Source organism: Novosphingobium profundi (assembly GCF_018491765.1).
Lineage (GTDB): Bacteria > Pseudomonadota > Alphaproteobacteria > Sphingomonadales > Sphingomonadaceae > Novosphingobium > Novosphingobium profundi.
On record NZ_JABWCU010000005.1, the window covers coordinates 54771 to 110614 of the forward strand.

The following is a 55844-nucleotide window of genomic DNA, read 5'->3' on the forward strand; positions in this document are numbered from 1 at the left end:
CGCTGTGCCCCCGGCGCCCGATGCGAACGACCTTCGCACGACCTCCGATCCCGTCGTGCAGGACCTGTTCCTGTCCGAGCCGGTGATGCCCTGGGCCGCGTCGGACGCGCAGGCGCTGCTCACCACGATCCAGCAGATCGGCAAGGAAGGCCTCGTGCCGGCCGATTACCAGCCCGCCGCGCTCAAGGCCGCGATCGCGAACGGCGAGGGCGATGCGCTCGACACGCTGGCGAGCAAGGTGTTCGGCTGGCTGATCGAGGACCTTCGCGATGGGCGCACTCCGATGCCTGACCGCGTGCAGTGGTTCGCTGTCGACCCCGACCGCGACGACATGCCGACCGGCAAGATCATGGCCGAGGCGCTTGCCAACCACGACGTCACGGGCGTCGTCGCCGCGCTTGCGCCGACCGTGCCGGACTACGCCGCGCTCAGGGCCGAGCTGGCGGCCACGCCGATGGCCAAGAAAGACCGCCGCCTGCTGATCATGGCCAACATGGATCGCTGGCGCTGGCTCAAGCGCGACCTTGGCGATGTCTACCTCCTCACCAACGTGCCCGAGTTCCAGCTGCGCCTGACGGTCAAGAACAAGATCATCCGCACTTACAAGACGGTGGTCGGCAAGCCCGGGCGCACCGCGACGCCGCAGCTGGCCGAAACGGTCTCGGCGGTCGTCTTCAACCCGACCTGGACCGTGCCGCAGTCGATCACCAAGGGTGAGGGGCTGGGCCAGAAGGTGCTCAACAACCCCAACTGGGCACGCAACGCGGGCTACAAGGCGACCAAGGACGCCAATGGCAACGTGTGGGTCGTGCAGCAGCCGGGGCCGAACAATTCGCTGGGTCTCATGAAGATCGACATGCCCAACGAGCACGCGATCTACCTGCACGACACCCCCGCCAAGCAGTTTTTCAACGAGAAGGTGCGCGCCTTCAGCCACGGCTGCATCCGCACCGAGCGCGCGGTCGAGCTGGGCATGACCATGGCGATCCTGGGGGCGGGCATGACCGCTTCGGAAGCGGCCGACATTTCGCGCTCGGGCAAGTACACCAAGGTCGAGATGACCCGCACTTTCCCGGTCTACCTCACCTATTTCACGATCGCGCGCGACATCGACGGCACCTTGCAGACGTTCGCCGACCTCTATGGCCGCGACGCGCCGGTCCTCGCCAGCTTTCAGAAACCGCGCGAGCTCAAGACCAACCAGCGCAAGAGCGACGAGGAAGTGATCAAGCTCGACAACCCGCTGTGAGGGGAAAGGTCTTTCCGGGCGACGTGGCCTCTCGGAAAGACCTTGCCATGCCCGCGCCGGGCTTGGCGGTGTACGGGGTCAAGGGGTGGTAAACCCCTTATCAAACCGTCTTCAAAACTGCTGTAGCACGTGCAGGAAGTCTTCGCCGTAGGCGTCGAGCTTGCGCGTGCCCACGCCCGTGATCGAGCCGAGCTCGGACAGCGTCGCGGGGCGCTGCGCGGCCATCTCGCGCAAGGTCGCATCGTGGAAGATGACGTAGGGCGGCACGCCCTGGTCTTTGGCGAGATCGCGGCGCAGCTCGCGCAGTGCGTCGAACAGCGGATCGCCGACGGGGTTGGGGGTCTGGTCGGCCGCGCGGCCCCGGCGTCCACGTTCCTTCTTGGGCGGGCGCACGATCATCACCGCGGCCTCGTTCTTGAGGATCTCGCGCGCGTCTCCGCCGAGCGCCAGCCCGCCGTGTTCGGTAGGAACGAGGCTGCCGCGCGCCTGAAGCGCGCGGGCGAGGGCCTTCAGGATCGGCTTTTCCTCCTCGCGCAGGATGCCGAAGACCGAGAGCTGGTCGTGGCCCTGCTGGAGCACGCGCTCGTCGCCGATGCCTGCAAGGACCTTTTCCAGATGTCCCAGGCCATAGCGCTGGCCGGTGCGGTAGGCGGCCGAAAGCAGCTTTTGCGCCAATGTCGTCGCGTCGATCACGTCGACGGGTTCGAGGCAGGTGTCGCAGTTGCCGCATCTGGCGGGCGGGGTCTCGCCGAAGTGGCGCAGCAGCACGGCGCGGCGGCAATCGGCGGTCTCGATCAGTCCGGCAAGCGATTCGAGCCGCTGGCGTTCGCTCTGCTGGCGCGCCTCGTCGATCTCGGACAGGCGCATGCGGGCGCGGGCGAAGTCGTCCGCCCCCCAGAACATGACCGCGACCGACGGATCGCCGTCACGGCCTGCGCGGCCGGTTTCCTGGTAGTAGCCCTCGATCGACTTGGGGATGCCGGCGTGGGCGACGAAGCGAACGTCGGGCTTGTCGATGCCCATGCCGAAGGCGACGGTGGCGACCATCACCATGTCCTCGCTCGCGACGAAGGCGGACTGGTTGCGCGCGCGCACTTCGGGGGCGAGCCCGGCGTGGTAGGGCAGGACCCTCCGTCCGGTGTCCCTGGCGAGCGTCTCGGCAAGCTGTTCGACGCGCGCGCGGGTGGGCGCGTAGATGATGCCCGGGCCCGGGTTCTCGTCGATCACGCCCTTCAGCTGGCGCGCCACACTTTCGCGCGGGCGGATCGCGTAGCGGATGTTGGGACGGTCGAAGCCCGCGACGATGAGCCCGTCCTCGCCGATGCCAAGCTGGGCGAGGATGTCGGTGCGGGTGTGGTGGTCGGCGGTCGCGGTCAGCGCGAGGCGCGGGACCTGCGGGAAAGCGTCGAGCAGCGGACGTAGCAGGCGATAGTCGGGGCGGAAGTCGTGGCCCCATTCCGAGACGCAGTGCGCCTCGTCGATCGCGAAGAGGGCAATGCGCGTGCTCGAGAGAAGATCGCGGAAGGCCGGCTGGCTGGCGCGCTCGGGGGCGATGTAGAGCAAGTCGAGTTCGCCGGCGCGGAAGGCGTCGAGCGTTTCGCGCCAGTCGGCGTCGGCGCTCGTCAGCGTCGCGGCGCGGATGCCGTTGGCGCGGGCCGAGCGCAGCTGGTCGTGCATCAGCGCGATGAGCGGCGAGACGACCACGCAGGTGCCCTCGAGCAGCACCGCGGGCAACTGGTAGGTGAGCGACTTGCCCGCGCCCGTGGGCATCACCGCGAGCGTCGAGTGTCCGTTGAGCACGCGCTCGACCACCTGGTCCTGTACGCCGCGAAAGCCGGAAAAGCCGAAGGTGTCGTGCAGCGCCTCGCGCACCCGCTCCGGCGAGGGGGCAGGGGCGGGCGTGTTGTCGACGGTGTCGGCCCAGTCGCCGTATCCGTCGTCATCGCCGTAGAAGGTCGTTTCGTAGGGCCAGTCGTCTTCGCTCACGGGGGCCGCTTATGGCAGAGCCGGTGCGCCCGGGAAAGGGCGCGGGCCGCGTGTTTCCTCCGCTTTCGTGTCCTGCGCGGCAGGGGCGGACGGTATGGGTGGATCGAGGGCTCGCGGCAAGTGGCCCGCAAGTCGCGGTGAAGTCGCGCGCGGGGCTTTTCTTGGCGAGGTTATATTTAGGTGCCCCGGGCACTTTTGCGTGGCCTTGTGCGTTTCATTTTCGACACCTGGTTCAAGGAGATGCACATCATGTCGTCTTACGGTTACCGGACTAGTCGTCCGCACGAATCGATCCTTCCGCGCCCGCATCGCGACGCTTCGCAGCGTTACCTTGCCTATGGCCCGATCCAGCCGATGGACAGCGATCGCGGGTTCCTCTCGCGTCTGTTCGACCGCTTCTTCTGAAACCGCCGCGCCCGCCGAGCACGCGTTTCTCGGTGGGGGCGAGCGCGCGTGGTAACTTTTATGCAGGCTGGGCTTCCGCAAAGCTCCTGTTGGGAGCTTAATGCCTTCTTCGCGCCTCGATGCGATAACTATGCAATCGATTGTATGGATCGATGCACGGTATAACGATAGGGACGAGGAAAGATCATGGGAGCACTTCTACGCGACGCGTTCGTACGCTTCGAAGAATGCCACACCGCGTGGCTCAACGAACAGGAATTCGTCGAACTCGCGCGCACCCTGAAGGCGATGGCGCGCGATCTGGGCGTGCCGACCGATCCGGTGATCAACGAATTGGTGCATTTCGGAGCCGAGGCCGCCTTCGCCCTGCTCTCGATCCAAGTGGAAACGGAATCCGGTCGCGACTTTGTCCGCGCTTCGTCCGACCGGCCTGCGAAGCCCGCAAGCGTGCCGCTGATCCACTGACTGCCGAACTCCTGTCGCCCCGGTATGCCGCACGGGGGCGGGAGGAGAAAGTCGGATCAGGCTTGGGGCTTCCCCGGCGCCGTCCACGTGTCCCCCGCACGCGGACGGCGTCTTTGCATTTGGTCAGCGCAGGCGTTCAGTCGAGGTTGGGGCGCAGCCAGCGTTCGGCAAGGGCCACGTCGACCCCGCGCCGCGCGGCGTAGTCTTCCAACTGGTCGCGGCCGATCCGCGCCACGCCGAAGTACTGGCTTTCGGGATGGGCGAAGTAAAAGCCCGAGACCGCCGAAGTGGGCAGCATGGCCTGGCTTTCGGTGAGCGTGATCCCGGCGTTGTCCTGCGCCTTGAGCAAGTCGAACAGGATCGGCTTCAACGAATGGTCGGGGCAGGCCGGGTAGCCGGGAGCCGGGCGGATGCCGCGGTACTGTTCGCGGATCAGGGCCTCGTTGGTGAGCTGTTCGTTGGGCGCATAGCCCCACAGCGTGGTGCGCACGTGCTGGTGCAGGCGCTCGGCAAAGGCTTCGGCGAAGCGGTCGGCCAGCGCTTTCAGGAGAATGTCCGAATAGTCGTCGTGGTTGGCCTTGAAGCGCGCGATGTGCTCGTCGATGCCGTGGATGCCCACGGCAAAGCCGCCCAGCCAGTCGCCCGCCGGATCGACGAAGTCGGAAAGGCAGAAGTTGGCGCGACCGCGGGACTTCTCGAACTGCTGGCGCAGCATGGGAAGGCGCGTGCCGTCGGCAAGCAGGATGTCGTCGCCGTCCTGGTGGCATTCCCAGAAGGCGCAGACGCCCTTGGCGGTCAGCCACTTTTCCTCGATGATCGTATCGAGCATCTTTTGCGCATCGGCGAAGAGATTGCGCGCGCTTTCGCCCACGACTTCGTCCTCGAGGATGGCGGGATAAGTGCCCGCCAGCTCCCAGGCGCGGAAGAAGGGCGTCCAGTCGAAGGTTTCGCGAAGATCGGCAAGATCCCAGTCCTCGAAGACGTGGAGGCCCGGTTGCACGGGTGCAGGGGCCTTGTCGGCGAAGTCGGGCTGGTAGGCATTGGCGCGGGCCTGCGCGATGGGCAGGACGTCCTTCTTCCCTTTGCCCTCGCGTGCCACGCGCACTTTCTCGTAGTCGATGGCGACGGATTCGATGAAGCCATCGGCCTGCGTGTCGGATAGGAGCTGCGAGGCGACGCCGACCGCGCGGCTGGCGTCGAGCACGTGGACCACCGCGCCCTTGTAGGCCGGATCGATGCGCAGCGCGGTGTGGACCTTCGAGGTTGTCGCGCCGCCGATCAGCAGCGGGATCGACATCTCGGCGCGCTGCATTTCCTCGGCGACGGTCACCATCTCGTCGAGCGAGGGAGTAATGAGGCCCGACAGGCCGATGATGTCGACCTGTTCCTTCTGCGCGGTGTCGAGGATCGTCGACCAGGGCACCATGACGCCCAGGTCGATCACCTCGTAGCCGTTGCACTGGAGCACGACGCCCACGATGTTCTTGCCGATGTCATGGACGTCGCCCTTGACGGTGGCCATGATGATCCGGCCCTTGGCCTTCGACTTGGCGTCCTTCTCGGCCTCGATGAAGGGAATGAGGTGGGCAACCGCCTTCTTCATGACGCGCGCCGACTTCACGACCTGGGGCAGGAACATCTTGCCCGAGCCGAACAGGTCGCCGACGACGTTCATGCCGTCCATCAGCGGGCCCTCGATCACCTCGATCGGGCGGCCACCCGCCGCGAAGATCGCCTGGCGCGCCTCTTCGGTGTCCTCGACGATGTGCGCGTCGATGCCCTTGACCAGCGCGTGCTCGATGCGCTTGACCGGCTCCCAGCCGCGCCATTCCTGTGCGGCCTTTTCCTGGGCCTTGTCCTGGCCCTTGTAGCTTTCGGCGAGCTCGATCAGGCGCTCGGTCGCGGTCTGCTCGCCGCCCGCCTTGGGCGTGCGCATCAGGATCACGTCCTCGCAGGCCTCGCGCAGCACGGGGTCGATCTGGTCGTAGACGTCAAGTTGCCCAGCGTTGACGATCGACATGTCGAGCCCGGCAGGGATCGCGTAGTAGAGGAAGACCGAGTGCATCGCGCGGCGCACCGTCTCGTTGCCGCGGAACGAGAACGAGAGGTTGGAAAGCCCGCCCGAGAAGTGGACGTGCGGGCAGGCGGCTTTGATCTCGGCCACCGCCTCGATGAAATCGAGCCCGTAGCGGTCATGGTCCTCGATGCCGGTCGCGACGGCGAAGACGTTGGGGTCGAAGATGATGTCCTCAGGGGGGAAGCCGATGCCGGTGAGGAGCTTGTAGGCGCGCTTGCAGATCTCGACCTTGCGGGCCTTGGTGTCGGCCTGGCCGGTCTCGTCGAAGGCCATGACCACGACCGCGGCGCCATAGGCCATGCATTTACGGGCGTGTTCGAGGAACGGCTCCTCGCCTTCCTTCATCGAGATCGAGTTGACGATCGGCTTGCCCGAGACGCACTTGAGGCCGGCCTCGATGACCTCCCACTTCGAACTGTCGATCATGATCGGCACGCGCGCGATGTCGGGTTCGGCGGCGATCAGGTTGAGGAAGGTGGTCATCGCCTCGACGGCGTCGAGCAGGCCCTCGTCCATGTTGATGTCGATCACTTGCGCGCCGTTCTCGACCTGCTGGCGGGCGACCTCGATCGCGGCGGCGTAGTCGCCCGCCATGATCAGCTTCTTGAACTTGGCGGAGCCGGTCACGTTGGTGCGCTCGCCGATGTTGACGAAGCGCGATCCCGATGCGGCTGGGGCAGGGGCGGCAGGGTTGGAGGCGGTGGTCTCGGTCATGGTGTCCCCGTTGAATCAGGCGGTCGGCACGGGTTCGAGCGGCCGGGCGAGCACGAAATCGTCGTAGATCGTGCCGCCGACGTCGAAGCTGCGCGAGCCGATCGTCTCGAAATTGTTCTTGGCGTAGAAGCTGAGCGCGCGGTGGTTGTCGTTCTTGACCCCCAGCAGAAGCCGGCGGTGGCCCTCGGCGCGCACGCTGTCGAGCACGTTGCGGAAGAGCGCGCTGGAGATCACCGTGCCCTGGAAGCGCGAGAGCACGTAGATGCGCTTGAGTTCGACATCGCCTTCGCGCGCCTGGTCGAGCTCGGGCGCGCACGTAAGTGCGTATCCTACCGGCGCGTGGCCGGGTTCGACTTCGGCGAGCCAGGCCCGGCCGCCCGCCGCGAGGTAGTCGCGGTAGGTCTGGGCCGAGTGGGCCTTGCGGCAATGCGCGACGATGCCCTGGCCGTGGACGATCCCGGCGAAGCTCTCGAGGAACGAGGCCGCCCCGATGAGCGAAAGGGTTTCGGCGTCGTCGGGGGTGGCGGCCCGGATGCGCCAGATCGGCATGTTGGTCATGGCCGGGTATCAGGCCGCCATCGTGAAGGGTTCGAGCCCGGCGAGGCGCGTGATCGGCGCCAGCACCGGCGCCCGGCGCGGCGCGAGGCCCTCGACCGCCCGGGCGATGGCGCCGATGTGCGCCGGGGTCGAACCGCAGCAGCCGCCCAGCACGTTGACCTGCCCGGCGCGCGCCCACTCCTCGACGAAGCCGGCGGTGGTGTCCGGCATCTCGTCGTAGGCGCCCAGTTCGTTGGGGAGCCCGGCGTTGGGGTAGATCATGATCAGGCTGTCGGAAATTTCCGAGAGGACCTTCACGTGGGGGCGCAGCTGGGTCGCGCCGAACGAGCAGTTGAGCCCGATCGTGAGCGGCTTGGCGTGGCGCACCGCGTGCCAGAAGGCTTCGACGGTGTGGCCCGAGAGGTTGCGCCCCGAAAGATCGGTCAGCGTCATCGAGAGCATGATCGGCACTTCGCGCCCGAGGTCTGCCTCAAGCTGCTTGACCGCCATGATCCCGGCCTTGGCGTTCAGGGTGTCGAACACCGTCTCGATCAGGATGAAGTCGGCGCCGCCTTCGACGAGGGCCGCGGCCTGCTCCTTGTAGACGTCGACCAGCGTGTCCCAGTCGATCTCGCGGTAGCCCGGGTCGTTGACGTCGGGGCTGAGCGAGAGCGTCTTGTTCGTCGGGCCGATCGCGCCGGCGACGAAGCGCGGGCGCCCGTCCCTGGCCTGGAACTCGTCGGCGACGCGCCGGGCGAGCTGGGCGGAGGCCACGTTGATCTCGCGCACGAGGTGTTCCGCGCCGTAGTCGGCCTGGCTGATGCGGTTGGCCGAGAAAGTGTTGGTCTCGGCGATGTCGGCCCCGGCTTCGAAGTAGGCGCGGTGAATCGCTTCGGGCACCTCGGGCTTGGTCAGCGCGAGGATGTCGTTGTTGCCCTTCTGATCATGGCCCAGGCCCAGCGTTCCGGCGTAGTCCGCCTCGGCAAGCTTCCAGTTCTGAATCTCGGTGCCGAAGGCGCCGTCGGTGATGAGGATGCGGGCCTTGGCCTGCTCCAGGAATGCGTCACGGGCCGACATCAGACGGTCTCCTCACAAGGCGTGTGCGCGCGAAGGCCGAGCAACTGACAGATCGCATAAGTCTGGTCGGCCTTGTTGAGCGTGTAGAAATGGAAGTCGCGCACGCCGCCGTCATAGAGACGCTTGCACAAGTCGGCGGCCGCAACGGCGGCGACCAGTGCGCGAGGTCCCGGTCTTTCGTCAAGGTCGGTGAACAGCGATTCGAGCGAGGCGGGGATAAGCGTGTTGCCCGACATGCGCCGGATCGCCGCGAAACTGGTCACAGGCATGATGCCCGGCACGATCGGCGCGTCGATTCCCGCCGTCAGAGCCTTGTCGAGGAAGCGGAAGTAGGCGTCGGCCGAGAAGAAGAACTGCGTGATCGCGCGCGTGGCGCCCGCATCGATCTTGCGCTTGAGGTTGTCGAGGTCGCTCTGCGCGCTCGACGCCTCGGGATGGACTTCGGGGTAGGCGGCGACCGAAATCTCGAAATCGTGGCGCTTCCTCAGCCCCTCGACGAGCGCGGCGGCGCTTTCGTAGCCTTGCGGGTGCGGTCGGAACACGCCGTTGTCCTGCGGCTGGGGATCACCGCGCAGCGCGACGATGTGGCGTACGCCCGCCTGCCAGTACTGGTCGGCGATCTCGTCGATCTCGCCCTTGCTGGCCGCAACGCAGGTGAGGTGCGCGGCGGGCACCAGTTCGGTCTCGCGGCGGATGCGCGCGACTGTGGCGTGGGTGCGTTCGCGCGTCGAGCCGCCCGCGCCATAGGTGACCGAGACGAAGCCAGGGGCGAGCGGGGCGAGCTCGGTGATCGCGTCCCACAGCTGGCTTTCCATCTTCTCGTTCTTGGGCGGGAAGAATTCGAAGGAGACCGAGATGTCTCCGGCCATCGTGCCGAACAGCGGCGTGTCGGCGCTGGCGGCGCTCCTGGCGGCTTCTTCGGATCGGGTCGTCACAGTCATGGGTAGGCGGTCTTTCGGTTCGGGCAGACGGGGCGGTCTGCTGTCATCTCTATAGCGGGTGTCAGGCCGTGGCCTTGGCGGGGGCGGGCGCCATCGCACCGCGGGTCGCCGTCCAGATCTTCACGGTCAGGGTGTCGCCGGGCAGTTCGATCGGGCTCTCCGGGGCGAAGCCGGCATCGGTCATGAGCTTGGCGATCTGTTCGTCGGAAAAGCCGAGGCGCGCGTGGGCGTGGCGTTCGCGCAGCTCCTCGCGCTCATGCGCGGCGAGGTCGACCACCGCGATCCGCCCGCCCACGCGCGTCACGCGCGCCGCTTCGGTCAGCACCGTGCCCGGCGAGGGCGCGAAATGCAGGACCTGGTGGAACAGCACCGTGTCGAACTGGCCCGCCTCGAACGGCAATTCGGTGAAGTCCCCGCGCACGAGGTCGACCTTGCCTGCGGGTAGCGACTGGAGCCGCGCGCGCGCGATCTGGAGCATTTCGGGGTTGCGGTCGAGCGCGGTGACATGCTCGGCGCTGTCTGCGAGCAGTTCGGCCATGCGGCCGGTGCCGGTGCCCACGTCGAGCAGCGCACCCAGGCTGGCGGGCGCGCAGCCGAGCGCCTTGATGAGCGCCGCCTCGACCGGTTCGTCGGCGCCGTGAAGCTGGCGCAATGTGTCCCATTCCGGAGCGTGGCGCGCGAAATAGGCCTGGGCATTGGCCTCGCGTGCCTCGCGGATGGTGGCGAGATGACGCCGGTCGTCCTTGCAGCGATGCGCGAATTCGGGGTCGTCGCGCTCGGCGATCGTGAGCAGGCGCGCGGCGGCCGCGCCCATTGCAGGCTCGCTGGATTCGCCCACGGCGCTGCGCAGGAACACCCAGCTTCCTTCCTTGCGGCGCTCGGAAAGGCCGGCGTCGCACAGGATTCGGACATGGCGCGAGACGCGCGGCTGGCTTTGCCCCAGCACTTGCGCGAGTTCGCCCACGGAGAGTTCCATGTGCGCGAGCAGGCGCATGATGCGAAGGCGCGTCGGCTCCGAAAGGGCTCTCAAAAGTGGATCGATTTGCATGGGAAGAGATATAAAGATATCTTTATATCCGCGCAACCCCAAGGAGTAAGGCCGATTAGCCCCCCCCCTACTTCCCATTTGCGTTGCACCATTGTCTCGTTTAAAGAGGCCTCCGCAGGCTTGCCTGCAAGCGTTGGCCTATGGGCCAAACAATGCAAGGGGATTCGCATGAAGAAGATTGCTTTCGCCGCGTTCGCGTCGGCTGCCGCTCTGGCTCTCGCTGCTTGCGGCGAGACTCCGACCTCGGAACCCACCGAGTCGGTTGAGACTGTTCCCGGTGACATGATGACCGGTGACGCCACCGGCGTTCCGACCGAGGCTCCGACCGAGGCGATGTAATCCGTTTGGAGAGCTGGCGTGGCATAACGCTGCCCAGCTCTCCGCGGCTTTCCGCCCTGCTTCTGGCAGGGCACGCGGAAAGTACCACTGCCAAGTGGACAAAGACCCTCCCCTTGCGGGAGGGTTTTTCGTTTCTGGCCTATCTTCCTGTATCCTAACGACCCTGACGGGCGGAAGCGTTTGCGCGAGAGGCGCGGATGGGGCATGACTTCGCCCCATGCCCGACGCTTTCAGGATCGCGCTTGGCCAGCTCAACCAGTCGGTGGGCGACGTCTCCGGCAACGCCGAGGCGATTCTCGCAGCCCGTCGCGAGGCCGGCGATGCCGACCTCGTGGTCTTTCCTGAGCTTCACCTCGTCGGCTATCCGCCCGAGGACCTGGCGCTCAAGCCCGCGCTCGTCGAGAAGGCCGCCGCCCAGCTCGAAATGCTTGCCGAAGCCAGCGGCGAGGAGGGCCCCGCCATGCTCGTGGGCTCGGTCTTCGTGCGTGATGGTGCGCTGCACAATGGGGTTGCCCTGCTCGATCAGGGCCGGGTCTCGGCGGTGCGCTTCAAGCACGAGCTTCCCAATTACGGCACCTTCGACGAAATGCGCCTGTTCCAGCCCGGTCCCTTGCCCGAGCCGGTGATCCTGCGCGGGACGATGATCGGCGTGCCGATCTGCGAGGACATCTGGCGGCCCGAGGTTTGCCGGCATCTCGCCGACTTCGGCGCGGAAATGTTCATCTGCATCAACGGCAGCCCCTACGAGGTCAACAAGGAAGCCTTGCGAATCGAAGGTATCGCGCGGCGGCGTGCGGGCGATACCGGCATTCCGCTGGCCTATCTCAACCGGGTGGGCGGGCAGGACGAGCTGGTCTTCGATGGCGCGAGCTTCGTGGTCAACGGCGACGGACAGCTCGCGGTGCAGGCGCGCGAGTGGGAGGAGCAGGTCGTGCGCACGCAATGGACCCGTACCGCGCAAGGCTGGCGCTGCGACCGGGGCGACATCGCGACTCCGAGCGAGCCCCCAGAGGGACTCTACTGCGCCATGGTGCTGGCCTTGCGCGATTTTACCGAGCGTAATGGTTTCGAGGGCGCCGTGGTCGGGCTGGACGGGGGAAGCGATGCGGCGCTGTGCGCGGCAATCGCGGTCGACGCCCTGGGCGCCGAACGGGTGACGGGGGTCCTCATCGAGCCGGCCCTGCTCGAGGTCGGGGTGCGGGATGACGTCAAGCGCTGTGTTCGGTCGCTAGGCATCGTCTGCCGCGAGATCTCGCTCGATTCGCGAATCGCCGGGGCGATGGAGGCGATCGAGGCCTGCTTCGCCGGCGGCGATCACGAGGTCGGGATGCGCCACCGGCAGCGAATGCAGGCACTCGTCCTGTCGGCCTTTGCGCACAGCTGCCATGCGCTGCTGCTCTTGACTGTCAACAAGAGTGGGCTCAGCCTTGGGGCGAGCCTCGCCAGCGGCGATCTGGTTGGCCAGTTCGGTCCGCTCAAGGACGTCTACGCGGGGCAGGTCGGCGCCCTTGCGCAGTGGCGCAACGGCCATGTTCCGCGCATTGGTCTGGGCCTCGAAGGCGAGGTCATTCCCCAAGGAATTCTCGAGCGCCCCCGCACGCCCTACCGGGGGCTGGCCTTCGATCCGGCGCTCGATGCCATGCTTCTTGGGCTGGTGGACTACGACAAGAGCATCGATCAACTCGTTGCCGAGGGCTTCGATCGCGCCGCGCTGCGCCGGGTCGAGGAGCTGCTCCACAGCAGCGAAGGGGTGCGCCGCCAGTCACCGCCGGGCGTCAAGCTGTCACCGCGCAGCTTCGGGCGCGATCGGCGCTATCCGATTACCCACGCGTTCCGTTGCTGAGACTTTCGCCCCGGGGCCAGGGGCGAGCGCAGGCAGGTGCGAATCGGGCGGTTGCATCGCCGCGATTTGCGCAGGGAACCAGCTAGCTTGCACGCTCGGCACGCCGATCGACGGCGCTCTTACAGAGATTCGGGGGCGATCTCGAAGGGTTCTGCATGCGTACTTGCGTATCGGGAATGACTTGCGAATTCCAAGGTGAAATGGTGCATGTCCGTTTAATTCGAACTTTTGTTTGTATTTAGAGTCAGGTTGCAATAAATAGTTTTTCGATTATCCTAAAGAATATCTAATTAAATAGATTGCATTTTGACCTAGATCGCTATTTCCCCGAAGTATTTCCGAGGATGGGCTGTGCAGGTAGAAATTTCGCATTCAATCCTTGGTGTCGTTTCGGTATTTGGTGGCGGACGCAATCGCGAAACTTGGTTTTTTCGGGGGCTTGTGGACCCTGTTCCGCCCCTCCCACTCGTTCGCTGAGGTTCGCCGACCATGGTCCAGCTCTTCAAGATCCTGCGAACGCTGATCTTCGCCGTTTGTGGTCTGGCCTTGTTCGGTGCGGCGGTGCGGCTTGCGCAGCACAGCCCCGATTCGATCGCCGCACGCGGGGCCAACACCATCGCCAAGGTGCCCGAAGTCGTGGTCATGACGATCTCCAACCTGCTGCGCGATCCCTACGCCGAATCCCTGACCCCCGATCCCTCGCAGGAACCGGGGAGCAAAGGCGAACACTTCGTGGCTCTCGCCAACCACACCGACCATGCGGTCGAGGGCGTGGTGCTGCGGACCGGGATGGCGGGAGCGGCGCCGCGCAAGGGATGGCGCATGCTCTATGGTATCTTCACGATCGACGCCAAGCCGCAGTACGGGGTGCTTGTGCTCTCGCCGCAGATGGCGATCGAGAAAGTCGTCGTGATCGATGGCGCGATGCTCGAGAGGCACCATTTTTCGGTCGGACAGGCGCCTTATCCGCACGGCTTCGCGTTGCTGCGCGACGGTTCGATGCTCATGGCCTTCGATACCGACTACACGCCCTTGCGGGTGGATCCTTGCGGCAAACGCGTATGGGCCGGTGACGAAGGGCTCACCCACGCCTTCACCCCCGACGACGCGCAGCGGTTCGGCTGGGGGATGGGCGCGCGCGACGACCTGCTCAAGGTGGACCTCGCGAGCGGCAAGACGGTTCGCGAGATCGCCTGGCAGGACATCGCCGAGGCCAATCCGCAGGTCAGCATCTTCGCCATGCGCCGCATGGACGACAACGCGCTGGGGGACAATCCGCGCGGCGATGCAGGTCGCTACTACGATGATTCGGCGCATATCAACGATGCCGAGCCCTTGCCCGCCGCCTTCGCCGGGGCCTTTCCCGAATTCGCCGCGGGGGACCTGCTGATCTCGATGCGCTCGCTCAACCTCGTCCTGGTGCTCGATCCCCGCTCGCTCGAGATCAAGTGGTTCACCAACGACCTGACCTTGCGCCAGCACGATGCGGACTGGAACCCGGACGGCTCGATCACCGTGTTCGATAACCAGAACGGGCGCGACTACAGCCGGATCATGCGCTTCGATCCCTCCGGGACGAAAGCGCCGAGCGTCGCGCTCGATGGGCGTGGTTATGACTTTTACAGCCGGATCCGCGGCAAGCAGCAGGGCCTGCCCGGGGGCGGCTTTCTGGTGACGAGTTCGCAGCAGGGTCGGGCCTTCGAGGTCGATGCCACGGGGCGCATGGTCTGGGAGCTTCTGGTGCGCGATCCGCGCAATCCCGGGCGCAACTTCGTGCTTTCCGAAGCCGATTTCTTCCCCAGCGATTCAGCCCCTGTCGAAAGGAACCTGCAATGCCCCGTTTCCTGATCTGCTTCTGCATCCTCGCCAGCCTGGTGGCGTCGCCGGCGATGGCCTATGTCGGTCCCGGCTCGGGGCTCGGCGTGATCGGGGTCGTGCTTGGCATCATCGCGACCGTGTTCCTGAGCCTCGTATCGCTGGTCTGGTATCCGATCAAGCGCGCGCACCGCAAAATCCGTGCCTCGCTCGCGCGCGATGACGACAATGCCCGGCCATGATCGTGAACCTGCTGCTCATGATCGTCTTGTGCACGGTCGTTTGCGAGCTGTTCCTGCGCCTGCCCATCGCCCAGGCCTGCACGCGGCTCACGGGGGTGGGGCGTTCGGCTTCGCGGGTGCTGCTTTCGCGCCGAATTTCCGACCACTGGAAGGAGCGGGTCATGCCGGTCCTGGCGCTGCGGATGGGCGCCGGGACGGCGGTGCTCGCCGGCTGGTTCCTGATCGTGCTCGCGGCAATCACGGCGATCTGCGCTGGGGCGGACCTGATCAGCCCCGGCTTCTCGACTTTGCTGACAAGCGCTCTTGGCATCGCGTTGTCGTGCGGGGTCTCGGTGGGGTACCTGCTCGTCCGGCAGGCCGTCAAACGAGTTACGGGATGAACGCCGCATGAGCCAGGCCGCAAGCGATTATGGATGGGCCGACCGCGCCCTGCACCGCCTCGCGCTGGGGATCCCGGCGTTGACCGAGCTCTCCTTCGATCTCGACCAGAAAGCCTCCGAAGGCGCGCGCGACCGGCACGTGGTCGAACGGGGACGCCACGTCTTCGTGACCGGGCTTGCCCGTGCGGGCACGACGATCCTGCTCACCGCGATCCATGAGACCGGGCAGTTCCGATCGCTCACGTATCGCGACATGCCCTTTCCGCTTGCGCCCAACTTGTGGAAGCGGATCTCGGGGCGTTGGCAGCTCGAAGGCGTGGCGCGCGAAAGAGCGCATGGTGATCGCATCGCCGCCAGCGTCGACAGTCCCGAGGCGCTTGAGCAGGTGTTCTGGCGTATCCACACCGGTGAGGATTACATCCGGCGCGAGGCACTCGTTCCCTATACGCCCTCGGCGCGTGCGCTGGGACGCTTCCAGAACTACGTCGGTGCGGTCCTGGCCTCGGGGCAGTCGGGACAGCGGCGCTATCTTTCCAAGAACAACAACAACATCCTGCGCCTGCCTGCACTGCTGGGCGCCTTCCCCCGAGCGCGCTTCGTACTGCCCTTCCGCCATCCGCTGGCGCAGGCAGCCTCGTTGCTGCGCCAGCATCGCCACTTCAGCGTGGTGCAGACGCAGACGCCCTTCGTGCGCCGCTACATGGACTGGCTGGTCCACCACGAATTCGGCCTCGGGCATCGCCCGTTCCGCTTCGGTCCGCAGAGCTGCACGCGGTGGAGCGCGGATGACCCCAATTACTGGCTTGCGCTGTGGATCGACGTCTACGATGCACTGGTCGGCCTCGAAGGCGAGGGGCTCGTCTTCGTCTGCCACGAGGACCTGTGCCGCGAACCGGGCGTGTGGGACGCGCTGGTGGCGAAGCTGGAGCTGCCCGAGGGCGGCGAGCGGCCCCCTTTCGTGCTGGCCCCGGGCCGCACCGAGCTCGACGTCGATCCCGCCTTGCTGGCACGCGCCGAGGAAATCTACGCCGCGCTGCGCGCGCGAACCGAACGCTGAGGTCCCAGCGAGGGGGGGCGTGCCGATCGCATGGTCGACACGTCCCCTTTGACCTTCCCGGCGCAGCGCCGTAATCGCGCAGGCCATGACCACCACGCGCTTCGCTCCCTCGCCCACGGGCCTGCTTCACGTCGGCAACATCCGCACGGCCCTGCACAACTGGCTGCTCGCCAAGCGTGAGGGCGGTCGCTTCCTGCTGCGCATCGACGATACCGACGAGGCCCGCTCGCGCGAGGACTACGTCGAGGCGATTCGCGCCGACCTCGCCTGGTTGGGGATCGTGCCCGAGGGGGAGGAGCGCCAGTCCGCCCGCTTCGCGCTCTACGAGGACGCGTTCGAGCGGCTCAAGGCCGAGGGGCGCGTCTATCCTTGCTGGGAAACCCCTCAGGAACTCGACTTGCGCCGCAAGGTCCTGCTCGGTCGCGGGCTGCCGCCGATCTACGACCGCGCCGCGCTGGCCCTTTCCGACGACGAGAAGGCCGCGAAGCTGGCGGCAGGGGAGCAGCCGCACTGGCGCTTCAAGCTCGATCACGCCGAGCCGATCGCCTGGGAGGACGGGATCCGCGGGCCCCAGACCTTCGAGGCGGCGATGATGTCCGACCCGGTGATCCGCCGCGCCGACGGGTCCTGGCTATATATGTTGCCCTCGGTGATCGACGATGTCGCGATGGGCGTTACCGACGTGCTGCGCGGGGAGGATCACGTCTCGAACACGGCAACCCAGGTGCAGATGTTTACCGCGCTGGGCGCCCCTGTCCCGCGTTTCGCGCACGAGGCGCTGCTGGTGGGCAGCGAGGGCAAGCTTTCCAAGCGGCTCGGCTCGTTGGGCGTCGCGCAGATGCGCGAGATGGGGATCGAGCCCGAGGCGCTGATCGCGCTTCTCGGGCGCTTGGGAACTTCGGATCCGGTCGACCCGGCACTGCGGCTGGCCGAGCTGGCCGCGGCCTTCGACCTTTCGCGCTTCGGGCGGGCCCCGGCGCGTTTCGACGAGCAGGAACTGGCGCGGGTAAACGCGGCGATCGTCCATGCCTTGCCGTATGAAGCGGTGGCGCCGCGCCTGCCCGACGACATGGATGCGCGGGCCTGGGAGGCGGTACGTCCCAATCTCGCGCATGTCCACGAGGCGGGTGACTGGTGGCGCGTCGTCACCGGGCCGATCTCGCGGGTCGAGGCGAGCCCGGAGGACCGCGCCTATCTCGAGGCGGCGGCCGAGGCGCTCGAGGCGATCGCGTGGGACGAGGGCGTGTGGAAGGCGCTGACGGGCGCGCTCAAGGAGGCGAGCGGGCGCAAGGGCAAGGCGCTGTTCCTGCCGTTGCGGCTGGCGCTCACCGGTATGGAGCATGGCCCCGACATGGGCGCGCTGCTGCCGTTGATCGGACGCGAGGCGGCGATCGCGCGGCTCCGCCAAATTTGATCGGCCTCAAGGAAGTGCCTGAAACCTTGTCCTAAAGACGATCGGGTCAGGGCGTTCGCTCCCGGCCGGCCCAGGGCTCTCGATGGCCGGCCAGACAGCGGCCTTGCAGGTTACGCCGGGGGGCATGACCTGCAAGGCCGTTTCGCGTTTTCGGGCTTATTCCATGAACCAGCCGTGGCTGGCGACGAGCGACTGGCCGGTCAGCGCGTTGGTCTCGAAGGCGGCGAAGAACAGCGCCACTTCGGCGATGTCCTCGACGGTGGTGAACTCGGTGTCGACGGTCTGGCCGAGCATGACCTTGGCGACCACTTCCTCCTCGGAAATGCCCAGTTCCTTGGCCTGCTCGGGGATCTGCTTGTCGACCAACGGGGTCTTCACGAAGCCGGGGCAGATCACGTTGGTGCGCACGCCCTTCTTGCCGCCTTCCTTGGCGATCACGCGCGACAGGCCGAGAAGGCCGTGCTTGGCGGTGACGTAGGCGCTCTTGAGCGGGCTCGCCTCCTTGGAATGGACCGAGCCCATGAAGATGATCGAGCCCGAGCCCTTTTTGTACATGTGCGGGATCACCGCCTTGGACGTGAGGAAGGCGCCGTCGAGATGGATCGCGAGCATCTTCTTCCAGTCGTCGAACTTGAACTGCTCGATCGGGTTGACGATCTGGATGCCCGCGTTCGAGACGAGCACGTCGACGCCGCCCCAGGCCTCGACCACTTTCGCGACGCCGGCTTCGACCTGCTCCTCGCTGGTCACGTCCATGGCGACGGCCATGGCCTCGGTCCCGTACGTCTCGTGAATGGAGTCGGCGGCCTTCTGCGCGGCCTCGAGGTTGAGGTCGGCGATCGCCACCTTGCCTCCCTCGGAGGCGTAGCGGCGCGCGATGGCGTGGCCGATGCCGCTGGCCGCGCCGGTGACGATGCAGACTTTGTCCTTCAGTTTCATGCTCGTACTCTCTCCGTATTATCTCTCGTTGGCGGCTGTCCCGATCAGGTCCGCGCTCAATCCACCGGGCGATCGCAGGCGAGGTCGAACGTTGCGATCTCGTCGGCTTCGAGCTTGCGGTTGACCCAGTCGGGATGCTCGAGCGAGTAGATGGCATCGGCCTTGCCGGCCTGCCAGTGCTCCTCGACCGTCATTCGCGAAAACTCGTAGTCCTTCGAATTGGTTTCGTAGCCGCGCGGCCGGTTGATCAGGTGCATCACCGCGACCGGCCCTTCGGGGCGGCACGAGAGCAGGCGGGCGAGATCGGGGTCCTCGCGCAGTTCGGCGGGGAGGCGCCCGGCAAGACGGTGCGCGGCCGCGCGCAGCGCCTGGAGCCGGCGGGACATGTCGGTGCCCTGCCGGGTGCGGCTGGAAAAGCGGATGTCCTTCTCGCGCTGCGCGACGTCGGCCATCGTGCGGGGCAGGTCGCCGCGCGCGGAGAAGAGGTCGATCTGGAACACCTCCATCGCGCAGGGAGGGCGGTTGTCGAGGACGTATTGCAGCGGGGTATTCGAGACGAGGCCGCCGTCCCAGTACCACTCGCCATCGATCTCGACGGGCGGAAAACCGGGTGGGAGTGCACCGCTCGCCATGATGTGCTCGGGGCCGATCAGCCGCTCGAAATTGTCGAAATAGGCAAAGTTGCCCGTGCGCACGTTGACCGCGCCGACGCTGAGGCGGGTCTTGCCCGCGTTGATCCGGTCGAAATCGACGAGTTCGAGCAAGGTCGCGCGCAAGGGCGCGGTGTCGTAGTAGGAAAGCGCGCCGAATTCGGCGGGCCATTCGGGCAGGGGCACCGGAAAGCGCGGATGGAAGAAGCCGGGAATGCCCACCGTCGTCGCGAACAACGCGGCGGTCTCGTTGAAGGCACGCCGCGCGAAGCCGATCGGCTCATCCAGCCGGTAGAGCATCTCGGAGGAGACGCGCTGCCAGAAGGTGCGCAGGGCCTCGACCCGCTTGCCGACGGGGTTGCCCGCGATCAGCGCGGCGTTGATCGCGCCGATCGAGATGCCCGAAATCCAGTCGGGGCGCATGTCCTCGCAGGCGAGCGCCTCGTAGACCCCGGCCTGGTAGGCGCCCAAGGCCCCGCCGCCCTGGAGGACGAGCGCGGTGTAGGTGCCGGTCTCCCGGCCGGAGCGGCTGGCCGAGGCGGGCCACTCGGCGCCAAGGCGCGTGTCGTGGTAGTTCATGACGACTCCCCATGCGGTGCGGACCCGTGATGGTGCATTGCAGCATATGGGGGCAGCGGGCGGCGGTTGCAACCGCCCGCTGTAGGTCGCCGTATCGCGCGGACGCGCCCGATCAGGCCTCGACGGTGTCCGCCACCGCTTCGCTGGTCGCCTCGAGCAAGCGCCGCTCGAGCGCCTTCAGGCGATTGGCCGAAGTGATCTTCTCGCCCAGCAGGTCGGTCACGTAGAAGGTGTCGGCCGCGCGCTCGCCATACGTCGCGATATGCGCCGAGTAGACCATCAGCTTGGCCTCGAACAGCGCATGGGCGAGGCGGTTGAGGAGGGCCGGGCGGTCGCGCGCCATCACCTCGACCACGGTGAAGCGGTTCGAGGCGCCGTTGTCGAAGACCACCCGCGGGCGCACGTCGAAAGCGTCGGCGCGCGGGCGCACCTCGGGCTTGGCGACGAGCTGGGGCAGGATCTTGATACGGTTGGCAAGCGCGCTGTCGATCGAGCTGCGCAGCCGCTCGAGCTGCATGTCCTCGCTGAACGGCCGGCCGAGCGGGTCCTGCACCAGGAAGTTGTCGACCGCACGGCCCGTGCGCGTGGTGTGGATGCGCGCGTCGATGATGTTGCCGCCGGCCAGGTGGATGCCGCCCGCGATGCGGTAGAACAGGCCCGGGTGGTCGGAGGCGATCACCGTCACCAGCGTGGCGCCGCGCGCGGGGTAGTATTCGGTCTGGATCGAGAGCGGCTCGTCGTCGGCCGCCATGAGCTGGGCGAGGTTCTTGGCGATGACGTCCTCGGGCTCGGCGATCCAGTAGGCGTCGATGAACTTGCCGCCGACCTTCTCGACCAGCGTCGCATTCTCGGGGGCGAGCGCGCGCACCGCCTCCTTCTTCGCCTCGACACGCTGCTCGCGCCCGAACTGCGCATGGCCCAGGCGCAGGCGTTCCTCGCAGGCGCCGTAGAGCGTGGCGATCAGCTGGCGCTTCCACGAGTTCCAGGTGCCCGGCCCCACCGCGCGGATGTCGACGATGGTGAGCAGGGTCAGCTGGCGCAGGCGATCGAGCGATTCCATCTTCTCGACGAAATCGAAGATCGTCTTGGCGTCGGACAAGTCGCGCCGGAAGGCGGTGGCCGCCAGTACCAGGTGCCAGCGCACCAGCCACGAGACGAGTTCGGTCTCCTCCTCGTCGAAGCCGAAGCGCGGGCACAGCTTGAGCGCGATCTCGGCGCCCAGGATCGAGTGGTCGCCGCCGCGTCCCTTGGCGATGTCGTGGAGCAGCACCGAGGCGTAGAGCGCCCGGCGCGAGCGGACCTTGTGGATGATCTCGTGCGCGAGCGGGTGGTCGTCCTTGAGCTCGCCGCGCTCGATCCGCGCGAGCAGGCCGATCGCGCGGATGGTGTGTTCGTCGACCGTGTAGTGGTGGTACATGTCGAACTGCATCTGCGCGTTGACGCGTCCGAACTCGGTGACGAAGCGGCCGAACACGCCGGCCTCGTTGAACCAGCGCAGCATCTTCTCGGGATCGTTGCGGCTGGTCAGCAGTTCCAGGAACAGGGCGTTGGCGCGCTTGTCCTCGCGCACGTCCTCCTTGATCAGCGCGGCGTCGTGCTGGATCTGGCGCATCGTCTCGGGGTGCACCTCGAGCCCCTCGCGGTCGGCGACCACGAAGATCTCGATCATGCGTACCGGGTCCTGCGCGAACCAGTCCTCGGACGGGGCCATGATGCGCCCGCCGAAGACCTTGTAGCCCTTGACGATGCGTTCCTTGGCCTTGAACCCGGCGAGAAGCCCTCGCGGCTGCTTCTTGGCGAACTGCTCGTCAAGCTGGGCGAGGAAGACGCCGGTCAGGCTGCCCACGGTCTTCGCCTGGAGGAAGAACATGTGCATGAAGCGTTCGACCGCGCTCTTTCCGGGGCGGTCGGTGTAGTTCATCCGTGCCGCGACCTCGCGCTGGAGGTCGAAGGTCAGGCGGTCCTCGGCGCGCCTGGCGATCGTGTGGAGGTGGCAGCGCACCGCCCAGAAGAAGTTCTCGGCGCGGCGGAAGGCGAGGAATTCCTTGCGGGTGAGCAGGCCCGCTTCGACCAGCTCGCCCGGGTCGCGCACCTTGTGGATGTACTTGCCGATCCAGTAGAGTGTGTGGAGGTCGCGCAGGCCCCCCTTGCCCTCCTTGATATTGGGCTCGACGACGTAGCGGCTGTCGCCCATGCGCTTGTGGCGCTCGTCGCGTTCGGCCAGCTTCTCGACCACGAACTGGCGCTCGGTGCCTTCGACCACGTCCTTCCAGAAGCGCGCCTGGGCTTCCTCGTAAAGGTCCTGGTCACCCCAGACGTAGCGCCCCTCGAGCATCGCGGTGCGGATGGTGAGGTCGGACTTGGACATGCGCACCATATCGTCGAGCGAGCGGCTCGAATGACCGACCTTGAGCGCCAGGTCCCACATGAAATAGAGCATCGCCTCGATCACCTGCTCGCACCAGGCGGTGTGTTTGATCGGGGTGAGGAAGGCGATGTCGACGTCCGAATGCGGCGCCATCTCGCCGCGCCCGTAGCCGCCCACCGCCATGAAGCACAGCCGCTCGCCCTTCGAGCGGTTGACCGCGGGGTAGACGTGCTTGACGACGTGGTCGTGGATCACGCGCAGCAGCTGGTCGGTCAGGAAGGCCTGCGCCTCGGCGATCTCGTGCCCGGCCGAGGGCTTGTCGGTCAGCCGTCGCTCGATCTCCGCACGTCCGTCGGAAAGGGCCGTGCGCATCGTCTCGACCACGAAGGGGCGCGCCTTGGCCGCGCCGTAGGCGGCAACGAGCTTGTCGATTGTCTGCACCAGTTCGCGTCGATCGATGACGGAGCGCGGGGAGGGAATTCGAATGACACTCATGACTTGCAGCTTCTAGACGGCGCAAACGACAAGAGGAAGTCGGCACGAGGCATCCCTTGCGCCGAACTCCCTCCCGGTGTGCTGCGATTTTTGCAGGATTGGTTTGAAATCGCGACTACCATCAAAGGGGCGGCTATGCCAGAAGGCTCGCAAATCGCCCGCCCATCGGACTTTCCGGTGGCCGTGGCGGCACGTCGTTTGAACGAATCGAAAAGGGTCCAAGGCACTTGTCGCTGACCACTCTGGCCGCTGCGGCCGCCGCGCAGGCACACGAACCGATCTATTGGGTCAATCTCGGGCTCAAGAACTACCTCTTCAAGATCGGCAGTTTCGAGCTGCGCTGGTACTCGCTGGCCTACCTCGCAGGAATCCTGCTGGGCTACTGGCACATCACCCGCATGATCCGCGAGCCCGGCGCGCCGCTCGCGCAGCGCCATGCCGACGACCTGTTCTTCTACTGCACGCTCGGCATCATCCTGGGTGGACGCCTGGGTTACGCGACGTTCTACACCGGCGGCGATACGGGCCTTCCCAGCCTCTGGCTGCACCCGGCCGAACTGGTCAAGCTGTGGCACGGGGGGATGAGCTTCCACGGCGGGCTGATCGGTGTCACGCTGGCGATGGCCTGGGTGTCCTGGCGCAACCAGCTGAGCCTTATCCGCGTGGCCGACTACGTCGCGGTCTGCGTGCCCTTCGGCATGCTGTTCGGACGCCTTGCCAATTTCGTCAACGGCGAGCTCTGGGGACGCGTGGTGACCGGCTACGTGCCCTGGGCGATGGTCTTTCCCGACGCGCCCGACCAGCTCCCGCGCCATCCCAGCCAGCTTTACGAAGCGGGCCTCGAAGGCCTGATGATGATCGCGATCATGCTGCCGTTGTTCTGGAAGACGCGCGCGCGCTTCCGCCCGGGCATGCTCGTGGGCGTCTTCGTCACCGGCATCGCCTGCGCCCGCTTCATCGTCGAATTCTTCCGCGAACCCGACGCGCAGCTCGCCGACTTCGCCCGCCAGACCGGCCTCTCGATGGGCCAGTGGCTGACGATCCCGCTGATCCTGCTGGGCCTTGCGCTTGTCGCCCGGGCGCTGGCCCGCCCCTCGCTGGCAAGCGTGCGCGTGCCGGACGCCGAGGTCTGATGCGCCGCGAAGGGGGCAGGTCATGACCGGTGCGCAAGGACAGGATCGCGAGAGCCTGACCACGATGTTCCAGCGCCTGATCGCCAATTACGGCCCGATCACGCTGCAGCACTACATGGGCGAGGCCAATGCGCGCTACTACGCGGGCAAGGACCCGCTCGGCAGCGGGGGCGACTTCATCACCGCGCCCGAGATCAGCCAGATGTTCGGCGAGCTGATCGGCCTGTGGCTGGCCGACATCTGGATCCGCGCCGGGCGCGACGAGGCGGTGCACTACGTAGAGCTGGGCCCCGGCCGCGGCACGCTGGCCAAAGACGCGCTGCGCGCGATGAAGCGCTACGGGCTCGAGCCGCAGGTTCATTTCGTCGAGAGCTCGACCACGCTCAAGGACATCCAGATCGCGGCGGTGCCGGGCGCGCGGCTCCACGCCGACCTTTCGACCCTGCCGATGGACGGGCCGCTGCTGGTGGTGGGCAACGAGTTCCTCGACGCCCTGCCGGTACGTCAGCTCGTGCGCATTGCGGACGGCTGGCGCGAGCGCATGGTCGATGTCCAGGACGGCCGCTTCCGGCCGGTGGCGGGCACCAAGCCGATGGACGCAGCGATCCCGCCCGCGCTCAAGGACAGCCCGGAAGGCACCCTGATCGAGACCTGCCCCGGCGCGGCTGCGGTGGTCTACGAGCTCGCCGGTCGCCTCGTGCACCAGGGCGGCGCGGCGCTCCTGATCGACTACGGCCACGACGCGCCGCGCACCGGCTCCACGCTCCAGGCGCTGAAGGCGCACCAGCGGGTCGATCCCTTCACCATGCCCGGCGAGGCGGACCTCACCTGCCACGTCGATTTCGCCGCGCTCGCCAATGTCGCGCTGTCGCACGATTGCCGGCACCTGGGCACCGTCACGCAGGGGCGCTTCCTGCGCGATCTGGGCATCGAGGCGCGCGCGCAGGCGCTCGCCAAGGTTGCGCCGCAGCACGAAGCGGCTTTACACCTGGCCAAGGATCGCCTGATCGAGGAGGGGCAGATGGGGGCATTGTTCAAGGTCATGGGTCTGGCGTCGCCGGATTGGCCCGATGGCGCGAGCTTCTGAGGCGCTGGGCGGCCGCGCCGCCGCCGCTTCGACCGCTCCCGACAAGCTGGAAAAGGTGCTGGGCGCGCTCGCGCTCGTCATGCTGGCCTTCGTCGTGGCGGCGGTCCTTCGCGGCCGGGACGAGTGGGCGCGCGTGCCCCTCGTGGTCTGGCTGCACCTCGCCACGATCGTCCTCGCGCTCGCCCTGACCCCGATGCTGCTGTGGCGCGCGCGCGGCACCACGCGCCACCGTGTCCTCGGCTATACCTGGAGCGCGGCGATGCTGGCGACCGCCATCGACAGCTTCCTCGTGCGCATCAGCCACCCCGGGCACCTGGGGCCGATCCACGCGCTTTCGTTCCTGACGCTGGTGCTGGTGCCGCTGCTGGTGATCTCGGCGCGGCGCCACGACGTCTACCGCCACCGCCGCACGGTGCGCGGGCTGATCATCGGGGCGCTGCTGATCGCGGGCTTCTTTACCTTTCCCTTCCACCGCCTGCTCGGCCACTGGCTCTTCGGCTGAAGGGACGGGGCGTCCTTGCCTAGCCGAGGACGGTGACCCGGTTGACCTTCGGGACCTCGCGCACACGAACCGCCGAGAGCCAGGCCTCGAGCGCGTCGAGATCGAGGCCGCCCACGGTGGGATCGGTGCCCTCGGTCAGGCCCGCGAAGCCGTCGCCGCCCTGGTCGAGGAAGGAATTGACCGTCACCCGGTAGGTCGCGTCCATCGCCATCGGCTTGCCGTCGTAGGTGAGGGCACCGATGCGCTGGCCGATGGGCCTGGTCCTGTCGATCGTGTAGGTGACGTTGGCCGAGGGCACCATCACGCTTGGCGAGGGCTTTTCGCCCACGCCGTTCTCGAGGATTGCCTTGATCTGCGCGCCGGTGAAGCTGCGCGTCACCAGCGTGTTGCCGAAGGGCTGGACCGCGAAGATCTGCCCGAATGTGACCGCGCCGTCCTGGCCCGGCTCGACATCCGCGCGCACCCCGCCGGTGTTCATGAACGCGATCTGGGCGCCAGCATCCCTGGTCGCGGCGAGCTGCGAATCGGCGATGAGCTGGTCGAGCGGCCCCCCCTTGCGCTCGCTGTCGGGCCCTGGCCAGTTGCGCGGAGCGCTGCCCGAGAGGTGCCCGACCACGCGCGTCGAATAGGCGCTCGCGGCGTCGGTGTAGCGCTTGACGTAGGCGGCGATGTCGGCGCGCGGCGGCTGGATCGGGACGAGATCGGTGTTGGCAACTTCGCCCTTGGCGGTCGCGTAGGCGGGCGACTGGACGGGCAGGTTGCGCGCACTGGCCGAGACCACGCGGCGCGCCTTGGGATCGATCTCCAGCACCATGCGCGTGACCAGTCGTCCATAGGAGCCCGCGCTGCTGAGCAGCAGCGGATGCGCGTTCGCGCGTGGCATCTGGCAGATATAGGCCTGGTGCGTATGTCCCGAAATCACGACATCGACGCGCGGGTCGAGCTTGGCGAGGATCGGCAGGATGCCGCCGGTAAAGCCGGTGCAGGCATTGGGATCGGAAGTGTCCGCCTGCGCGCCGCCCTGGTGGATGAGCACCAGGATCGCGTCGGCGCCTTCCTTTTCGAGCACGGGCACGGCGCGGTTGATCGCCTCGGCCTCGTCGCCGAAGGTGAGGCCCGCGACGCCGCCGGGCGAAACCAGCGTGGGCGTATCCTTGAGCGTCAGGCCGACGAAGCCGAGAACCACCTTGTTCGCGCCCTCGCCAAAGGTCTTGAGGCCGGTGGCAGGGAACAGCGTCGTGCCGTCCTCGGTGTAGGTGCTGGCCGATAGGTACTTGAAGTTGGCGCCTGCGTACTGTTCGAGCTGGCACGGTTCGCGCAGCGTGTTCTTCGCGCAGCCCCCGTTCTGGACGCGCAGGAGCTCCTTGCGGCCGCGATCGAATTCGTGGTTGCCCACCGCGTTGAAGTCGAGCCCGATGCGGTTCATCACGCCGATTGTCGGCTCGTCGAGGAACAGCGAGGAGGCGAGCGGCGAGGCGCTGATGAGGTCGCCCGCGGTGACGGTGGCCGAATAGCGAAAGCCCTTGCGCAGGCCGTCGATGGCGCTGGCCAGCTCGGCCGCGCCGCCGGCCGGAACCTGCACCGTGCCGCCCTTGCCGTCGGGCCAGGAGACCGTCGCCTTGGGCGGCGCGATGTTGCCGTGAAAGTCGTTGAAGGCCAGCACGCCAACCTCGACGGTGGCCGGCGCGCGCGCGGCCGAGGCGGTCTCGCCGGGGCCGGAGGCGGTGGCGCAGGCGGCGAGCAGCGGGGCAAGGGCAAGCACGGCGCCAAGCGCGCGGGGCGGCAATTTCGGGAAAGTCATGGGGGCGTTCTTATCCAGCGGGGGAAGGGCGGGCAATCGGGGCCTGTTTCAGCGGGCCTGATCTTCGAGGGCGTGCATGTCCTCGTCGGACAGGCCGAAGTGGTGGCCGACCTCGTGGACGACGACATGGGTGACGAGGTCCTCGAGGGTAACGTCGCTCTCGCACCATTCGGCCAGCAGCGGCTGGCGGTAGAGCGTGATGCGCGGGCGGAATTCGCCCGAAGTCCAGATGCTCTCGTCGCCCATCGGGTGGCCATGGTAGAGCCCGGTCAGCTCGAAAGGGTCCTCGAGCCCCAGTTCGCTCAGGGTCTCGGCATCGGCAAATTCCTCGAGGTGCACCGTGATGCCTTCGAGGTGCTCGGCGAAGGGCGCCGGGATGCGCGCGAAGGCGGCAAGGGCCAGGGTCTCGAACTCGGCGGGCGAGGGGGCAGGGCCGAAGCGACGGGTCATGGCGGGCCTATTCGCCCAGGATGCGGGCGATGCCCGTCGCGGTTTCGGGGTGGTAGGTGTCCTTGGCGGCCGCAAAGAGTTCGCGCGCCTTGGCGGGGCCCCAGTCGGCTTGCTGCATCAGGCCCTTGTAGAGCGGATAGACCAGCAACCCGCGCCCGATCCGTCCCACGTAGTCGGCCAAGGCCGGGAAGGCCGGTTCGTAATGGTTGGCGATCGCCAGTTCGAACCAGGCCGACTGGACATAGGCATTTTCCGAATTCGACAGGTTCAGCCCCTTGTCGAGTTCGGCAAGGCGTGCGGGCGTTTCCTCGCGCGGCAACCCGTTGAGGAAGCGCAGCCACTGCTGCGTGCTCCAGCCCTTGGTGTCGATCGCGCCGACCGGACCTCCCGCCTTGAACGCGGTGAGGCGTTCGTCGACGCGCGCCAGCGTCGCGCTCTTCACGTGGACGGCGTTGTCGGGAATGCCCGCCGCATAGGCCCAGCGGTCGAGCTGGAGGTCGAGTTCGAGTTCGGGCTTGCCCTTCAGGAGGTGTTCGCGAAGGTCCTTCAGAAACCCGGCGGTCGTCTGCGGCTGGAAGGCGTGGCGGTCGAAATAGGAGGCGAGGTAGGCGTCCCAGGCCTGGCGGCCGAATTTGGTTTCCAGCATGCGCAGGAAGTTCGAGCCCTTGGTGTAGTCGAGCTCACCCTCGCCGGGGTTGCCGTGAAGGCGCGAGGGCGCGGCGGTCATGCCCGGCTTCATCGCATCGCCCATGCCTTCGATGTCGCGCATCATCGTGTCCCAGTCGAGATCGGCGTACATTGCGGCGCGCTCCTTGCCGTAAAGCGCCTCCATGATGCGGTTCTCGAAATAGGTGGTGAAGCCCTCGTTGAGCCAGGAATCGGACCAGGTCGCGTTGGTGACGAGGTTGCCCGACCACGAGTGCGCGAGCTCATGCGCGACGACATCGGTGTTCGAGCGGTCGCCGGTCACGATCGTCGGCGTCAGGAAGGTCAGCATGGGGTTTTCCATGCCGCCGTAGGGGAAGGCCGGGGGCAGCAGCAGCATGTCGTAGCGGCCCCAGCGGTAGGGACCGTAGAGCGCGCTGGCGGCGTCGATCATCTTCTCGACGTCGGCGAATTCGTGGGCGGCCTTGTCGAGCATCGGTGCCTCGGTCCAGACGCCGGAACGCGGGCCGAGCGCCTTGAACTTGAGGTCGCCCACCGCAAAGGCGATGAGGTAGGGCGGCACCGGCTTGTCCATCCGGAAGCGGAACGCACGGCGCCCGTCGGGCAGCTTCTCGCCGGTGGCGCCCGAGAGCTTTTCCGCGCTCATCACCGCGACGAGATCGCCCGGTACGCGCAAGGTCGCCTCCCAGGTCTGGCGGATGCCGGGGCTGTCCTGGGTCGGGATCCACGAGCGATTGTGGATCGCCTGGCCCTGGCTGTAGAGGTAGGGCTTCGTCTTGCCGAAGGTCATTTCCGGCGGCAGCCACTGCAGCGCCGAGGCCTGGGGCGAGGTGCGGTAGGTGATGCGGACCTGCTTTGCACCTTCGAGCCGGACGGTCAGGGCCGAGCCGAGGTCGTCGTTGTCCTTGGCGCCGAGCGTGTAGGCGAGCGTCTTGCCCTGCCCATCGGTGACCCGCGCGATCGCAAGGTCCTTGACGTCGAGCACGATCGTCGTCGCCTCGGGTGCGGCGAGCACGTCGAGCGTGGCGGTCCCGGCCAGCGTATGGCTCTTGAAATCGACGTCGAGGTCGAGCGCGACGTGGGTGACGCGCGCCTGTTCGGGCTCTGCGTGGGTCCACACGTCCTTCGCCTCGGGGCTCGTCAGAATCGGGGCGGGGGCGGACGCGGGCGCCGTTGCGGCCTGGACCGGGACGGTGCTCGCGAGAAGGGCGCCCAGAAGCGCAGGTGCAAGAAGTTTACGCATCGCGGCAACTTATTGTCGCATTCGGAGAATCGCAAGCCGCGCGCCACGCTGTCGCACAGCTCTGCCAGTCGGGCGTCAGAGCCCCTCGAGCGCCTTGCGGGTGAGCGCTCCCAGTTCCCAGTCGCGGCGATAGGCCTTCCAGTCGCGCTTGATCCGCCGTGCGGCTTCCTCGGCGAAGCAGACCATGTCGTCGACGAGCAAGTCGTGCGGCTCCATCGCGGCGAGGATCGCAGGCTCGACGTCGTAGTCGATCGCGCCCGCGTCGTCCGAACGGGCATGGGCCTGCGCGAGCGCGAAGCCGCAGGCGCGCGCGTAGTCGTGCCAATCCTCTTCGTCGAGCGCGTCGAGGTCCATGTCGTCACGGAAGGGCGCGCGCTCGCGAGTCATGAAGCTTTCGCCCTCGATCTCGACCGCGCCGTAGAACGCATCGCCATTGGGCAGGTGGATGCGCTGCCCTTGCGCGATGCGTTCGGCGAGCTCGCCCGGATCGAGGCCATCGGTGGGCACGAGGCCGTCGAGCGCGCTGTCACGTGCGCGCTTGAATTCGACGATGAGGTCGTCCGAGCCCTCGCCGCCAGGGCCCTCGAGCATGACGTAGAAGCGCGCGAGGCCGAGCGAGGCGGTTCCGGCGCCGTGGCGCAGCGCGACATCCTTGACCTTGAGATCGGCATAGCGCCCGCCCCGCGCAAGCCCGTTGGCCTCGGCGAGCGCGTCGATGTAGCCCTGGAACTCTTCGGTGCGCGAGGAGACAGGTTCGAGGTCCTCGCTCGCGCGAAAGCCCCGGCGATCCTCGCCCTGGTGCTTCTTGAGGAGCCAGGCGTCGCGGCTGCACGCGGCCTGTTCGAACAGGCGCACGATGATCGGCGGGGCGTTGTTCCAGCGCATGACCTCGTGGGCTTCGGTCTCGTGCTCGGCGAAATGGGCGAGGCCTTCAATGTAGCCGCGCAGGAAGCTGGCGGTAACCGCGCGACGCTGCGGCTTCTTCAGGCCTCCGGCGCACTTGGCGGCAAGGTAGAAGCCCGTCGCCCCGCGCTTGAGGTCCCAGCTATAGGGTCCGTAAGTGACCTCGTCGAAATCGTTGACCGAGAAGATCGGCACGTTGTCGCGATTGGGCATGACCCCGAAGTTGCCGGGGTGGACATCGCCCAGCAGGAGGACCTTGGGTAGCGCCGCGTCGGTACCCGCGATGTCGCGGTAGAAGACGAGCGCGGTGCCGCGGAAGAACTTGTAGAGGTCGCCCGCCAGTTCCTCGAACTTGAGCTGCGTGCCCGGAGCGTGGCCGAAGAGGCGCTCGGCGTGGTCCTCTAGAATGGTCGCGCGCACGTGCTCGCGCCGCGCCTGTCCGGTCAGGATGGTCGGGTGGAACACCCCCGCCTCGCAAGCGTAGCGATCGGCGAGGCGCTCATAGGCCGCGGTGCGGTCGGGGCCGCCGCGCTTGGTGTGCGGCTGGCGGGTGCCCGATGGGTCCGTTGCGGCGGGGGCGCAGATGTCTGGGGTCTTCGTGTTCGCCATGAAGGCCAAACACCGCGGCGCGCGCTACGTTCCCGGGGGGCGATCTGGTGCTGGCCAGCGAGGCCGACTGCGCAGATTCTACCCTCGATTATAGGGGGAAAGCTGTATCTATTTGCGCGGATAGCCGTGTTCTACCTAGGTCCACTCTAGTGGAATTTTCATGATTTTTCAAAGGTGGGTGGCTTTTTCGGCAGCAGACTGGCTTTTGCACGCGGGCGTCGCGCGCGCAGAACGTCGAGAGCGCGGCAATCGCCGTGATAACTGCGGGGCAGTCCGGAGTTTCGCCCGGGCCACTTCCGGGATAACCCGCTGTCGTTGCCCGGTCGTCGCAAGCGACGCCAACCTGGGCGTCGGCTTGGGCGGGCTGGTCGCTTGAACCGGGGGGCGGGGCGTGATGCGGGTACTCTCGTGGTGCGGCCCGAGGCGCGCCTTTCGGAACAGGGGGCGCCGTCCTACGCGATGGATCGGGCCCTGATCGTGGATTCTGCCGCTTCCGCTGCGGTGGTGAGGGAAGTGGGCGAGGAGTGTCCCGGTGCGTGCCCGCGGGCGTCCGCTCCCGCGCGCTGGACCGACCACGCCGCGCCGCAGGACAGCCGTGATAGGGGCTTCTTCCGTCAGGCCGCGACCGCCGCGGTACTGGCAACCGGCTTCACGGTGCTCAACGAGTTCTCGGACGCCTTCGAACCCGACGGCGATTATTCGATGCAGGACGTGGCGATGGACGTCGTTGGGGCGGGTTTCTCGGTGCTGCGCAACACGGTGCCGGGGCTCAAGGAAAAGCTCGCCTTCAAGATCGAGATCGTTCCCAACAGTGATTTCTATACCTTCGAGGGCAAGCGGCACCTGTTCGTGGGCGTGGGGCTCAACGTGGGAGAGCTGCTGTTAGGGCGATCGCAATCGCCGATCGGCAAGGCGGCCCACACCGCGCTCGACTACTTGCAGTTGCCCTATACCTCACTGCGCTGCGACACGACGGGCCGGTTCGGCGCATCGGGCCCCCCGCGCTGAGCCGGTTGGCCCGCGCGGGGAGAGCGCCGATCAGATGTCGAGATTGGCGACGTTGAGTGCGTTTTCCTGGATGAAGTCGCGGCGCGGCTCGACCACGTCGCCCATGAGGCGGGTGAAGATCTCGTCGGTGACGTCGGCGTCTTCCACCTTGACCTGCAGCAGTGCGCGGTTCTCGGGGTCGAGCGTGGTCTCCCAGAGCTGCTCCGCGTTCATTTCGCCAAGACCCTTGTAGCGCTGGATCGAAAGGCCCTTGCGGCCTGCGGCCAGCACCTTCTCGAGCAGCTGGCTGGGACGCGCGATGGCATCGGCATCGGCGGTCGGGCGGTGCGCCTCTTCCTCGCCTTCGGCTTCGGCGTCCTCGGCCGAGATCGCTGTCGCGCGCACGAGGCGCGAGACCGCCGAGTAGACGTCGGCGTGTTCGGCGGCGAGCTTGGCCAGCTTGCGCGCCTCGGCGCTGGTCAGGAACGCGGCCTCGATCTTGTGGTTGTCGGTCACGCCGCGCCACAGGCGGTTGACGTCGAGTGCACCGCCCTCGGTCGGGGTCACCGTCCACTTCGCTTCGCTGTCGGAGAATTCCAGCCACTGGGCGGTTTTCTTGTAGGCGGCGGCGCGTTCCTCGGTGCTGAGGTCGGAGGCGAAGGCCCCGGCGAGCGCCAGCGCCTCGATGATCGAGGCGTTGTAGCGGCGCGGCACGAAGCTCATCAGGTTGCGCATGCGGATCGCGTGCTCGACCAGCATCTCGAGGTCCTGGCCCATGCGCGCGCCGCCCGAGGTTTCGAGCACGCGGCCGGAAAGGCCCGCTTCGACGAGGTAACGGTCGAGCGCGGCGTTGTCCTTGAGGTAGACTTCGCTGCGGCCCTTGGCGACTTTGTAGAGCGGCGGCTGTGCGATGAAGAGGTGCCCGGCGCGGATGATATCGGGCATCTGGCGGTGGAAGAAGGTCAGGAGCAGGGTGCGGATGTGCGCGCCGTCGACGTCGGCGTCGGTCATGATGACGATCTTGTGGTAGCGCAGCTTTTCCAGGTTGAAGTCGTCGCGGATGCCCGTGCCCATGGCCTGGATCAGCGTGCCCACTTCCTTGGACGAGATGATGCGGTCGAAGCGGGCGCGCTCGACGTTGAGGATCTTGCCCTTCAAGGGCAGGATCGCCTGCGTCTTGCGGTCGCGGCCCTGCTTGGCCGAGCCGCCGGCCGAGTCGCCCTCGACCAGGAACAGTTCGCAAAGCGAGGGATCGCGCTCCTGGCAGTCGGCGAGCTTGCCGGGCAGGCTGGCGATGTCCATGACGCCCTTGCGCCGGGTCAGTTCGCGCGCGCGCTTGGCGGCCTCGCGCGCGGCGGCGGCGTCGATCACCTTCTGGATGATCGTTTTGGCGGTGGCGGGGTTTTCCTCCAGCCATTCGCTCATCTTGTCGCCCATCAGGCTTTCAAGCGGCTGGCGCACTTCGGAGGAAACCAGCTTGTCCTTGGTCTGGCTGGAGAACTTGGGGTCGGGCAGCTTGACCGAGACGATCGCGGTGAGGCCCTCGCGCATGTCGTCGCCCGAGAGCGAGACCTTTTCCTTCTTCAGCATGCCCGAGCGCTCGGCATAGCCGTTGAGCGTGCGGGTCAGCGCGGCGCGGAAGGCGGCGAGGTGGGTGCCGCCGTCGCGCTGGGGGATGTTGTTGGTGAAGCACAGGACGTTTTCGTAGTACGAATCGTTCCACTGCAGCGCCACTTCCATGCCGATCCCGTCCTTGTCGGCCGAGATCGCGATGGGCGCTTCCATGAGCGCGTGCTTGGTGCGGTCGAGGTACTGCACGAAGGCGCCGATGCCACCTTCATAGAAGAGGTCGTGTTCGGCCGATTCCTCGCCGCGCAAGTCGCGCAGCTTGATGCGCACGCCCGAGTTGAGGAACGCGAGTTCGCGGTAGCGGCGTTCGAGCTTCTCGAAATCGAATTCGGTGACGTTCTTGAAGGTCTCGTGGCTGGCCTGGAAGGTGACCCGGGTGCCCTTCTTGTAGCCGTTCTCGTCGGCGTTGCGCTCGACCTTGGGGGCATCGCCCTTGACGATCAGCGGCGCGACGGCGTCGCCGTGCTCGAAGCGCATCCAGTGCTCCTTGCCCTCGCGCCAGATGGTCAGCTCGAGCCATTCGGAGAGCGCGTTCACGACCGAGACGCCCACACCGTGCAGGCCGCCGGAAACCTTGTAGGCGTTGTCGTCCGAAGTGTTCTCGAACTTGCCGCCCGCGTGGAGCTGGGTCATGATGACCTCGGCGGCCGAGACACCTTCTTCCTTATGCATGCCGGTCGGGATGCCGCGGCCGTTGTCTTCCACCGAGACCGAACCGTCGGCGTTGAGCTCGATCAGCACGAGGTCGCAGTGGCCCGCGAGCGCCTCGTCGATGGCGTTGTCCGAGACCTCGAAGACCATGTGGTGCAGGCCCGAGCCGTCGTCGGTGTCGCCGATGTACATGCCGGGGCGCTTGCGGACCGCGTCGAGGCCCTTGAGGACCTTGATCGAATCGGCGCCGTAGGAGTTGCTGTTCTTCTGGTTTTCGGGTTCGCTAGCCATGACTTGGCTATAGCATCGCGTGGGTCAAACCCAAGCAAAACCGCGCAAGGGTCACCCCTTTTCCACAAGGCTGCGGCGGGTGGCCGCCCTGCCGCGGGCAAAAAAGAGGGCGGTCCATCCGGGCCGCCCGCTGTTCAGTTCGGTTTTTCGGTTCGTCTTTGCGGGCGCGTTCGGGGCGCCTTCGCGTGCGCGATCTCAGGCCAGCGTCAGGGCAAAGCCCAGGGCGCAGATTCCCAGTGCGGCGGCAAAGCCGATCGATTTTCCGACAAGCGTCATGGCATCCTCCTCTTCGTTCCCGATATACGGCCGGTTTTCCCGGCTCGCGGCGAAGACTACGCCTCTTGACGAGGGGCGGCAAGCGAAGTGTCGGCGCAGCACCCTGTACTTTGGGTCGGAGGCGGCATGGACGCGTCACGGCCGAATAAACCCCCTCAAGGATGCGCACAGTGTCTGGACAGCGCGGACCTGTTTGCCTATCGGCCGACCATGAGCATCCAGACCACTGAATCGGTCCTGATTGTCGATTTCGGCAGCCAGGTGACCCAGTTGATCGCACGCCGCGTCCGTGAAGCCGGCGTCTATTCCGAGATCGCCCCGTTCAGCGCCGCAGCCGAAGCCTTCGCGCGCATGGACCCGGTGGGCATCATCCTGTCGGGCTCGCCCGCCTCGGTGCTCGACGCCGACGGCCCGCGCATCCCCGAGGAAATCCTCCAGAGCGGCCGCCCGATCCTGGGCATCTGCTATGGCCAGCAGTCGCTGACCCACCAGCTCGGTGGCGAGGTGACGTTGGGCGATTCGGGTGAATTCGGCCGCGCCTTCATCGAGATCCAGGACGACTGCGCGCTGTTCGACGGCCTGTGGAAGGTCGGCGAGAAGCACCAGGTCTGGATGAGCCACGGCGACAAGGTGACCAAGCTCGCCGACGGCTTCCGCCCCGTCGCCTCCTCGCCCGGCGCGCCTTTCGCGGTGATCGCCGACGACGAGCGCCGCATCTACGCGATGCAGTTCCACCCCGAGGTGGTCCACACCCCCGACGGCGGCAAGCTGCTCAAGAACTTCGTGCGCCACGTCTGCGGCCTTGCCGGCGACTGGACCATGGCCGAGTTCCGCAAGACCAAGATCGCCGAGATCCGCGAACAGGTCGGCGAGGGCCGCGTGATCTGTGGGCTTTCGGGCGGCGTCGATTCGGCGGTGGCCGCGCTTCTCATCCACGAGGCGATCGGCGACCAGCTGACCTGCGTCTTCGTCGACGGCGGCATCCTGCGCATGGGCGAGGCCGAGCAGGTCGTCAGCCTGTTCCGCGGCCACTACAACATCCCGCTGGTCCACGTCGATGCCTCGACGCTGTTCCTCAAGGGCCTCGAGGGCGTCACCGACCCCGAGAAGAAGCGCAAGTTCATCGGCAAGACCTTCATCGACGTCTTCGAGGACGAAGCAAAGAAGATCGGCGGCGCCGAATTCCTCGCGCAGGGCACGCTCTATCCCGACGTCATCGAATCGGTCTCCTTCACCGGCGGTCCCTCGGTCACGATCAAGAGCCACCACAACGTGGGCGGCTTGCCCGAGCGCATGAACATGAAGCTCGTCGAGCCCTTGCGCGAACTCTTCAAGGACGAAGTGCGCGCGCTGGGTCGCGAGCTCGGCCTGCCCGAGATCTTCGTGGGTCGCCACCCCTTCCCGGGGCCGGGCCTTGCCATCCGCATCCCGGGCGAAGTGACGCGGGAGCGTTGCGACATCCTGCGCAAGGCCGACGCGATCTACCTCGAGGAAATCCGCAATGCGGGTCTCTACGATGCGATCTGGCAGGCTTTCGCGGTGCTGCTGCCGGTCAAGACGGTGGGCGTGATGGGCGACGGGCGCACGTATGACAGCGTCTGCGGCCTGCGCGCGGTGACTTCGACCGACGGCATGACGGCCGACATCTACCCCTTCGACGCCGCTTTCCTCAGCCGCGTGGCCACCCGCATCATCAATGAGGTGAAGGGCATCAACCGCGTGGTCTACGACTACACCTCGAAGCCGCCCGGCACGATCGAGTGGGAATGATCGCGCGCAGGCCGTTTGAGGCCACGTGATTCTACGGAAAGGCCCGCGCATGTCGCGGGCTTTTTTGTGGGCGGCTGGCGCGCGCACTTTCGGTGCGGTCCGGGGCTGGCGCGTTGCGCGGTCGCGGGGTAGATTGGACAGGCGCCTGCTTGCGGCGCTCGATCCACGCCCGGACCCGCGATGCCTGCCATGTTCGACAAGGTCATGCATGCCTGGGAGCACTCGCCCCTCGCCGGGCAGGTGCGCCGGATATCGCCGCGCCAGCTTGATCCCGATTACCTTTTCGACGGCGACGACACCCTGTTCAAGCGCGTCGTGCGCGGGGCGCGCTGTTATGGCGAGTACGGCTGCGGGAAGGCGACCGGGTGGGTTCTTGCGCATGCCGCCTGCCCGGTGCTGTCGGTGGACACCTCGGGGCGGGCGGTCGCGCGCGTCGCGCGGGCGAACGCGGCCAACCGGAGGCGCCTGACGATCGCGCAAGTCGATCTCGGCCCGCTCGGGCGTCGGCGTCGGCCACTCGGCTACGCGCACCGCGCGCAGTTCGCCCATTATGTCGACTTTCTCTGGCACCAACCGGAAAAGCCCGAGGTGGTCCTGATCGACGGCAGTTTCCGGGTCTGCTGCTTCCTGACCGCACTCGCCCACGCCAGGGAGGGGAGCTATTTGCTTTTCGACGATTACGTGGGCGAGGCACGCTATCGCCTTGTCGAGGAATACGTGCCCTGTCTCGAGGTCTGTGGGCGGCAGGGGCTGTTCCAAGTCCCGGCGCGCGAGTCGCTCGACCTCCAGCGCCTCGATCAGGACGTCGCGCAATTTCGTTTCGTGCTCGATTGAGTTCCATTCAACCTCGCGAAATGCCGTTTGCCGCGAGCATGGGGCGATCGATGCGGCACCCGCTTGAGCGCTCAAGCACCTGACTGCAGCGCGAATTTACTCCGGAATTTGGCGGATTTCAGTGCTTTTCAGAGTTGCGGGGCACGGCCATGGCGTGGCGAGTGATCGTCGCTAGTACATTTTTGCGCAATCTGCCCGAAAGTTTCTTGCAAATCTTGCAAGCAAGATTGTTGCTTTTGGATTTGCGGAAATTTGGCAAGCGCCTATTTGCGCCTCCCGCGGCCAGCGACAAGCCGATGCTGGCAAGCGACAAAACGAAAAGCACGAAACGTGTTCGCAGGAGTATTGATTATGGCCATTCTTCACCGCACCGTCGGTGTTGCGGCGGCCCTGGGCACCAGTGCCCTGGTCTTCGCGCTGACCCTGGTCTGATCTTCGATCCGACGTCAGAGTCAAAACACTTCATTACCAGGCAAGAGGCGGTCCGATGGGCCGCCTTTAGTCGTTTCGGGCCCGGCAATTCGGGAAACACGACGCGTTAAAAGTCGCAGTGGCCTAGGCCGGGGCGATGGCCGCTGGCGGCACGCGCTCAACCGCGCGGCAATGGAAATTGCCCAGCCCGCGCAAGGTTTCGAGCGCGCCGAGGTCGCCGGCCTGGCGGGTTTCGGTTCGGATCGTCAATTCGCCCGTGCTGCGCGTGAGGGCGGAATCGATCCGGGTGATGCGCCCTTGTTCGTCGCGGCGAGCATCGATCCAGCTGATCGTATCAACGCCGAATTCAATCCTTTCGCACGCCGCGCGGCAGGCGCTGGTGAAGCGTCCGTTCTCGGCGCGGCCGTAGATGGCGCCCCGTTCCTCGTCGATGCGGTAGTAGAGCGTGGTCAGGCCGCGCGCGCTTCGCTGTGACCATTCGAAGACCTGCGAGCCCGGGCATTCGAGGAGATAGGCCGTGCTCTGCGGTGCGCAGCCGCCAAGCAGGCCCAGCGCGGCAAACGATACGAAGCGCGTCATCGGGTCGTCTCCCCCCCCGTGGAAGAGGGGAGGCTAGCCGACCAAGGTTAGCCGATAGCTGCAGGGGGCGCTAGGAAGACGCGCGTAGTCCGCCGTCCGCCCGGGCGGCTCACTTGGCCTTCTTGTAGGGGACGAACTTGTCGAGCGCGACGAAGCCGTTCCACATGCCCGGCGCCATGCGGTCGCGCAGCTGGACGGTGTCCACGCTGCACAGCTGTGAACCCCACAAGCGGGTGACGAGGATGTCGTCGTCGTCGAGCCGTTCGGGGTTTCTGGGCCGATTGACGTAGAGCGTGCTCCCCACGCGGTAGACAATCGCGGTCTTCTTGATGACGGTGGTGTCGGTGGTGCCGGAATGGGGAATGCAATTGACCGGCTCGCCCGCAGTGCGTCCTTCGAGCATCTTGGCGAGTTGCTCTTCGCCGGTGAGCTGGGGCTTGGCCATCGCGGCCGGGGCAAAGGCCAGGCTGGCGGCGGCGATCGCGATGGTGCATGCGGCGGACGTGGATTTCATGGTTCTCGACTCCAAGTGCCTTCCCCTTGTTCCCCGCCATCCTAGGCGGGGCTTCTGAACCCAGGCTGACCGGATCGAGGTGACCGGCGCCGTTTCCGGCGAGCGGTGGGCGATTCGGGCCCTCAGGCGGTTCCGCCGACCGTCAGGCCTTCGACCACGAGCGTGGGCTGGCCCACGCCCGCAGGCACGCTCTGCCCGCCCTTGCCGCACACGCCGATGCCGCGGTCGAGCTCTAGATCGTTGCCGATGCCGGTTACGCGGGTCAGAACCGAAGGGCCGTCGCCGATGATCGTCGCGCCCTTGATCGGCGCGCCCAGCTTGCCGTTCTCGACCATGTAGGCCTCGGTGCACGAAAACACGAACTTGCCCGACACGATGTCGACCTGACCGCCACCGAAGTTCTTGGTGTAGATGCCCTTCTTGACCCGGCTGAGCAGTTCGGCGGGATCGTCGCGGCCCGATTTCATGAACGTGTTGGTCATGCGCGGCATCGGCGCGTGGGCGTAGCTTTCGCGTCGGCCGTTGCCGGTGGGCGCGACGCCCATCAGGCGCGCGTTGAGGCGGTCCTGCATGTAGCCCTTGAGGATGCCGTCCTCGATCAGCACGGTTTCCTGGGTGGGGGTACCCTCGTCGTCGATCGAGAGCGACCCGCGCCGGTCGGCGATCGAGCCGTCGTCGACGATGGTGACCCCGGGCGCGGCGACACGCTCGCCGATCCGTCCTGAGAAGGCCGAGGTGCCCTTGCGGTTGAAGTCGCCCTCGAGGCCGTGGCCGACTGCCTCGTGGAGGATCACGCCGGGCCAGCCCGGGGCCATGATCACGGTCATTTCGCCAGCCGGCGCATCGATGCTCTCGAGGTTGACCAGCGCCTGTTCGAGCGCGCCGTCGATCGCCTGGTTCCAGTTCTCGGGGCGGAACAGGTCGTCGTAGAGCCAGCGCCCGCCCATGCCGAACGAACCGGTCTCGCGCCTTCCGTTGCTTTCCGCGACGATCGAGACCGAAAGGCGCACCAGCGGGCGCACGTCGGTAGCGATGAAGCCGTCGGGGCGCACGATCTCGACCACCGACCACGAGCCCGAGAGGCTGGCGCTGACTTGCGCCACCCGGGGATCGCGCGCGCGGGCGGCCGCGTCGATCGTCTCGAGCAGCTTCACTTTTTCGCCAAAGCCCACCAGGTCGAGCGGCGAGGCGTCGGTGTAGAGATGGCGGTTGCTCTTGAGCGGGGCGGGGGCCTTTGGGCCACGTGCGGGATCGAGCAGTTGCAGCGTCTCGCCGGCGCGGCGGATGGCCTTGGCCGAAATCTCGTTGGCGTGGGCGAAGCCGGTCATCTCGCCCGACACGCCGCGCAGGCCGAAGCCTGCGTCGCGCGAATAGTCGGCGGTCTTGAGCCGGCCGTCGTCGAAGCCGAAGGCCTCGCTCGCCACGAACTGCATGTAGAGTTCGCCGTCCTCGCAGGTGCGCAGCGTTTCGGCGGCGAGCGCCTGCGCCTCTTCGGGTGAGAGATGGCGGTAGAGCAGCGAGCGGGGGTCAGCGGAAGACGACATCGTGCCGATATAGGCGCGCGCGGGCCGTTGCGAAAGGTCGCAAGGCGCATTGCACGCGATTCGCCGTGAAGGCCGCCCCCCGCAGGGCGGCTAGTTGTACGTGAAGGCGGTCACGACGTCGTGGCGCGTCTCGCACTTGAACGTCATCTTCTTGATCTTGGTGGTGCCGTCCTTCTGGCGCAGCGCGACGTCGACTTGCGCGCGCACGGCGGCGCGGCCGTCGTCCTTCTTGTCGGTGTCCTCGACCTTGCGCATCGAAACGTCGACGGCGCCGAGTTTCTCGCCGCGCACCTTGGCCTCCTTCATGCAGGCGGCGACAGCGGTGTCGCGCGCGTCGGCGTCGGCGGACATGGAGTCCTGGGCGAGGGCGTGGTTGCTGAGGGCAAGTCCCAGCAGCAGCGCTTTCGCGCTCACGTAGGTCATCCAGCGATCGTAACGCATTCTAGCCTCCATTCTCGGGCGGGAATGCGCGGACATTGTGCTGTCTCGGGAGCTACGCCTATCGGGGCCGGCCCGAGTAGCGTACGGCGACAACCCTTGGCGGGCACGGCTCAAGTTCTTGGCGGGCCGCAGGATTCGGAAACTGGAAAAGGGCCGGTGCGAAGCCGGCCCGGGTTGCCCTCAGGCCGCCTGCTGGTCGGCCGGGCCGCCCTTGAGCACGAAGCGGCGGTCGCAATAGCCGCACTCGACGTAGCCCTTCTCGTCGATCTCGAGCCAGACCCGGGGATGGCCAAGAGCGGCTCCGCCACGGATGTCGGTGGCCCCGTCGCAGGAGACGCGGTGGGAATCGGTGAATACGGTTTCGGGCGCGTTCGTCATGAACCGTGCCTCTATCAGCGAGTTGTTTCGATTTCCAGCGCCAAACATGCACTTTGTACCCGTGCGGCATCGCGTTTCTACCGCAGGTCTGGGGCAGGGTGGCCTCGGGGCAATGGCCTTCCCGGTGCGCGCTCGGGACTTTACCTTGTCGCAAAGCTGGCCCACATGGGGCCGCATGACTGCTTCCTCCCCGGCTTCCAGCCCCGCCATCTCCATCCGTGATCTCGTCAAGCGATATGCCGCAGTCGGCAAGGCCGAGGCCAAGCTGGCCCTGAAGGGCGTCAGCTTCGACGTTCCGCAGGGCGAGATCTTCGGCCTGCTCGGACCCAACGGGGCGGGCAAGTCGACCCTGATCAACATCATGGCCGGGCTTGTGCGCAAGACCTCGGGTACGGTCGATATCTGGGGGCACGACATCGACCGCGACCAGCGCAACGCCAAGCGTGCGATCGGCATCGTGCCGCAGGAAATCGTCTTCGATCCCTTCTTCACTCCCTTCGAGGTGCTCGAGAATCAGGCGGGCTTCTACGGTATCACCAAGCATCTGCGCCGTTCCGAGGAACTGCTGCGCGCGGTCCACCTGGCCGACAAGCGCGATGCCTATGCGCGCAGCCTGTCGGGAGGCATGAAGCGGCGTCTGCTCATTGCCAAGGCGCTGGTGCACCAGCCTCCGGTGCTCGTACTCGACGAGCCGACGGCGGGCGTCGACGTGGAATTGCGGCGTCAGCTCTGGGAACTGGTGCAGGAGATGAACCGTGAGGGCGTGACGATCGTCCTCACCACCCACTATCTCGAGGAAGCCGAGGAGCTGTGCGACCGCATCGCGATCATCAACCACGGCGAACTGATCACCAACAAGCCGACCCGCGACCTGGTCGGCATGGCGCGCGAGAAGGTGCTGTTGCTGACGCTCGACAAGCCGGTTGCCGCGCTTCCCGATCATCCCGGCTTCATCAAGTGTCGCCAGGTCGGCGAGAACGGGCTCGAGATTACCTACGACAAGGACCGCACGAATGCGGGCGAGCTGCTTTCCGCGCTTCAGGCGCAAGGGCTGTCGGTGATCGACGTGACAACGCGCGAGGCGGATCTCGAGGATGTCTTTGTCAGCCTGACGGCTTCGGCGCTCTGAACACGGGCGCGGGCTTTGGTCCCGCGCGCCGGTGAGCGGCAGCGCCTCACTTCGGTGTCGGTGTGGCGCCCTGGGGTTCGTCGTCCAGCCAATCCTTTAGCCAGACGTTCTTCTTGCGACGGCGAATCGGGGCGTTGCACTGCGTGCAGGTGGAAACGAAGTGCTTGCCGTCCCATTGCGCGTGCTCGCGATCGGGCGTGTGCCGGTTGAGCCAGCACAGGGGAATGGCGCTAATCGTTCTCCTTCTGGATGTGGATGCTTTGGTTCTGGTCATAATTGCTGCAATTCTCGATCTACGGCGGTCATCAGCCATTCCTGTCCACGGACGGGAAGCGGCGTTCGGCAATGCGTATAGGTTTGGAATTCCGAACTATTGGGAGTGCAATTCAGAATCTTGTTTCTAAACGGTTTTTGGGACCGAAGCTGCGCCTGCACGACGAAGTGTGAGCGAAGACGTCCATTTTGCTGACCCGAAAGCGATGCGACAATCGGTTGTACTGGATTAGCTCCAGTTTGATTGGAAATATCTATATTGGTTCCGATTCTGCAATGCAACAAAAGACATCTGCGTAAGCCAGATATCTTGCGAATGTTGCGCCGCCCCGGCAAGGAGGCGCGATGCAGGATAATGCCACAAGTAACGCGCCTTATGACGTCATCGTGATTGGCTCGGGCGCCGCGGGTCTCACCGCGGCGCTGGCGCTCGCCGAGCGCCTCCGGGTCCTGGTCCTGGCCAAGGGTGGACTGGACGGCGGATCGACGGCCTGGGCGCAAGGCGGAATTGCCGCCGTTCTCGACCAGGGCGACACGTTCGAGGAACACATCCACGATACGATGGTCGCCGGAGCCGGGTTGAACCGGCGCGAGACCGTGGAGTTCGTGATCGAGCGGGCACCGCATGCGATTGCCCGCCTGCTTGATCTGGGCGTACCGTTCAACACCGAGGGCGGCGAGCTGCACCTCACGCGCGAGGGGGGGCATTCGCACCGCCGCATCGTCCACGTCAACGATGCCACCGGCTGGGCGGTGCAGGAGGCGCTGCTGCGCGCGGCGCACGCCAATCCGAACATCACGCTCCTGCCGGGGCGTTCGTGCATCGACCTGATCACCGGGCGCCACGAGGAACGCTATTCGGGTTCGGGCCGGGTCTGGGGTGTCTACGCGCTCGACGAAGTGAGCGGCAAAGTCGAGGCGCACACGGCACGCGCGACGATCCTGGCGACCGGTGGGGCCGGGCGCGTCTACCAGTTCAGCACCGCGCCGCGCGGGGCGACCGGAGATGGCATCGCCATGGCCTGGCGCGCGGGCGCGCGCGTCTCGAACATGGAGATGATGCAGTTCCACCCGACCTGCCTCTATAACCTGGAGGTCAAGAACTTCCTCATTACCGAGGCGGTGCGCGGCGAGGGCGGCCATCTCAGGCACCCGGTGACCGGGCACCGCTTCATGCCTGACTACGACGCACGCGCCGAACTTGCCCCGCGCGACATCGTGGCGCGCGCGATCGATGACCAGATCAAGCGCTACGGCCTCGATTTCGTGCATCTCGACATCAGCCACAAGCCGCCCGAATTCGTGCGCGAGCATTTCCCCAACATCCACGAGAAGCTGCTTTCGCTCGGCATCGACATGACGAAGGAGCCGATCCCGGTGGTGCCCGCGCAGCACTACACTTGTGGAGGCGTGCTGATCGATCTCGACGGCAAGACCGACCTGCCCGGGCTCTACGCGGCGGGCGAGTGCACCGAGAGTGGCCTGCACGGGGCCAATCGCCTCGCGTCCAATTCGCTGCTCGAATGCTTCGTGTTCGGCGATGCGGCGGCGAGCCACATCCTCGACCACTGGGACGCCTTCGACGCGCCGCCGCCGGTACGCGGCTGGGACGCGAGCCGGGTGACCGATTCCGACGAGGAAGTCGTCATCAAGCAGAACTGGACCGAGATCCGTCGCTTCATGTGGAACTACGTGGGGATCGTGCGCACGACCAAGCGGCTCGAGCGCGCCATGCACCGCATCCAGATGCTGAATGGCGAGATCGAGGAATACTACCGCCACTTCCGCGTTTCGACCGATCTCATCGAGCTGCGCAACCTGCTCCAGTCCGCCGAGCTGATCGTGCGTTCGGCGCTTCGGCGCAGCGAGAGCCGCGGACTGCACTTCACGCTCGACTTCCCCGCGACCGGGGCCGAGCCTCACGACACGGTGCTCGTCCCCTGAGGCTGGGCCGGGTGATCCGGGCCGTCCGGCCCTGCGGGATCACATCCCGATGTGGAGCACGTGGCCGAGGAAAATCAGCACCATCGCGCCCAGGATCGAGGCAAGGCAGCCGGCGCGGTTGAAGTCGCGGCTCCCGCGTGAGGTGACGAGGCCGGCGACCAGCGAGCCGCCGATGCCCAGCAGGATCGTCGCGATCCACGACATCGGTACGTCGCCGGGATAGAAGAAGCGGGCGAGAATGCCGATGACGAGGCCGCTGATGATGGCGCCGATGATGTTGAACATGGTCGTCTCCTTGCTGGTGGCCCGAGGGGACCTGAATGGGGGCCTAGTGGGGCCTGGTGGGGCCGGGCGGGATCGCGGGATGAAAGTCGCGCGCGGCCTCGCGGTTGCATGGCTGGGGCAGGTAGGCATCGTCTTATCGTCGCACCGCCAATGCGCGCCGACCGACACCTTGCACCGCCGCGCGCTGCGACTCATGTCCGGCAGGTGCGGCGTGCGGGGAGGCGTTCAACGCAACATCTGGTGCCATTTGCACGCTTGGCTGGGCACAACTTGTGGTTCCTTGGCTTGACTCTGGCGGTCTCGGGACTCGCTCTGTCGCATATCTGATTCGTTTCGTCGGCAAATTTTGTGGAAAAAAATATAGACTTGGCGGACCGATTTTAGCTTGCGTTCGATCTAGTCGAAGGACTTCTCACGCGTCGCTGCGGGTTGCCGGGCTGGCGGTCGGTCGATGGACCCGTCGCGGGGCGCCGGGCCCCCTCTTGCGCTACATCGCAGAAACGGCACTATGGGTTGTGGCGCTTCGGCGGATGAACCTCTAGACCTTGATCGATCGCGGAAACTGTCCGCGTGTCGCTTCGAATGCGATTTCGAGGTCTCTGGTTCGATTCCCCCGGACGCCGACGGGTCGGGCGCGGGGGCTTAATGTTCTCCTTTTGTGCTGAGCGTGGTAGGCTGGGGTGCCCCGGTCGATTCGTTCGAGCGCCGCTGCGGGCCCGTGCGGAACACATCGGGTCGTCCCTTAGGGATGGCTCGCCAACCAATGGGGCTTGCAAGTGGATTTCAGGAACGGAAACGAGGACCGGATCGATAGCGCCGACCTTGGCGCCAACGCCGCGGACACGCTCGAGACCCCGTCGGTCACGGCAGGCAACATGAACAAGGAGACGGGCGTGAGCCCGGCAATTGCAATGGACAAGTCGGATACGGCAAGCGCGGATCTGGTTTCCGCGGCCGCCGCGGCATCGGCCGCCGCAGCCGCTGTGGCGGCCACGCAGAAGATCGATTCCAAGTCGATCAACCCGCGCCGCTTCAAGATCACGACCAACGCCGAGCGCGATGCGCTGCTGACCGAGTTCGGCAAGGAAACGCTCGAGGACCGCTACCTTCTGCCTGGCGAGAAGTACCAGGACCTCTTCGCGCGCGTCGCCGACGCCTACGCCGACGACGAGCCGCACGCGCAGCGTCTCTACGACTACATCTCCAAGCTCTGGTTCATGCCCGCCACGCCCGTTCTCTCGAACGGCGGCACCGGGCGCGGCCTTCCCATCTCGTGCTACCTCAACTCGGTGGAAGACAGCCTGGAAGGCATCGTCAACACCTGGAACGAGAACGTCTGGCTCGCCTCGCGCGGCGGCGGCATCGGCACCTATTGGGGCAACGTGCGCGGGATCGGCGAGCCGGTCGGCCTCAACGGCAAGACCAGCGGCATCATTCCCTTCGTGCGCGTGATGGACTCGCTGACGCTGGCGATCAGCCAGGGCTCGCTGCGCCGTGGCTCGGCCGCGTGCTACATCGACGTCTCGCACCCCGAGATCGAGGAATTCCTCGAGATCCGCACCACCACGGGTGACTTCAACCGCAAGGCGCTGAACCTGCACCACGGTGTGCTGCTTTCGGACGAGTTCATGGAAGCGGTGCGCGACGGCGCCAAGTTCGACCTCAAGAGCCCCAAGGACGGCGCGGTGCGCTCCACGGTCGATGCGCGTTCGCTGTTCCAGAAGCTGGTCGAAGTGCGCCTGCGCACCGGCGAGCCCTACCTCGTCTTCTCCGACACCGTGAACCGAATGATGCCCAAGCATCACCGCGATCTGGGCCTCAAGGTCTCGACTTCGAACCTGTGTTCGGAAATCACGCTGCCCACCGGCCGCGATCACCTGGGCAACGACCGCACCGCGGTGTGCTGCCTCTCCTCGCTCAACCTCGAAACCTGGGAAGAGTGGAAGGGCGAAAAGCGCTTCGTCGAGGACGTGCTGCGCTTCCTCGACAACGTCCTGCAGGACTTCATCGAGCGCGCGCCCGACGAGATGGCCCGCGCCAAGTACTCGGCCGCGCGCGAGCGTTCGGTGGGCATGGGCGTCATGGGCTTCCACTCCTACCTGCAGAAGAAGAACATCGCCTTCGAGAGCGCGATGGCCAAGGCCTTCAACCTTCAGATGTTCCAGTACATCAACCAGAAGGCCAACGAGGCCTCGATGCTGCTGGCGCAAGAGCGCGGAGCCTGCCCCGACGCGGCCGACCAGGGCGTGATGGAGCGTTTCAGCTGCAAGATGGCGATTGCGCCCACCGCGTCGATCTCGATCATCTGCGGCGGCACTTCGGCCTGCATCGAGCCGATCCCGGCCAACATCTACACCCACAAGACGCTTTCGGGCTCGTTCGTGGTCGAGAACCCGTACCTCAAGAAGCTGCTCGCCGCGAAGTCGAAGGATTCCACCAACGTGTGGAATTCGATCCTCGAGCACGGCGGTTCGGTCCAGCACCTCGACTTCCTCTCGCCGGAGGAAAAGGCGGTGTTCAAGACCAGCTTCGAGATCGACCAGCGCTGGCTGCTCGAATTCGCGGGCGATCGCACCCCCTACATCGACCAGGCGCAGTCGCTGAACCTGTTCATCCCCGCCGACGTCGACAAGTGGGACCTGCTCATGCTGCACTACCAGGCGTGGGAAAAGGGCATCAAGTCGCTCTACTACCTGCGTTCCAAGTCGGTGCAGCGCGCCGGTTTCGCGGGCTCGGGCGGCGTCGAGGCGGACAACACCTCGATCGCGCCCAAGTTCGAGATCGGCGAGACGACCGACTACGACGAGTGCCTTGCCTGCCAATAAGGCGCTGCCCGTAAAGGCTAGCCACCAAGGCATGGCCTGGAGGCAAACAGGAAAGCCCGGCATCTCGCGAGAGGTGCCGGGCTTTCCTGTTCAGAACCTCGCTCGCGAGGCTGGTGCCTGGAGCGGTCGATGAGATCGCATCTGATCGATCGCTCCAGTCCCTTGTTTTTACGCATTTTCGGAAACGTCAGGTGATTCCGCCTGACTCGAAAATGCTCTAGTTGGCGCCCGCGCCGATGGGTATGGGCGTGCCGGCCTTGAGGTAGACGCGGTTGTCGTCGATCTTGTCGACGTTCTCCAGCGCGATGAAGTGGTGCGCGCCGTCCGAACTGTCGGAGCGGGTCAGCTTGATTTGGTCGTCCTTGACGTCGTCGACGGTGCCGACATGGCGACCATCGGTGTCGGTGACTTCCATGTGCTCGTGGATGCGCAGCTTCTCGAACATAAGCTCTCTCCTTTTGCGTTTTCGATCAATTGCTTGATACTAGGACAACGGGGCTGGGGCGGGGTTCGTTCCGGGACCCGTCGCGCCCGGGCAACGCCTCGTGGAATCGCGGCGTCTTACCAATTGAGACAAATTGCGGCTTGAGGCCGGGGCGGGCCTGCGCTTTTCCGGAGGCCACAACGCAGAGATATCGAATGGAAAAGGGGTACGAATTTACCATGCGCAAATGGCACCGATGGCTTTCACTCTTCTTCGGCGTTTTCATGCTCTGGATCGCGGCAACCGGCGTGCTGAGCCAGGTCGCGGTGCTCTGGCCGGGCGGCGCCCCCGACGCGGCGGCGCAGGCGGCTGCGGCTCCGCCGGCGGGCTTCGAGTGCCCGCAAGGCTGGCGCTGCATGCCCCCGCGCGGCGATGCGAGCGGCATTCGCGGGATGGTCGGCCTGTTCCACCACCTCCACTCGGGCGAAACGTTCGGCCCGCTCGGCACCGCGATCTCGCTGCTCTCGGGCCTTGCTTTGGTGTTCTTCTCGATTTCGGGCATCTGGCTCTACGTCCAGATGTGGCGCTTTCGCAAGAATCGCAGCCTCGCGCCGCGCTGGTTCTGGAAATAGGCGCACTTCGCCGCGACAACGCCGCTCGACGGCGCAATGACGCAAAAAGGGGCCCGGATCAGGCGATCCGGGCCCCTTTTTGCGCAAATCGGTGGTAAAGGGTGTGTCAGCCTTCGCCAGCCATGCCGAACATGGCATCGCCCCGGTCGCTGAGGAGAAGGCCCTGTTCGCCCACCCCGTCGACCTGGCTCAATTCGATGAAGCCATGGCCGCCGTCACCGGCCAGCATGATTTCTTCGCCCTTCATGCTTTCGACCTGGCCCAGGCACGTGCCTTCGGCGTCGATCACGTTCATGCCCTTGCGGATGGTGCCGACGACAGTCGTCCAGACGGTTTCGGCGGGGTCGGGGGCGGGGTGCAGGTTCACGGTCATGGCGCGCCTTTCGTGGGATGCGAAAAATTCGCTTCGGGCTATGCCAAGGCAACGCGACGGTGGCCCCGCGGGTTCCCGGGGCGGGCCCGTTTCGGCGGCCTCAACGGGCTTGCATCAAGCTTCTGCGGCGAGTCGCGCCTTCCCGGGCAGGCACTAGGTCTAGCGTCGGAATTCTTGACGGTGCGCTAGATATATGATTCCTCGTTCTTAAATCTGTGCAAAATTGCTTTCGGCCCCTGCCCAAGTGGGGGGTAGAATGGCTATCGAGTTTGCTCCGCGACGGCCTGGCCCAAGCGGGCCGAAACATAGCCAAAATTGAACAAGGGGACGTAAGCGCTGTGCCTCGCGGTGTTTGCGTCCTGTCGCCCAGAATCGACAATCCATCGGAGTGAGTCGCCCATGCCCCTTCTCGACGCGCGCAAGACCTACAAGCCTTTCGAGTACCCCTGGGCTTACGACTACTGGAAGCGCCAGCAGCAGCTGCACTGGCTGCCCGAGGAAGTGCCGCTGGGCGAGGACTGCCGCGACTGGGCGCAGAAGCTCTCCGAGCACGAGCGCAACCTGCTCACGCAGATCTTCCGCTTCTTCACGCAGGCCGACGTCGAGGTGCAGGACTGCTACCACGAGAAGTACGGCCGCGTGTTCAAGCCGACCGAGATCAAGATGATGCTCACCGCCTTCTCCAACATGGAGACGGTGCACATCGCGGCCTATTCGCACCTGCTCGACACGATCGGCATGCCCGAGAGCGAGTATGGCATGTTCCTTGAGTACTCCGAGCTCAAGGACAAGCACGACTATTTGCAGAAGTTCGGCGTCGATTCGGACGAGGACATCGCGCGCACGCTGGCCATGTTCGGCGGCTTCACCGAGGGCGTGCAGCTCTTCGCCAGCTTCGCCATGCTGATGAACTTCCCGCGCTTCAACAAGATGAAGGGCATGGGCCAGATCGTCTCGTGGTCGGTGCGCGACGAATCGCTGCACTGCGAGGGCATCACCCAGTTGTTCCACGCCTTCACCAAGGAGCGCGGTTGCCTGACCAAGGCGGTCAAGGACGACATCGCCGACGTCTGCCAGACCACCGTGCGCCTGGAAGACAACTTCATCGACCTCGCCTTCGAGCAGGGGCCGGTCCCGGGCATGACCGCCAAGGACATCAAGAAGTACATCCGCTTCATCGCCGACTGGCGCCTTGACCAGCTGGGCCTCAAGCCGATCTTCATGATCGAGGAGCACCCGCTGCCCTGGCTTCAGCCGCTGCTCAACGGCGTCGAGCACGCCAACTTCTTCGAAACCCGCGCGACCGAGTACTCCAAGGGCGCGACGCGCGGCGACTGGAACACCGTGTGGTCGAACTTCGACTCGCGCAAGAAGGTCAAGGCCAACGACGAGGCCGAGGATGATGGCAGCGAGCCGGGCCTGTTCGAGGGCACCCAGGCGGCCGAATAATCCCGGAAACGGCGCCATCGCTCCCAAGGGGCGGTGGCAAGTCCTTGCGAACACGCGTCAAATGGCACCAGCGCAACCAACGCTGGTGCTTTTGCGTTTTACCGGCAGATCCCCTTCGCCAAAGGAGCTGCCTTATGTTCCGTAATGCCCGTAATGGCCTGGCGCTGGCGCCGGCCCTGTTCGCTGCCCTGACCGTCGCCGCCACTGCGAGCCCCGCGCTCGCCCAGGACGGCCGCATCGCCCGCACCGACGTCGAAGTCGCCAAGGCGATGGCCAATCCCCACGTCCAGATGGTGCGCAACATCTCGCACCGCGAACTCACGCCCGGCACGCCCATCGTCGAAAGCGACGGCACGCTGATCGGTACCGTCGAGAAGGTCGTGGGCGCGACGATCACCGTGGGCGACGGCAACGACCTCTACGAGATTCCGATCGAGCAGCTCTACGCCTATTCGAACGGTGGAGGGGAGGACCACTTCGCCAGCCGCCTGCCCAAGGCCAGGCTCGAGCCGGTCACCCGGCTCGGCGGCTAGATCGGCGCGCCTAGATCGTCCACGAGTCCGGGTTGGGCATCGGCTCGCGCTTCTGCGCGCGCAGCAGGCTCAGCACGGTGCGCACGATGACCAGCACCGAGACCGCGGGCAGGATCAGGAAACCGATCAGCACGACCATCAGCAAGACCCCCAGGATCCCGCCGGCAAGGCCGATCCAGAAGGTGTTGATGAGATATTGGTAGTGGGACAGTTCCCAGTCCGATTTGGCTTCGCCCCGCCACACGAAGGCGAGGACGACACCGATGATCGCGGTCACGCCGGTCAGGAACGAGGCGAAATAGAGCAGGCAGATCACGGTCGGGTTGTTGAACTCGAAACCCGAACTCGAAGCGCCGGATCGCTGGTCGAAGTCGCTCATGCTCTCTCTCCTTGCCGCCAGGTGAAGTCGACAAGGTGACGCATCGTGCTGATGGCGGCAAGAGCGCTGGCCGAGCGGCATGGGGCTCCTGCCGAGCCGCCATGCCGTTCGTCCGTTCGTCGAGCCGTCAGGACAGGCCGAGGAAAAGTCCGGCGAGCGCCGCGCTCATGAGGTTGGAGAGGCTGCCAGCCGCCAGCGCGCGCACGCCCAGCTTGGCGATGATCGGGCGCTGGTTAGGGGCAAGGCCCCCGGTGACCGCCATCTGGATCGCGATCGAGGAGAAGTTTGCAAAACCGCACAAGGCAAAGGTGATCACCGCCACGGTGCGCGCCGAAAGCCCGGTGTCGGCGCCCAGGTCGATAAAGGCGACGAATTCGTTGAGCACGATCTTGGTGCCGAACAGGCTGCCCGCCTGCAGCGCCTGATGCCAGTCGGGTGTGGCGAGCAGGTAGAAGATCGGGGCGAAGATGTAGCCGAGCAGGCCCTGGAAAGTGACGCCGGGGAAACCGAGCAGCGATCCGGCCCAGCCGATGAAGCCGTTCGCCAGCGCGATCAGCGCGACGAAGGCAAGCACCATCGCGCCGACTGCAACCGCCAGCTTGACGCCGGTCTGCGCGCCTTGCGAGGCGGCCATGATGATGTTGGCGGGTTGCTCTTCCTCGTGCTCGACCGGCTCGACCTCGTCGATGTGGACGCCGGGAAGGTGGGTCACGTCGTCGCGGTTGAGCGCGGCGGCGGCCATCCCCGCGGGCGGGGTGGTGCCCCCGTGCACGTCGACGCTGTCGGCCGGACGGTGCAGCGGGTCGGGCATGATCATCTTGGCCATGAAGATGCCGCCCGGTGCCGACATGAAGGCGGCCGCCACCAGGTAGTCGATGCGGATGCCCATCGAGGCGTAGGCGGCGAGGATCGTGCCCGCGACGCCCGCCAGGCCCACGCTCATCACGCAGAACAGCTGCGAGGGATTGAGGTTGGCGAGGTAGGGGCGGATCACCAGTGGGCTCTCGCTCTGGCCAACGAAAATGTTCGAGGCCGCGCACAGGCTTTCCACCTTGCTGATGCCGGTCACCTTCTCCAGCCCGCCGCCGATCCAGCGGATCACCTGCTGCATGATGCCCAGGTAATAGAGGACCGAGATCAGCGAGGCGAAGAAGATGATCACCGGCAGCGCGGAGATCGCGAAGCTGGCGCCGCCGATCTCGGGTTTGGCGAGCGGTCCGAACAGGAAGTTGGTGCCTTGCGCGGCGTAGCCCAGCAGGCTTTCGACGCCCGAGGCGGCGCCCCGCAGCATGCGGTTGCCGAGCGGCACGTAAAGCACGAGCGCGGCGAGCCCGGCCTGCAGCGCGAAGGCCGCGCCCACCACGCGCAGGCGGATCGCCTTGCGGTCGCTGGAAAGCAGGAAGGCGATGGCCATGATGATTGCAATGCCGATGAGGCTGTAGACGACGTGCATCGAGACACGCTTCTCCGTATTCGTGCGTGTGGGGAATCGGCGGAACCTAGAGCCGGATGTGCAAGACGGCTAGTGCAATTGTCCCGGGGTCGTTAGAGGACCTTCATGCGCCAGCCCGAACCCGCCTCGATCAGCCTTCCGCGTTCCCTGTTCATCTTCTCGCTCCTCTACGGCGGCCTCGTCGTGCTGGCGGGCGTCCTGGGGACCAAGCTGGCCTCGCTCGGGTCCTGGCCGGTGCTGGGCGACCTCGCGGTCGAATCGGGCATCTTCGCCTTCCTGTTCCTCGTCGTGCTGTCGAGCGCGGTGGCCGAACTGCATGGCCGCGCGATCGCCAACCGGCTGATCCGCTACGGCTTCATCCCGCTCATCGTCTCGATGGTGCTGATCACCCTGGTGATCCACGTGGTGCCGCCGGCCACGGGCATGTGGGACGACCAGGAGGCCTTCGCGCGTCTGCTGGGGCAGGGCGCGCGCATGCAGTTTGCCGGGCTCGTCTCCTATGGAGTATCACAGACGCTCAACGTCTACCTTTTTGCGCGGCTCGCCGGGGATCGCCTGGGCCGCGAGCGCAGTGGTGTGCTGCTGCTGCGCGCCTGGCTGGCCGGCATGCTTTCGCAGGCGGTCGACACGGTGATCTTCATCACCATCTCGTTCATCGGCAAGGACCTGCCCCTGCTCGCGATCATGGAGGGGCAGATCATCTCCAAGCTGGTGCTCTCGACGATCATGGTGCCGCCGCTGATCCTGTTCTTCGTGCGCTTCGGGCACTGGCTCGATCGCCCGTCCCGGACATAAGCGGATCCGGCTGGCTTCGACCGCGCGCCAAGTGTTGCGCGAAAGCTTGCGAAAAGGGGCATAAAAGACCTTCAATTCCGCGCCCGAAGGGTTAAAGCGGGGGCCATGCCGAATCCTCACGATCCCGCCATGCTCGCCAAAGCCGAAACCCTCGTCGACGCGCTGCCCTACATGCAGCGCTATGCGGGCCGCACTTTCGTCGTGAAATACGGCGGCCATGCCATGGGCGATCCCGAGCTGGCGCAGGATTTCGCCGAGGACATCGTGCTCCTCAAGGCGGTGGGCATCAACCCGGTGGTCGTCCACGGCGGCGGCCCGCAGATCGGGGCCATGCTCAAGAAGGTGGGTGTGGAGAGCCAGTTCGTCGACGGTTTGCGCGTGACCGACAAGGCGACCGCGCAAGTCGCCGAGATGGTGCTCTCGGGCGCGATCAACAAGGAAATCGTGGGCTGGATCGCGCGTGCCGGTGGCCGGGCGATGGGCATTTCGGGCAAGGATGGCCAGATGGTCACCGCGCGCAAGGTCCAGCGCACCAAGAAGGATCCCGACAGCCAGATCGAAAAGGTTCTCGACCTTGGCTTCGTCGGCGAGCCCGAGACGATCGACATCAGCGTGATCGAGACGATCTCGGCTGCGGGCATGATCCCGGTCATCGCCCCGATCGCGACCGGCGTCGATGGCGAGACCTACAACGTCAACGCCGACACCATGGCCGGCTCGATCGCCGCCGCGCTTGGCGCGGCGCGGCTGTTCCTGCTCACCGACGTCCACGGCGTGCTCGACAAGCAGGGGGAACTGCTTACCGACTTGCGCCCCGCCGACATAGCCCGTCTCCAGGAGGACGGCACGATTTCGGGCGGGATGATCCCCAAGCTCGAGACCTGCGTCCACGCGGTAGAGGCCGGGTGCGAGGCTGCCGTCGTGCTTGACGGACGGGTCTCGCATGCCATGCTTCTGGAAATATTCACACAAGAGGGTGCAGGTACCCTCATTCGAAGCGATCCCGCGGCCATCTGACCCTTTCACGGGGCAAAAAACAAAAAGGCATCATTGACCCTCATGCGTACCCCAGCCGTCCTCGCCGCCGCACTGTGCAGTGCAGCCCTGCTGCTTGCTGGATGCGACGCGCAGCCACCTGCGGCATCGCCGAGCGAGGGTGCGACGGGTGTGGGCGATGACCTGGCCGTTCCTGCCGACGCTCCGAGCGCAGAGGCGACAGCTGCGGCGAGCGGTGGCATCGCCAGCTCGCTCGACATGGATGCGCTGGTCGAGCGTCGCGATCCCGAGCGGCTCCTGCGCTACTACACCAGTGCCATTCGCCTCGGCGACTGGATCGATGCGGCCAAGGCCTGGAGCCTCGATGCGCAGATGACGCCCGAAAAGCTGCGCGACGAGTTCGGCGGCAAGGCCGGACCCAAGATCGCGGTGGGCAAGGGCGATAACGCCGGCGCCGCCGGCTCGCTCTACTACGAGGCGCCGATCGTGGTCGATTTCGCCGACGGTCGCCCTTCCAAGCGCGGCACGATCGTGCTGCGCCGCGTGAACGATGTGCCCGGCGCCAGCGAAGAGCAGCTCAACTGGCGCATCGAGCGCACTTCCACGCTGATTCCGTGAGATAGGGCGCGGCGCGGGGCCCCGGCCGGTCCTGCGTGTCCCTCGTCGATCCGCAAGACGCCATCGCAGAGCGACCCTTGCCGGAATCGGTGCGTCTCGGCTATCAGCGCGGCAACTCCCGCCCGCAAGACTGGTCCAAGGCCAGGGGCGCACGCCAGTTCCAGCAGGAAAGGAGCAGGACTTGCTCTTCTTAACGCTCTACCAGATCATCGATTACCTCGTCAGTATCATCGTCTTCGTGGTGATCGTGCAGTTCGTGCTGGGCCTGCTTATCGCGTTCAACGTGGTGAACATGCACAACCAGTTCGTCGCGGCGATCTATCAGGCGCTCAACGCCATCCTCGAGCCGATGCTGCGCCCGATCCGCAAATTCATGCCCAACACCGGCGCGATCGA

General features: G+C 66.2%; 51 protein-coding genes (2 of these 51 cut by a window edge). 26 read left to right on the forward strand and 25 right to left on the reverse strand.

The genetic code is table 11. The features are described 5' to 3' along the window. Positions 1-1249: the 3' portion of a L,D-transpeptidase family protein gene (locus tag HT136_RS05595; protein WP_214198590.1), read on the forward strand. 197 nt of this gene lie to the left of the window's left edge; 1249 of the gene's 1446 nt are visible here — the last part of the coding sequence; its start codon lies off the left edge, out of view; its stop codon occupies positions 1247-1249. A 111-nt stretch (positions 1250-1360) separates the two neighbouring features. Here HT136_RS05595 and recQ read toward each other — a convergent pair whose 3' ends face one another. Continuing rightward, positions 1361-3235 carry a DNA helicase RecQ gene (gene recQ / locus HT136_RS05600; protein WP_214198591.1) on the reverse strand — a complete coding sequence of 625 codons (1875 nt, stop codon included), beginning with the start codon at positions 3233-3235 and terminating at the stop codon, positions 1361-1363. A 249-nt stretch (positions 3236-3484) separates the two neighbouring features. On the opposite strand from recQ, the gene HT136_RS05605 reads away from it, so the two are divergent. Further along, entirely contained in the window at positions 3485-3640 is a 156-nt protein-coding gene (locus HT136_RS05605) for a hypothetical protein (RefSeq protein WP_214198592.1), read from the forward strand. Between the two features lie 186 nt (positions 3641-3826). Further along, a complete protein-coding gene (locus HT136_RS05610; RefSeq protein WP_214198593.1) occupies positions 3827-4105 on the forward strand; it encodes a hypothetical protein in 279 nt (92 codons plus the stop codon). A gap of 136 nt (positions 4106-4241) precedes the next feature. Here the strand turns inward: HT136_RS05610 and metH are convergent, their stop codons facing one another. From metH to HT136_RS05635, 5 genes are all read right to left on the reverse strand, one after another. Then, entirely contained in the window at positions 4242-6896 is a 2655-nt protein-coding gene (gene metH / locus HT136_RS05615; protein ID WP_214198594.1) for a methionine synthase, read from the reverse strand. Between the two features lie 15 nt (positions 6897-6911). Next, complete coding sequence (locus tag HT136_RS05620; protein ID WP_214198595.1) at positions 6912-7454, reverse strand: GNAT family N-acetyltransferase; 543 nt, start codon at positions 7452-7454, stop codon at positions 6912-6914. A gap of 9 nt (positions 7455-7463) precedes the next feature. Continuing rightward, positions 7464-8510, reverse strand: coding sequence for a homocysteine S-methyltransferase family protein (locus HT136_RS05625; RefSeq protein WP_214198596.1), 1047 nt, complete (start codon positions 8508-8510; stop codon positions 7464-7466). Next, entirely contained in the window at positions 8510-9451 is a 942-nt protein-coding gene (metF, locus tag HT136_RS05630) for a methylenetetrahydrofolate reductase [NAD(P)H] (protein WP_214198597.1), read from the reverse strand. Before metF ends, HT136_RS05625 begins: the two co-directional genes overlap by 1 nt. A 61-nt stretch (positions 9452-9512) precedes the next feature. Then, a complete protein-coding gene (locus tag HT136_RS05635; RefSeq protein WP_214198598.1) occupies positions 9513-10499 on the reverse strand; it encodes an ArsR/SmtB family transcription factor in 987 nt (328 codons plus the stop codon). A 168-nt stretch (positions 10500-10667) separates the two neighbouring features. Between HT136_RS05635 and HT136_RS05640 the strand changes: the two genes are divergently transcribed. The 7 genes from HT136_RS05640 (at position 10668) to gltX (ending at position 17589) form a co-directional block, all read left to right on the forward strand. Next, on the forward strand, positions 10668-10838 hold the full coding sequence (locus HT136_RS05640; protein WP_214198599.1) for a hypothetical protein: 171 nt from the start codon (positions 10668-10670) through the stop codon (positions 10836-10838). Positions 10839-11055: 217 nt separating this feature from the next. Continuing rightward, entirely contained in the window at positions 11056-12681 is a 1626-nt protein-coding gene (locus HT136_RS05645) for an NAD+ synthase (protein WP_214198600.1), read from the forward strand. Between the two features lie 489 nt (positions 12682-13170). Further along, entirely contained in the window at positions 13171-14529 is a 1359-nt protein-coding gene (locus tag HT136_RS05650) for an arylsulfotransferase family protein (RefSeq protein WP_214198601.1), read from the forward strand. Beyond that, on the forward strand, positions 14514-14738 hold the full coding sequence (locus HT136_RS05655; protein WP_214198602.1) for a hypothetical protein: 225 nt from the start codon (positions 14514-14516) through the stop codon (positions 14736-14738). The genes HT136_RS05650 and HT136_RS05655 overlap by 16 nt, the downstream gene beginning before the upstream one ends. Then, on the forward strand, positions 14735-15118 hold the full coding sequence (locus HT136_RS05660) for a hypothetical protein (RefSeq protein ID WP_214198603.1): 384 nt from the start codon (positions 14735-14737) through the stop codon (positions 15116-15118). The genes HT136_RS05655 and HT136_RS05660 overlap by 4 nt, the downstream gene beginning before the upstream one ends. 7 nt (positions 15119-15125) lie before the next feature. Then, positions 15126-16175 carry a sulfotransferase gene (locus HT136_RS05665; protein ID WP_214198604.1) on the forward strand — a complete coding sequence of 350 codons (1050 nt, stop codon included), beginning with the start codon at positions 15126-15128 and terminating at the stop codon, positions 16173-16175. Between the two features lie 85 nt (positions 16176-16260). Continuing rightward, on the forward strand, positions 16261-17589 hold the full coding sequence (gene gltX / locus HT136_RS05670) for a glutamate--tRNA ligase (RefSeq protein ID WP_214198605.1): 1329 nt from the start codon (positions 16261-16263) through the stop codon (positions 17587-17589). Positions 17590-17745: 156 nt separating this feature from the next. Here the strand turns inward: gltX and HT136_RS05675 are convergent, their stop codons facing one another. The 3 genes from HT136_RS05675 to HT136_RS05685 form a co-directional block, all read right to left on the reverse strand. Continuing rightward, the gene (locus HT136_RS05675) at positions 17746-18528 is read right to left on the reverse strand and encodes a 3-hydroxybutyrate dehydrogenase (RefSeq protein WP_214198606.1); all 783 of its coding nucleotides are present in this window, start codon (positions 18526-18528) and stop codon (positions 17746-17748) included. Positions 18529-18584: 56 nt separating this feature from the next. Further along, complete coding sequence (locus HT136_RS05680) at positions 18585-19757, reverse strand: patatin-like phospholipase family protein (protein ID WP_214198607.1); 1173 nt, start codon at positions 19755-19757, stop codon at positions 18585-18587. A gap of 112 nt (positions 19758-19869) precedes the next feature. Next, positions 19870-22620 carry a [protein-PII] uridylyltransferase gene (locus tag HT136_RS05685; protein WP_214198608.1) on the reverse strand — a complete coding sequence of 917 codons (2751 nt, stop codon included), beginning with the start codon at positions 22618-22620 and terminating at the stop codon, positions 19870-19872. A gap of 227 nt (positions 22621-22847) precedes the next feature. On the opposite strand from HT136_RS05685, the gene lgt reads away from it, so the two are divergent. From lgt to HT136_RS05700, 3 genes are read left to right on the forward strand one after another with little or no spacing between them, the layout of a single operon-like run. Continuing rightward, a complete protein-coding gene (gene lgt / locus HT136_RS05690; RefSeq protein ID WP_214198609.1) occupies positions 22848-23753 on the forward strand; it encodes a prolipoprotein diacylglyceryl transferase in 906 nt (301 codons plus the stop codon). Between the two features lie 22 nt (positions 23754-23775). Then, positions 23776-24840 (forward strand): class I SAM-dependent methyltransferase, encoded by a 1065-nt coding sequence (locus HT136_RS05695; protein WP_214198610.1) that lies wholly within the window; start codon positions 23776-23778, stop codon positions 24838-24840. After that, positions 24824-25342 (forward strand): DUF2306 domain-containing protein, encoded by a 519-nt coding sequence (locus HT136_RS05700; RefSeq protein ID WP_214198611.1) that lies wholly within the window; start codon positions 24824-24826, stop codon positions 25340-25342. Before HT136_RS05695 ends, HT136_RS05700 begins: the two co-directional genes overlap by 17 nt. Before the next feature lie 19 nt (positions 25343-25361). Here the strand turns inward: HT136_RS05700 and HT136_RS05705 are convergent, their stop codons facing one another. The 4 genes from HT136_RS05705 to HT136_RS05720 all read right to left on the reverse strand — a co-directional run bounded on the left by HT136_RS05705 (position 25362) and on the right by HT136_RS05720 (position 31014). Continuing rightward, positions 25362-27143: a bifunctional metallophosphatase/5'-nucleotidase gene (locus tag HT136_RS05705; protein ID WP_214198612.1), complete on the reverse strand. Its 1782-nt coding sequence runs from the start codon at positions 27141-27143 to the stop codon at positions 25362-25364. A gap of 48 nt (positions 27144-27191) precedes the next feature. Continuing rightward, on the reverse strand, positions 27192-27593 hold the full coding sequence (locus tag HT136_RS05710; RefSeq protein WP_214198613.1) for a metallopeptidase family protein: 402 nt from the start codon (positions 27591-27593) through the stop codon (positions 27192-27194). Between the two features lie 7 nt (positions 27594-27600). After that, positions 27601-29502: a M1 family metallopeptidase gene (locus HT136_RS05715; protein ID WP_214198614.1), complete on the reverse strand. Its 1902-nt coding sequence runs from the start codon at positions 29500-29502 to the stop codon at positions 27601-27603. A 75-nt stretch (positions 29503-29577) separates the two neighbouring features. Then, on the reverse strand, positions 29578-31014 hold the full coding sequence (locus HT136_RS05720) for a DUF2252 domain-containing protein (protein WP_214198615.1): 1437 nt from the start codon (positions 31012-31014) through the stop codon (positions 29578-29580). A gap of 477 nt (positions 31015-31491) precedes the next feature. Here HT136_RS05720 and HT136_RS05725 point away from each other — a divergent pair, with 477 nt between their 5' ends. Further along, the gene (locus tag HT136_RS05725) at positions 31492-32022 is read left to right on the forward strand and encodes a DUF2279 domain-containing protein (RefSeq protein WP_214198616.1); all 531 of its coding nucleotides are present in this window, start codon (positions 31492-31494) and stop codon (positions 32020-32022) included. Positions 32023-32052: 30 nt separating this feature from the next. On the opposite strand, the gene gyrB is transcribed toward HT136_RS05725, so the two are convergent. Further along, a complete protein-coding gene (gyrB, locus tag HT136_RS05730; protein WP_214198617.1) occupies positions 32053-34572 on the reverse strand; it encodes a DNA topoisomerase (ATP-hydrolyzing) subunit B in 2520 nt (839 codons plus the stop codon). A gap of 486 nt (positions 34573-35058) precedes the next feature. On the opposite strand from gyrB, the gene guaA reads away from it, so the two are divergent. Both guaA and HT136_RS05740 read left to right on the forward strand, forming a co-directional pair. Next, positions 35059-36618 (forward strand): glutamine-hydrolyzing GMP synthase, encoded by a 1560-nt coding sequence (guaA, locus tag HT136_RS05735; RefSeq protein WP_214198618.1) that lies wholly within the window; start codon positions 35059-35061, stop codon positions 36616-36618. A 180-nt stretch (positions 36619-36798) separates the two neighbouring features. Continuing rightward, positions 36799-37452 carry a hypothetical protein gene (locus tag HT136_RS05740; RefSeq protein ID WP_214198619.1) on the forward strand — a complete coding sequence of 218 codons (654 nt, stop codon included), beginning with the start codon at positions 36799-36801 and terminating at the stop codon, positions 37450-37452. 555 nt (positions 37453-38007) lie between these two features. Here the strand turns inward: HT136_RS05740 and HT136_RS05745 are convergent. The 5 genes from HT136_RS05745 to HT136_RS05765 all read right to left on the reverse strand — a co-directional run bounded on the left by HT136_RS05745 (position 38008) and on the right by HT136_RS05765 (position 41340). Beyond that, entirely contained in the window at positions 38008-38463 is a 456-nt protein-coding gene (locus HT136_RS05745) for a hypothetical protein (RefSeq protein WP_214198620.1), read from the reverse strand. 109 nt (positions 38464-38572) lie between these two features. Next, positions 38573-38977: a hypothetical protein gene (locus HT136_RS05750; RefSeq protein WP_214198621.1), complete on the reverse strand. Its 405-nt coding sequence runs from the start codon at positions 38975-38977 to the stop codon at positions 38573-38575. A gap of 122 nt (positions 38978-39099) precedes the next feature. Further along, positions 39100-40521: a metalloprotease TldD gene (tldD, locus tag HT136_RS05755; RefSeq protein ID WP_214198622.1), complete on the reverse strand. Its 1422-nt coding sequence runs from the start codon at positions 40519-40521 to the stop codon at positions 39100-39102. 90 nt (positions 40522-40611) lie between these two features. Next, positions 40612-40962 carry a hypothetical protein gene (locus tag HT136_RS05760; RefSeq protein WP_214198623.1) on the reverse strand — a complete coding sequence of 117 codons (351 nt, stop codon included), beginning with the start codon at positions 40960-40962 and terminating at the stop codon, positions 40612-40614. A gap of 180 nt (positions 40963-41142) precedes the next feature. Then, entirely contained in the window at positions 41143-41340 is a 198-nt protein-coding gene (locus HT136_RS05765; protein ID WP_214198624.1) for a zinc-finger domain-containing protein, read from the reverse strand. A 175-nt stretch (positions 41341-41515) separates the two neighbouring features. Here HT136_RS05765 and HT136_RS05770 point away from each other — a divergent pair, with 175 nt between their 5' ends. Further along, positions 41516-42469 (forward strand): ABC transporter ATP-binding protein, encoded by a 954-nt coding sequence (locus HT136_RS05770; RefSeq protein ID WP_246543391.1) that lies wholly within the window; start codon positions 41516-41518, stop codon positions 42467-42469. Between the two features lie 46 nt (positions 42470-42515). Here the strand turns inward: HT136_RS05770 and HT136_RS05775 are convergent, their stop codons facing one another. Next, entirely contained in the window at positions 42516-42743 is a 228-nt protein-coding gene (locus HT136_RS05775) for a hypothetical protein (protein WP_214198626.1), read from the reverse strand. Positions 42744-43087: 344 nt separating this feature from the next. Here HT136_RS05775 and nadB point away from each other — a divergent pair, with 344 nt between their 5' ends. After that, complete coding sequence (gene nadB, locus HT136_RS05780) at positions 43088-44686, forward strand: L-aspartate oxidase (protein WP_214198627.1); 1599 nt, start codon at positions 43088-43090, stop codon at positions 44684-44686. 39 nt (positions 44687-44725) lie between these two features. Here the strand turns inward: nadB and HT136_RS05785 are convergent, their stop codons facing one another. After that, positions 44726-44971: a GlsB/YeaQ/YmgE family stress response membrane protein gene (locus HT136_RS05785; RefSeq protein WP_214198628.1), complete on the reverse strand. Its 246-nt coding sequence runs from the start codon at positions 44969-44971 to the stop codon at positions 44726-44728. Positions 44972-45846: 875 nt separating this feature from the next. Between HT136_RS05785 and HT136_RS05790 the strand changes: the two genes are divergently transcribed. Further along, entirely contained in the window at positions 45847-47796 is a 1950-nt protein-coding gene (locus tag HT136_RS05790) for a ribonucleoside-diphosphate reductase subunit alpha (protein WP_214198791.1), read from the forward strand. A 217-nt stretch (positions 47797-48013) separates the two neighbouring features. Here the strand turns inward: HT136_RS05790 and HT136_RS05795 are convergent, their stop codons facing one another. Continuing rightward, on the reverse strand, positions 48014-48241 hold the full coding sequence (locus tag HT136_RS05795) for a DUF2171 domain-containing protein (protein WP_214198629.1): 228 nt from the start codon (positions 48239-48241) through the stop codon (positions 48014-48016). Between the two features lie 218 nt (positions 48242-48459). On the opposite strand from HT136_RS05795, the gene HT136_RS05800 reads away from it, so the two are divergent. Beyond that, complete coding sequence (locus tag HT136_RS05800) at positions 48460-48852, forward strand: PepSY domain-containing protein (RefSeq protein WP_214198630.1); 393 nt, start codon at positions 48460-48462, stop codon at positions 48850-48852. 106 nt (positions 48853-48958) lie between these two features. Here the strand turns inward: HT136_RS05800 and HT136_RS05805 are convergent, their stop codons facing one another. Continuing rightward, entirely contained in the window at positions 48959-49225 is a 267-nt protein-coding gene (locus HT136_RS05805; RefSeq protein ID WP_214198631.1) for a DUF2171 domain-containing protein, read from the reverse strand. Positions 49226-49624: 399 nt separating this feature from the next. Between HT136_RS05805 and HT136_RS05810 the strand changes: the two genes are divergently transcribed. Beyond that, positions 49625-50674 carry a ribonucleotide-diphosphate reductase subunit beta gene (locus HT136_RS05810; RefSeq protein WP_214198632.1) on the forward strand — a complete coding sequence of 350 codons (1050 nt, stop codon included), beginning with the start codon at positions 49625-49627 and terminating at the stop codon, positions 50672-50674. Between the two features lie 134 nt (positions 50675-50808). Continuing rightward, complete coding sequence (locus HT136_RS05815; RefSeq protein ID WP_214198633.1) at positions 50809-51207, forward strand: hypothetical protein; 399 nt, start codon at positions 50809-50811, stop codon at positions 51205-51207. A gap of 10 nt (positions 51208-51217) precedes the next feature. Here the strand turns inward: HT136_RS05815 and HT136_RS05820 are convergent, their stop codons facing one another. Both HT136_RS05820 and HT136_RS05825 read right to left on the reverse strand, forming a co-directional pair. Further along, positions 51218-51586, reverse strand: coding sequence for a DUF4870 family protein (locus HT136_RS05820; RefSeq protein WP_214198634.1), 369 nt, complete (start codon positions 51584-51586; stop codon positions 51218-51220). 127 nt (positions 51587-51713) lie between these two features. After that, positions 51714-53039 (reverse strand): NupC/NupG family nucleoside CNT transporter, encoded by a 1326-nt coding sequence (locus tag HT136_RS05825; protein WP_214198635.1) that lies wholly within the window; start codon positions 53037-53039, stop codon positions 51714-51716. A gap of 105 nt (positions 53040-53144) precedes the next feature. Between HT136_RS05825 and HT136_RS05830 the strand changes: the two genes are divergently transcribed. The 4 genes from HT136_RS05830 to HT136_RS05845 form a co-directional block, all read left to right on the forward strand. After that, positions 53145-53834 carry a queuosine precursor transporter gene (locus tag HT136_RS05830; protein ID WP_214198636.1) on the forward strand — a complete coding sequence of 230 codons (690 nt, stop codon included), beginning with the start codon at positions 53145-53147 and terminating at the stop codon, positions 53832-53834. 105 nt (positions 53835-53939) lie between these two features. Further along, the gene (gene argB, locus HT136_RS05835; protein ID WP_214198637.1) at positions 53940-54851 is read left to right on the forward strand and encodes an acetylglutamate kinase; all 912 of its coding nucleotides are present in this window, start codon (positions 53940-53942) and stop codon (positions 54849-54851) included. Between the two features lie 42 nt (positions 54852-54893). Further along, entirely contained in the window at positions 54894-55448 is a 555-nt protein-coding gene (locus tag HT136_RS05840) for a hypothetical protein (RefSeq protein ID WP_214198638.1), read from the forward strand. 181 nt (positions 55449-55629) lie between these two features. Beyond that, positions 55630-55844, forward strand: the 5' portion of a protein-coding gene (locus HT136_RS05845) for a YggT family protein (protein ID WP_214198639.1). 79 nt of this gene lie beyond the right edge of the window; 215 of the gene's 294 nt are visible here — the first part of the coding sequence; it begins with the start codon at positions 55630-55632; its stop codon lies off the right edge, out of view.

Excerpts from the sequence above, each read along its gene's own strand:
- HT136_RS05605 (WP_214198592.1), top strand. The coding sequence starts at position 3,485 with ATGTCGTCTTACGGTTACCGGACTAGTCGTCCGCACGAATCGATCCTT.
- HT136_RS05610 (WP_214198593.1), top strand. The coding sequence starts at position 3,827 with ATGGGAGCACTTCTACGCGACGCGTTCGTACGCTTCGAAGAATGCCAC.
- metH (WP_214198594.1), bottom strand. The coding sequence starts at position 6,896 with ATGACCGAGACCACCGCCTCCAACCCTGCCGCCCCTGCCCCAGCCGCA.
- HT136_RS05620 (WP_214198595.1), bottom strand. The coding sequence starts at position 7,454 with ATGACCAACATGCCGATCTGGCGCATCCGGGCCGCCACCCCCGACGAC.
- HT136_RS05625 (WP_214198596.1), bottom strand. The coding sequence starts at position 8,510 with ATGTCGGCCCGTGACGCATTCCTGGAGCAGGCCAAGGCCCGCATCCTC.
- metF (WP_214198597.1), bottom strand. The coding sequence starts at position 9,451 with ATGACTGTGACGACCCGATCCGAAGAAGCCGCCAGGAGCGCCGCCAGC.
- HT136_RS05635 (WP_214198598.1), bottom strand. The coding sequence starts at position 10,499 with ATGCAAATCGATCCACTTTTGAGAGCCCTTTCGGAGCCGACGCGCCTT.
- HT136_RS05640 (WP_214198599.1), top strand. The coding sequence starts at position 10,668 with ATGAAGAAGATTGCTTTCGCCGCGTTCGCGTCGGCTGCCGCTCTGGCT.
- HT136_RS05645 (WP_214198600.1), top strand. The coding sequence starts at position 11,056 with ATGCCCGACGCTTTCAGGATCGCGCTTGGCCAGCTCAACCAGTCGGTG.
- HT136_RS05650 (WP_214198601.1), top strand. The coding sequence starts at position 13,171 with ATGGTCCAGCTCTTCAAGATCCTGCGAACGCTGATCTTCGCCGTTTGT.
- HT136_RS05655 (WP_214198602.1), top strand. The coding sequence starts at position 14,514 with ATGCCCCGTTTCCTGATCTGCTTCTGCATCCTCGCCAGCCTGGTGGCG.
- HT136_RS05660 (WP_214198603.1), top strand. The coding sequence starts at position 14,735 with ATGATCGTGAACCTGCTGCTCATGATCGTCTTGTGCACGGTCGTTTGC.
- HT136_RS05665 (WP_214198604.1), top strand. The coding sequence starts at position 15,126 with ATGAGCCAGGCCGCAAGCGATTATGGATGGGCCGACCGCGCCCTGCAC.
- gltX (WP_214198605.1), top strand. The coding sequence starts at position 16,261 with ATGACCACCACGCGCTTCGCTCCCTCGCCCACGGGCCTGCTTCACGTC.
- HT136_RS05675 (WP_214198606.1), bottom strand. The coding sequence starts at position 18,528 with ATGAAACTGAAGGACAAAGTCTGCATCGTCACCGGCGCGGCCAGCGGC.
- HT136_RS05680 (WP_214198607.1), bottom strand. The coding sequence starts at position 19,757 with ATGAACTACCACGACACGCGCCTTGGCGCCGAGTGGCCCGCCTCGGCC.
- HT136_RS05685 (WP_214198608.1), bottom strand. The coding sequence starts at position 22,620 with ATGAGTGTCATTCGAATTCCCTCCCCGCGCTCCGTCATCGATCGACGC.
- HT136_RS05695 (WP_214198610.1), top strand. The coding sequence starts at position 23,776 with ATGACCGGTGCGCAAGGACAGGATCGCGAGAGCCTGACCACGATGTTC.
- HT136_RS05700 (WP_214198611.1), top strand. The coding sequence starts at position 24,824 with ATGGCGCGAGCTTCTGAGGCGCTGGGCGGCCGCGCCGCCGCCGCTTCG.
- HT136_RS05705 (WP_214198612.1), bottom strand. The coding sequence starts at position 27,143 with ATGACTTTCCCGAAATTGCCGCCCCGCGCGCTTGGCGCCGTGCTTGCC.
- HT136_RS05710 (WP_214198613.1), bottom strand. The coding sequence starts at position 27,593 with ATGACCCGTCGCTTCGGCCCTGCCCCCTCGCCCGCCGAGTTCGAGACC.
- HT136_RS05715 (WP_214198614.1), bottom strand. The coding sequence starts at position 29,502 with ATGCGTAAACTTCTTGCACCTGCGCTTCTGGGCGCCCTTCTCGCGAGC.
- HT136_RS05720 (WP_214198615.1), bottom strand. The coding sequence starts at position 31,014 with ATGGCGAACACGAAGACCCCAGACATCTGCGCCCCCGCCGCAACGGAC.
- gyrB (WP_214198617.1), bottom strand. The coding sequence starts at position 34,572 with ATGGCTAGCGAACCCGAAAACCAGAAGAACAGCAACTCCTACGGCGCC.
- guaA (WP_214198618.1), top strand. The coding sequence starts at position 35,059 with ATGAGCATCCAGACCACTGAATCGGTCCTGATTGTCGATTTCGGCAGC.
- HT136_RS05740 (WP_214198619.1), top strand. The coding sequence starts at position 36,799 with ATGCCTGCCATGTTCGACAAGGTCATGCATGCCTGGGAGCACTCGCCC.
- HT136_RS05745 (WP_214198620.1), bottom strand. The coding sequence starts at position 38,463 with ATGACGCGCTTCGTATCGTTTGCCGCGCTGGGCCTGCTTGGCGGCTGC.
- HT136_RS05750 (WP_214198621.1), bottom strand. The coding sequence starts at position 38,977 with ATGAAATCCACGTCCGCCGCATGCACCATCGCGATCGCCGCCGCCAGC.
- tldD (WP_214198622.1), bottom strand. The coding sequence starts at position 40,521 with ATGTCGTCTTCCGCTGACCCCCGCTCGCTGCTCTACCGCCATCTCTCA.
- HT136_RS05760 (WP_214198623.1), bottom strand. The coding sequence starts at position 40,962 with ATGCGTTACGATCGCTGGATGACCTACGTGAGCGCGAAAGCGCTGCTG.
- HT136_RS05765 (WP_214198624.1), bottom strand. The coding sequence starts at position 41,340 with ATGACGAACGCGCCCGAAACCGTATTCACCGATTCCCACCGCGTCTCC.
- HT136_RS05770 (WP_246543391.1), top strand. The coding sequence starts at position 41,516 with ATGACTGCTTCCTCCCCGGCTTCCAGCCCCGCCATCTCCATCCGTGAT.
- HT136_RS05775 (WP_214198626.1), bottom strand. The coding sequence starts at position 42,743 with ATGACCAGAACCAAAGCATCCACATCCAGAAGGAGAACGATTAGCGCC.
- nadB (WP_214198627.1), top strand. The coding sequence starts at position 43,088 with ATGCAGGATAATGCCACAAGTAACGCGCCTTATGACGTCATCGTGATT.
- HT136_RS05785 (WP_214198628.1), bottom strand. The coding sequence starts at position 44,971 with ATGTTCAACATCATCGGCGCCATCATCAGCGGCCTCGTCATCGGCATT.
- HT136_RS05790 (WP_214198791.1), top strand. The coding sequence starts at position 45,847 with ATGAACAAGGAGACGGGCGTGAGCCCGGCAATTGCAATGGACAAGTCG.
- HT136_RS05795 (WP_214198629.1), bottom strand. The coding sequence starts at position 48,241 with ATGTTCGAGAAGCTGCGCATCCACGAGCACATGGAAGTCACCGACACC.
- HT136_RS05800 (WP_214198630.1), top strand. The coding sequence starts at position 48,460 with ATGCGCAAATGGCACCGATGGCTTTCACTCTTCTTCGGCGTTTTCATG.
- HT136_RS05805 (WP_214198631.1), bottom strand. The coding sequence starts at position 49,225 with ATGACCGTGAACCTGCACCCCGCCCCCGACCCCGCCGAAACCGTCTGG.
- HT136_RS05810 (WP_214198632.1), top strand. The coding sequence starts at position 49,625 with ATGCCCCTTCTCGACGCGCGCAAGACCTACAAGCCTTTCGAGTACCCC.
- HT136_RS05815 (WP_214198633.1), top strand. The coding sequence starts at position 50,809 with ATGTTCCGTAATGCCCGTAATGGCCTGGCGCTGGCGCCGGCCCTGTTC.
- HT136_RS05820 (WP_214198634.1), bottom strand. The coding sequence starts at position 51,586 with ATGAGCGACTTCGACCAGCGATCCGGCGCTTCGAGTTCGGGTTTCGAG.
- HT136_RS05825 (WP_214198635.1), bottom strand. The coding sequence starts at position 53,039 with ATGCACGTCGTCTACAGCCTCATCGGCATTGCAATCATCATGGCCATC.
- HT136_RS05830 (WP_214198636.1), top strand. The coding sequence starts at position 53,145 with ATGCGCCAGCCCGAACCCGCCTCGATCAGCCTTCCGCGTTCCCTGTTC.
- argB (WP_214198637.1), top strand. The coding sequence starts at position 53,940 with ATGCCGAATCCTCACGATCCCGCCATGCTCGCCAAAGCCGAAACCCTC.
- HT136_RS05840 (WP_214198638.1), top strand. The coding sequence starts at position 54,894 with ATGCGTACCCCAGCCGTCCTCGCCGCCGCACTGTGCAGTGCAGCCCTG.